Source organism: Streptomyces sp. NPDC001851 (assembly GCF_040297165.1).
In the GTDB taxonomy this organism is placed as follows: domain Bacteria; phylum Actinomycetota; class Actinomycetes; order Streptomycetales; family Streptomycetaceae; genus Streptomyces.
This window is the reverse complement of the sequence record NZ_JBEOYR010000007.1, coordinates 170,185-226,431: the sequence shown is the minus strand read 5'-3', so window position 1 is coordinate 226,431 and position 56,247 is coordinate 170,185. Positions and strand designations below refer to the sequence as shown.

The 56,247-nt window shown below is 71.5% G+C and carries 55 protein-coding genes (2 of these 55 cut by a window edge); 9 read left to right on the top strand and 46 right to left on the bottom strand.

Annotated elements, in window-relative coordinates; genetic code table 11:
- The 7 genes from pheT to infC all read right to left on the bottom strand — a co-directional run.
- Positions 1-602, bottom strand: the 5' end (the start) of a protein-coding gene (pheT, locus tag ABT171_RS12640) for a phenylalanine--tRNA ligase subunit beta (RefSeq protein ID WP_351242744.1). Its footprint begins 1,921 nt before the window's first position; the window shows 602 of its 2,523 coding nt (coding positions 1-602); it begins with the start codon at positions 600-602; the stop codon falls past the left edge of the window.
- A complete protein-coding gene (pheS, locus tag ABT171_RS12635) occupies positions 602-1,723 on the bottom strand; it encodes a phenylalanine--tRNA ligase subunit alpha (protein WP_351242742.1) in 1,122 nt (373 codons plus the stop codon). The genes pheT and pheS overlap by 1 nt, the downstream gene beginning before the upstream one ends.
- Before the next feature lie 148 nt (positions 1,724-1,871).
- Positions 1,872-3,005, bottom strand: a complete 1,134-nt coding sequence (locus ABT171_RS12630) for a sensor histidine kinase (protein WP_351242740.1) — start codon at positions 3,003-3,005, stop codon at positions 1,872-1,874.
- A gap of 106 nt (positions 3,006-3,111) precedes the next feature.
- Positions 3,112-3,975 carry a TrmH family RNA methyltransferase gene (locus ABT171_RS12625; protein WP_351242738.1) on the bottom strand — a complete coding sequence of 288 codons (864 nt, stop codon included), beginning with the start codon at positions 3,973-3,975 and terminating at the stop codon, positions 3,112-3,114.
- A gap of 202 nt (positions 3,976-4,177) precedes the next feature.
- Positions 4,178-4,561, bottom strand: a complete 384-nt coding sequence (gene rplT / locus ABT171_RS12620) for a 50S ribosomal protein L20 (protein WP_016642495.1) — start codon at positions 4,559-4,561, stop codon at positions 4,178-4,180.
- 95 nt (positions 4,562-4,656) lie between these two features.
- Positions 4,657-4,851 (bottom strand): 50S ribosomal protein L35, encoded by a 195-nt coding sequence (gene rpmI, locus ABT171_RS12615; protein ID WP_004933563.1) that lies wholly within the window; start codon positions 4,849-4,851, stop codon positions 4,657-4,659.
- A 111-nt stretch (positions 4,852-4,962) separates the two neighbouring features.
- A complete protein-coding gene (gene infC / locus ABT171_RS12610; RefSeq protein ID WP_030654735.1) occupies positions 4,963-5,625 on the bottom strand; it encodes a translation initiation factor IF-3 in 663 nt (220 codons plus the stop codon).
- Between the two features lie 355 nt (positions 5,626-5,980).
- Between infC and ABT171_RS12605 the strand changes: the two genes are divergently transcribed.
- A complete protein-coding gene (locus ABT171_RS12605) occupies positions 5,981-6,337 on the top strand; it encodes a DUF1844 domain-containing protein (protein WP_351242735.1) in 357 nt (118 codons plus the stop codon).
- Between the two features lies 1 nt (position 6,338).
- Here ABT171_RS12605 and ABT171_RS12600 read toward each other — a convergent pair whose 3' ends face one another.
- The 3 genes from ABT171_RS12600 to ABT171_RS12590 all read right to left on the bottom strand — a co-directional run bounded on the left by ABT171_RS12600 (position 6,339) and on the right by ABT171_RS12590 (position 9,368).
- Positions 6,339-7,070: an SseB family protein gene (locus ABT171_RS12600; protein ID WP_351242952.1), complete on the bottom strand. Its 732-nt coding sequence runs from the start codon at positions 7,068-7,070 to the stop codon at positions 6,339-6,341.
- 190 nt (positions 7,071-7,260) lie between these two features.
- Positions 7,261-8,448 (bottom strand): type VII secretion-associated serine protease mycosin, encoded by a 1,188-nt coding sequence (gene mycP, locus ABT171_RS12595; protein ID WP_351242733.1) that lies wholly within the window; start codon positions 8,446-8,448, stop codon positions 7,261-7,263.
- On the bottom strand, positions 8,445-9,368 hold the full coding sequence (locus ABT171_RS12590) for a hypothetical protein (protein WP_351242731.1): 924 nt from the start codon (positions 9,366-9,368) through the stop codon (positions 8,445-8,447). Before ABT171_RS12590 ends, mycP begins: the two co-directional genes overlap by 4 nt.
- Positions 9,369-10,924: 1,556 nt before the next feature.
- On the opposite strand from ABT171_RS12590, the gene ABT171_RS12585 reads away from it, so the two are divergent.
- Complete coding sequence (locus ABT171_RS12585) at positions 10,925-12,127, top strand: amino acid deaminase/aldolase (protein ID WP_351242729.1); 1,203 nt, start codon at positions 10,925-10,927, stop codon at positions 12,125-12,127.
- Positions 12,128-12,133: 6 nt separating this feature from the next.
- Here ABT171_RS12585 and ABT171_RS12580 read toward each other — a convergent pair whose 3' ends face one another.
- Genes ABT171_RS12580 through ABT171_RS12570 form a run of 3 tightly spaced genes read right to left on the bottom strand, consistent with a single transcriptional unit; the run spans position 12,134 to position 15,683 of the window.
- Positions 12,134-12,916 (bottom strand): 3-oxoacyl-ACP reductase, encoded by a 783-nt coding sequence (locus tag ABT171_RS12580; protein ID WP_351242727.1) that lies wholly within the window; start codon positions 12,914-12,916, stop codon positions 12,134-12,136.
- Positions 12,913-14,301 carry an aldehyde dehydrogenase family protein gene (locus ABT171_RS12575; RefSeq protein WP_351242725.1) on the bottom strand — a complete coding sequence of 463 codons (1,389 nt, stop codon included), beginning with the start codon at positions 14,299-14,301 and terminating at the stop codon, positions 12,913-12,915. The genes ABT171_RS12580 and ABT171_RS12575 overlap by 4 nt, the downstream gene beginning before the upstream one ends.
- A 23-nt stretch (positions 14,302-14,324) precedes the next feature.
- Positions 14,325-15,683 (bottom strand): glutamine synthetase family protein, encoded by a 1,359-nt coding sequence (locus tag ABT171_RS12570; protein WP_351242723.1) that lies wholly within the window; start codon positions 15,681-15,683, stop codon positions 14,325-14,327.
- Between the two features lie 95 nt (positions 15,684-15,778).
- Between ABT171_RS12570 and ABT171_RS12565 the strand changes: the two genes are divergently transcribed.
- Both ABT171_RS12565 and ABT171_RS12560 read left to right on the top strand, forming a co-directional pair.
- Complete coding sequence (locus tag ABT171_RS12565) at positions 15,779-16,516, top strand: FadR/GntR family transcriptional regulator (protein ID WP_351242721.1); 738 nt, start codon at positions 15,779-15,781, stop codon at positions 16,514-16,516.
- 52 nt (positions 16,517-16,568) lie between these two features.
- Positions 16,569-17,255: a gamma-glutamyl-gamma-aminobutyrate hydrolase family protein gene (locus tag ABT171_RS12560; RefSeq protein WP_351242719.1), complete on the top strand. Its 687-nt coding sequence runs from the start codon at positions 16,569-16,571 to the stop codon at positions 17,253-17,255.
- Between the two features lie 224 nt (positions 17,256-17,479).
- Here ABT171_RS12560 and ABT171_RS12555 read toward each other — a convergent pair whose 3' ends face one another.
- Positions 17,480-18,433: a phosphotransferase gene (locus tag ABT171_RS12555; RefSeq protein ID WP_351242717.1), complete on the bottom strand. Its 954-nt coding sequence runs from the start codon at positions 18,431-18,433 to the stop codon at positions 17,480-17,482.
- Positions 18,434-18,601: 168 nt separating this feature from the next.
- A complete protein-coding gene (locus ABT171_RS12550; RefSeq protein ID WP_351242715.1) occupies positions 18,602-19,519 on the bottom strand; it encodes a LysR family transcriptional regulator in 918 nt (305 codons plus the stop codon).
- Between the two features lie 70 nt (positions 19,520-19,589).
- Between ABT171_RS12550 and ABT171_RS12545 the strand changes: the two genes are divergently transcribed.
- Complete coding sequence (locus tag ABT171_RS12545) at positions 19,590-20,756, top strand: TDT family transporter (RefSeq protein ID WP_351242713.1); 1,167 nt, start codon at positions 19,590-19,592, stop codon at positions 20,754-20,756.
- Here the strand turns inward: ABT171_RS12545 and ABT171_RS12540 are convergent.
- The 4 genes from ABT171_RS12540 to ABT171_RS12525 form a co-directional block, all read right to left on the bottom strand.
- Complete coding sequence (locus tag ABT171_RS12540) at positions 20,668-21,390, bottom strand: helical backbone metal receptor (protein WP_351242711.1); 723 nt, start codon at positions 21,388-21,390, stop codon at positions 20,668-20,670. The two genes, ABT171_RS12545 and ABT171_RS12540, sit on opposite strands and share 89 nt — an antisense overlap.
- Positions 21,391-21,574: 184 nt before the next feature.
- Entirely contained in the window at positions 21,575-22,144 is a 570-nt protein-coding gene (locus tag ABT171_RS12535; protein WP_351242709.1) for a helix-turn-helix domain-containing protein, read from the bottom strand.
- Between the two features lie 384 nt (positions 22,145-22,528).
- Positions 22,529-24,343 (bottom strand): ABC transporter permease/substrate binding protein, encoded by a 1,815-nt coding sequence (locus ABT171_RS12530; protein ID WP_351242707.1) that lies wholly within the window; start codon positions 24,341-24,343, stop codon positions 22,529-22,531.
- Entirely contained in the window at positions 24,336-25,412 is a 1,077-nt protein-coding gene (locus ABT171_RS12525) for a quaternary amine ABC transporter ATP-binding protein (protein WP_351242705.1), read from the bottom strand. Before ABT171_RS12525 ends, ABT171_RS12530 begins: the two co-directional genes overlap by 8 nt.
- 169 nt (positions 25,413-25,581) lie before the next feature.
- Here ABT171_RS12525 and ABT171_RS12520 point away from each other — a divergent pair, with 169 nt between their 5' ends.
- Both ABT171_RS12520 and ABT171_RS12515 read left to right on the top strand, forming a co-directional pair.
- Entirely contained in the window at positions 25,582-26,487 is a 906-nt protein-coding gene (locus ABT171_RS12520; RefSeq protein ID WP_351242950.1) for a 5'-3' exonuclease, read from the top strand.
- Between the two features lie 112 nt (positions 26,488-26,599).
- A complete protein-coding gene (locus ABT171_RS12515; protein ID WP_351242703.1) occupies positions 26,600-27,445 on the top strand; it encodes a siderophore-interacting protein in 846 nt (281 codons plus the stop codon).
- Positions 27,446-27,452: 7 nt separating this feature from the next.
- Here the strand turns inward: ABT171_RS12515 and ABT171_RS12510 are convergent, their stop codons facing one another.
- From ABT171_RS12510 to ABT171_RS12490, 5 genes are all read right to left on the bottom strand, one after another.
- Entirely contained in the window at positions 27,453-28,391 is a 939-nt protein-coding gene (locus tag ABT171_RS12510) for a 5'-nucleotidase (RefSeq protein WP_351242701.1), read from the bottom strand.
- A gap of 11 nt (positions 28,392-28,402) precedes the next feature.
- Positions 28,403-29,179, bottom strand: coding sequence for an ABC transporter permease (locus ABT171_RS12505; RefSeq protein ID WP_351242699.1), 777 nt, complete (start codon positions 29,177-29,179; stop codon positions 28,403-28,405).
- On the bottom strand, positions 29,176-30,183 hold the full coding sequence (locus ABT171_RS12500) for an ATP-binding cassette domain-containing protein (protein WP_351242697.1): 1,008 nt from the start codon (positions 30,181-30,183) through the stop codon (positions 29,176-29,178). Before ABT171_RS12500 ends, ABT171_RS12505 begins: the two co-directional genes overlap by 4 nt.
- A 199-nt stretch (positions 30,184-30,382) precedes the next feature.
- Positions 30,383-31,012, bottom strand: coding sequence for a PadR family transcriptional regulator (locus tag ABT171_RS12495; protein WP_351242695.1), 630 nt, complete (start codon positions 31,010-31,012; stop codon positions 30,383-30,385).
- A gap of 126 nt (positions 31,013-31,138) precedes the next feature.
- Positions 31,139-31,720 (bottom strand): GNAT family N-acetyltransferase, encoded by a 582-nt coding sequence (locus ABT171_RS12490; RefSeq protein ID WP_351242693.1) that lies wholly within the window; start codon positions 31,718-31,720, stop codon positions 31,139-31,141.
- A gap of 59 nt (positions 31,721-31,779) precedes the next feature.
- Between ABT171_RS12490 and ABT171_RS12485 the strand changes: the two genes are divergently transcribed.
- On the top strand, positions 31,780-32,724 hold the full coding sequence (locus ABT171_RS12485) for an RluA family pseudouridine synthase (RefSeq protein WP_351242691.1): 945 nt from the start codon (positions 31,780-31,782) through the stop codon (positions 32,722-32,724).
- A gap of 11 nt (positions 32,725-32,735) precedes the next feature.
- Here the strand turns inward: ABT171_RS12485 and ABT171_RS12480 are convergent, their stop codons facing one another.
- The 16 genes from ABT171_RS12480 to ABT171_RS12405 form a co-directional block, all read right to left on the bottom strand.
- The gene (locus tag ABT171_RS12480) at positions 32,736-34,199 is read right to left on the bottom strand and encodes a cytochrome P450 (protein ID WP_351242689.1); all 1,464 of its coding nucleotides are present in this window, start codon (positions 34,197-34,199) and stop codon (positions 32,736-32,738) included.
- 49 nt (positions 34,200-34,248) lie between these two features.
- Positions 34,249-34,869 (bottom strand): GTP-binding protein, encoded by a 621-nt coding sequence (locus ABT171_RS12475; RefSeq protein ID WP_351242687.1) that lies wholly within the window; start codon positions 34,867-34,869, stop codon positions 34,249-34,251.
- Complete coding sequence (locus ABT171_RS12470; RefSeq protein ID WP_351242685.1) at positions 34,850-35,263, bottom strand: DUF742 domain-containing protein; 414 nt, start codon at positions 35,261-35,263, stop codon at positions 34,850-34,852. Before ABT171_RS12470 ends, ABT171_RS12475 begins: the two co-directional genes overlap by 20 nt.
- Positions 35,260-35,664: a roadblock/LC7 domain-containing protein gene (locus ABT171_RS12465; RefSeq protein ID WP_351242683.1), complete on the bottom strand. Its 405-nt coding sequence runs from the start codon at positions 35,662-35,664 to the stop codon at positions 35,260-35,262. Before ABT171_RS12465 ends, ABT171_RS12470 begins: the two co-directional genes overlap by 4 nt.
- Positions 35,661-37,331 carry a sensor histidine kinase gene (locus ABT171_RS12460; protein ID WP_351242681.1) on the bottom strand — a complete coding sequence of 557 codons (1,671 nt, stop codon included), beginning with the start codon at positions 37,329-37,331 and terminating at the stop codon, positions 35,661-35,663. The genes ABT171_RS12465 and ABT171_RS12460 overlap by 4 nt, the downstream gene beginning before the upstream one ends.
- Positions 37,332-37,674: 343 nt before the next feature.
- Entirely contained in the window at positions 37,675-40,527 is a 2,853-nt protein-coding gene (locus ABT171_RS12455) for a DEAD/DEAH box helicase (protein ID WP_351242679.1), read from the bottom strand.
- A 99-nt stretch (positions 40,528-40,626) separates the two neighbouring features.
- Positions 40,627-41,568, bottom strand: a complete 942-nt coding sequence (gene tatC / locus ABT171_RS12450; protein ID WP_351242677.1) for a twin-arginine translocase subunit TatC — start codon at positions 41,566-41,568, stop codon at positions 40,627-40,629.
- 48 nt (positions 41,569-41,616) lie between these two features.
- Positions 41,617-41,904, bottom strand: coding sequence for a Sec-independent protein translocase subunit TatA (gene tatA / locus ABT171_RS12445; RefSeq protein ID WP_351242675.1), 288 nt, complete (start codon positions 41,902-41,904; stop codon positions 41,617-41,619).
- Between the two features lie 235 nt (positions 41,905-42,139).
- Entirely contained in the window at positions 42,140-42,334 is a 195-nt protein-coding gene (locus tag ABT171_RS12440; RefSeq protein ID WP_351242673.1) for a hypothetical protein, read from the bottom strand.
- A gap of 10 nt (positions 42,335-42,344) precedes the next feature.
- A complete protein-coding gene (locus tag ABT171_RS12435) occupies positions 42,345-42,605 on the bottom strand; it encodes a hypothetical protein (protein WP_351242948.1) in 261 nt (86 codons plus the stop codon).
- Between the two features lie 210 nt (positions 42,606-42,815).
- Entirely contained in the window at positions 42,816-43,808 is a 993-nt protein-coding gene (locus ABT171_RS12430; RefSeq protein WP_351242671.1) for a helix-turn-helix transcriptional regulator, read from the bottom strand.
- A gap of 14 nt (positions 43,809-43,822) precedes the next feature.
- Positions 43,823-44,776, bottom strand: coding sequence for a helix-turn-helix transcriptional regulator (locus tag ABT171_RS12425; protein WP_351242669.1), 954 nt, complete (start codon positions 44,774-44,776; stop codon positions 43,823-43,825).
- 168 nt (positions 44,777-44,944) lie between these two features.
- Positions 44,945-45,316: an FKBP-type peptidyl-prolyl cis-trans isomerase gene (locus tag ABT171_RS12420; protein WP_351242667.1), complete on the bottom strand. Its 372-nt coding sequence runs from the start codon at positions 45,314-45,316 to the stop codon at positions 44,945-44,947.
- Between the two features lie 85 nt (positions 45,317-45,401).
- Positions 45,402-46,400, bottom strand: a complete 999-nt coding sequence (locus ABT171_RS12415; RefSeq protein ID WP_351242665.1) for an FKBP-type peptidyl-prolyl cis-trans isomerase — start codon at positions 46,398-46,400, stop codon at positions 45,402-45,404.
- Positions 46,401-46,542: 142 nt separating this feature from the next.
- Positions 46,543-47,904 (bottom strand): Pup--protein ligase, encoded by a 1,362-nt coding sequence (pafA, locus tag ABT171_RS12410; protein ID WP_351242663.1) that lies wholly within the window; start codon positions 47,902-47,904, stop codon positions 46,543-46,545.
- A 9-nt stretch (positions 47,905-47,913) separates the two neighbouring features.
- Complete coding sequence (locus tag ABT171_RS12405; protein ID WP_351242661.1) at positions 47,914-49,173, bottom strand: MFS transporter; 1,260 nt, start codon at positions 49,171-49,173, stop codon at positions 47,914-47,916.
- Positions 49,174-49,294: 121 nt separating this feature from the next.
- Here ABT171_RS12405 and ABT171_RS12400 point away from each other — a divergent pair, with 121 nt between their 5' ends.
- Positions 49,295-50,311: a LacI family DNA-binding transcriptional regulator gene (locus ABT171_RS12400; protein WP_351242659.1), complete on the top strand. Its 1,017-nt coding sequence runs from the start codon at positions 49,295-49,297 to the stop codon at positions 50,309-50,311.
- Between the two features lie 69 nt (positions 50,312-50,380).
- Here ABT171_RS12400 and prcA read toward each other — a convergent pair whose 3' ends face one another.
- The 6 genes from prcA to arc all read right to left on the bottom strand — a co-directional run.
- A complete protein-coding gene (prcA, locus tag ABT171_RS12395) occupies positions 50,381-51,133 on the bottom strand; it encodes a proteasome subunit alpha (RefSeq protein ID WP_351242657.1) in 753 nt (250 codons plus the stop codon).
- Between the two features lie 63 nt (positions 51,134-51,196).
- Positions 51,197-52,042, bottom strand: coding sequence for a proteasome subunit beta (gene prcB, locus ABT171_RS12390; RefSeq protein ID WP_351242655.1), 846 nt, complete (start codon positions 52,040-52,042; stop codon positions 51,197-51,199).
- The gene (locus ABT171_RS12385) at positions 51,994-52,599 is read right to left on the bottom strand and encodes an endonuclease VII domain-containing protein (protein WP_351242653.1); all 606 of its coding nucleotides are present in this window, start codon (positions 52,597-52,599) and stop codon (positions 51,994-51,996) included. Before ABT171_RS12385 ends, prcB begins: the two co-directional genes overlap by 49 nt.
- 49 nt (positions 52,600-52,648) lie before the next feature.
- On the bottom strand, positions 52,649-52,867 hold the full coding sequence (locus ABT171_RS12380; protein ID WP_020939002.1) for a ubiquitin-like protein Pup: 219 nt from the start codon (positions 52,865-52,867) through the stop codon (positions 52,649-52,651).
- Between the two features lie 174 nt (positions 52,868-53,041).
- A complete protein-coding gene (gene dop / locus ABT171_RS12375; RefSeq protein WP_351242651.1) occupies positions 53,042-54,553 on the bottom strand; it encodes a depupylase/deamidase Dop in 1,512 nt (503 codons plus the stop codon).
- A 232-nt stretch (positions 54,554-54,785) separates the two neighbouring features.
- Positions 54,786-56,247, bottom strand: partial view of a proteasome ATPase gene (gene arc, locus ABT171_RS12370; protein WP_351242649.1) — the 3' portion only. It continues 305 nt past the right edge of the window; the window shows 1,462 of its 1,767 coding nt (coding positions 306-1,767); its start codon lies beyond the right edge, outside the window; its stop codon occupies positions 54,786-54,788.

Below are 56,247 nucleotides of genomic sequence, written 5' to 3'. Positions count from 1 at the left end.
AGGGCCGGGTCGCGCAGCGGCAGGCCGTAGGCGATGGCGGTCTCGCGGGCGACGCCGCGGATGGACAGGCAGTCGCCGCGGTTGGCGGTGACGGCGATGTCCAGGACCTCGTCGACCAGCTCCAGCAGCTCGATGGCGTCCTTGCCGACCTCGGTCTCCGGCGGCAGCACGATGATGCCGTGGGTGCCGTCGTCGCCCATGCCCAGCTCGTCGGTCGAGCAGATCATGCCGTGGGACGTCTTGCCGTAGGTCTTGCGGGCGGCGATGGAGAAGCCGCCGGGCAGGGTGGCGCCGGGGAGGACGACCACGACCTTGTCGCCGACCGCGAAGTTGCGGGCGCCGCAGACGATCTCCTGGGGCTCACCGGTGCCGTTGGCCTGGCCGACGTCGACGGTGCAGAAGCGGATCGGCTTCTTGAAGCCCTCCAGCTCCTCGATGGTCAGCACCTGGCCGACGACCAGCGGGCCCTTGAGGTCGGCGCCGAGCTGTTCGACGGTCTCGACTTCCAGACCGGCCGAGACCAGCTTCTCCTGGACGTCGCGGCCGGTTTCCGTCGCCGGCAGGTCGACGTACTCCCGCAGCCAAGAAAGCGGGACCCGCATCAGATCTCCATCCCGAACGGCCGGGTGAACCGGACGTCACCCTCAACCATGTCTCGCATGTCCTCGACGTTGTGGCGGAACATCAGCATCCGCTCGATGCCGAACCCGAAGGCGAAGCCGCTGTACTTCTCCGGGTCGACGCCGCAGGCGGTGAGCACCCGCGGGTTGACCATGCCGCAGCCGCCGAGCTCGATCCAGCCCTCGCTGGAGCAGGTGCGGCAGGGCCGGTCGGGGTTGCCGACGGACTCGCCCTTGCAGACGTAGCAGAGCATGTCCATCTCGGCGCTCGGCTCGGTGAACGGGAAGAAGTTCGGCCGCAGCCGGGTCTTCATGCCCTCGCCGAACAGGGACTGGACCATGTGGTCCAGGGTGCCCTTGAGGTCGGCCATGGCCAGGCCCTCGTCCACGGCGAGCAGCTCGACCTGGTGGAAGACGGGCGTGTGCGTGGCGTCCAGCTCGTCCGTGCGGTACACGCGGCCGGGACAGATCACGTAGACCGGCGGCTCGCGGTCGAGCAGGGAGCGGATCTGCACCGGGGAGGTGTGGGTGCGCAGCACGACACCGGACTCGGCGCCGCCGTCGGGGCCCTGCACGAAGAAGGTGTCGGCCTCGCCGCGGGCCGGGTGGTCCGGGCCGATGTTGAGGGCGTCGAAGTTGAACCACTCCGCCTCGACCTGCGGGCCCTCGGCGACCTCGTAGCCCATGGCCACGAAGATGTCCTCGATGCGGTCCGAGAGCGTGGTCAGCGGGTGGCGGGCGCCGGCCGGGACGCGGTCGTACGGCAGCGTGACGTCGACGTCCTCCTCCACCAGCACGCGGGCGTCCCGCTCGGCCTCCAGCTCGGCCTGGCGGGCGGCGAGGGCCTTGTTCACGCCGCCGCGGGCCATGCCGACGCGCTTGCCGGCCTCGGCCTTGGCGTGCGGGGGCAGGGCGCCGATCTCGCGGTTGGCCAGGGCCAGCGGGGAGGTGGGGCCGGTGTGGGCGACCTTGGCCTCGTGGAGCGCGTCGAGGGAGTCCGCGGCGGCGAAGGCGGCGAGCGCCTCGTCCCGCATGCGCTCGATCTCTTCAGGTTTCAACGCCTCGACCTCTACAGGGTCGTACGACTTATTCGGTGCCGACATCTCTTCCCGTGCTTCCGATTGGCTGGCGGATGGTCCCCGTCACCGGCTCATGGACAGTGCGTCATGGTATTCGGGACACAAAGGTGCCAAAGGCCGAGTCTAACGGGGTGGAGGCAGACGAATGCGCCCGCGGGGCACTCAGGCGTTCTCAGGCGAGGTACGCCGGTGCGCTCACGGGCAGCGTAAATCGGAACTCGGCGCCGCCACGGGGGGCGCGGCCGACCGTGATCGTGCCGCCGTGGGCCTCGACGATGCCCTTGACGATGTACAGCCCGAGGCCCGTGCCGCCGCGTTTGCTGCCCCGCCAGAAGCGGGTGAAGACGCGGTTCATGGACTCCTCCGGGATGCCGGGACCCTCGTCGCTCACCGTGACCGATGTGCCGGTTTCCTCGCCCTCGCGCGGGGATGCGCAGGGCGTGACGTCAATGGTGACGGTTCCCTCGCCGTGCCGCACGGCATTTTCGATGAGGTTGCTGAGCACCTGGTCGATCTTGTCGGGGTCGGCCCACAGGGCGGGCAGCGGCTGTTCGATGCGCAGCAGGAAGCGGCCGGCGGGCTGGCCGGCGGCGACATAGGCCTGGATGTGCCGGGAGACGGCGGCCCCGATGTCGACGGGCTGCCGGCGCACCTCCAGGCGCCCGGAGTCGATCCGCGAGATGTCGAGCAGCTCGGCGATGAGCCGGGTGACGCGGTCGGCGTCGGCGTCGACGGTCTCCAGCATCAGCCGCTTCTGGTCGTCGGTGAAGCGTTCCCACTTGGCGAGGAGCGTGGCGGTGAAGCCCTTCACCGAGGTCAGGGGCGAGCGCAGTTCATGGGCGACCGTCGCGATCAGCTCGGCGTGGCTGCGCTCGGTGCGGCGGCGGGCCTCGGTGTCCCGCAGCGAGACGACGACCTGCCGCACGGGTCCGAGCGGTTCGGCCCGCACATACCTGGCGGAGACGAGGACCTCCCGGCCGCCGGGCAGCAGCAGATTGCGCTCCGGCTGCCGGGTCCGGATGGCGAGCCCGCCATAGGGGTCGATGAGCTGCCACCAGCGGCGGCCTTCCAGATCCTCCAGCGGCAGCGCCCTCTCCAGGGGCCGGCCGAGGGCGTCGGCGGCGCGCTGGGCGGTGATGCGGGCGGCGGCCGCGTTGAAGCAGACCACCCGGCCGTGCTCGTCGGCGACGACGAGGCCGTCGGGCAGCTGGTCGGGGTCGAGGCCCGCGGGATCGCCCTGCCGGGGCACTGCTGTACGCCGCGCGTCCCGTCCCCCCGGCGCGGAACTCGTGCCGGCCACACTCATCCCCGTAGCCCACCTCTCAGACGGCGCAGGGCCCCGCGCTGGTCACCCTACTAAACGCCCCAGCCATACAAGGGAGATGCCCAGCTCACGGCCTTGTGCAACACCCTTAGCGGTCCGTGGCGGAGCGGCACCCTCCGGAGGCGCGCTGCGCACGGGCCGACGCGTACAGACATACGGCGGCGGCGGTGGCGAGGTTCAGGCTCTCGGCCCTTCCGTGGATGGGGACGCGGACGACGGCGTCGGCGAGCGCGCGGGTCTCCTCCGGGAGTCCCCAGGCCTCGTTGCCGAACACCCAGGCGGTGGGCCCGCCCATGGTCCCCTTGTCGAGTTCGTCGTCGAGGTCGTCGGTCCCGGCGCCGTCGGCGGCCAGGATCCGTACGCCGGCGGCCTTCAGCCCGGCCACGGCCCGCTCGACCGGGACGCCCACGGCGACGGGCAGATGGAAGTGCGAGCCCACGGAGGCGCGTACGGCCTTGGGGTTGTACAGGTCGACGGAGGCATCGGTGAGGATCACGGCCTCGGCCCCGGCGGCGTCGGCGCACCGCAGCACGGTGCCGGCGTTGCCGGGGTCGCGCACATGGGCGAGGACGGCGACCAGCTTCGGCCGGGCGGCGAGGATCTCCTCGAACGGCGTGTCCAGGAACCCGCAGACCCCGACCAGGCCCTGCGGGGTGACGGTGGTCGAGATGTCGGCGATGACGTCCTCGGAGGCCAGGTGCACACGGGCGCCGGCGTCGCGGGCCGCGCCGATGATGTCGGCGTACCGCTCCGCGGCCTCGACCGTGGCGAACAGCTCGACGAGGGTGGGGGTGCCGTTCGCGTCCCGGTGCCCGGCGGCCTCCCGCACGGCCTGCGGGCCCTCCGCGAGAAACAGCCGGTCCTTGCCCCGGAAGTTCCGCTTGGCCAGCCGCCGGGCGGCGGCGACACGGGCGGACCGGGGGGAGATCAGCTCGGGGCTGACGGGGGGCATCCTCTTCTTCACCTTCAGGAGATTTCAACGTGCAGCGCTCTTTCAACCGCGTCGCCGCAGCCGGCCCAAGGGGCGCGGGGAACTGCGCGAGAAGCCCCACCGGCCCGCAGTCGAAAGACCACCTGGGGACCCCAAACAACAGGACCCGCAAGCCGTAAAAGCCTGCGGGTCCAGTGAGCGTCGGCTCAAGGCCGGCGCAGCGTCACGCGGCCTTCGGCGCGTTGACGTCCGACGGCAGCGCCTTCTGCGCGACCTCGACGAGCGCGGCGAACGCGTTCGCGTCGTTCACGGCCAGCTCGGCCAGGATCTTGCGGTCGACCTCGATGTTCGCGGCCTTCAGACCCTGGATGAAGCGGTTGTAGGTGATGCCGTTGGCGCGGGCAGCGGCGTTGATGCGCTGGATCCACAGCTGACGGAAGTCGCCCTTGCGCTTCTTGCGGTCGTTGTAGTTGTAGACCAGCGAGTGGGTGACCTGCTCCTTGGCCTTGCGGTACAGGCGCGAGCGCTGACCGCGGTAGCCGGAGGCCTGCTCGAGGATCGCCCGGCGCTTCTTGTGGGCGTTGACTGCCCGCTTGACGCGTGCCACTTGTTAACTCCTTGTAGCGGGGTCGTGGGGGTACTCACACGACCCGGAATCGATTCGGTCCCGGTCCAGACGCACGGCGCTCAGGCGCCGCCGCGTCACTTGCCGAGAAGCTTCTTGATCTTCGCGGCGTCGCCCGGGGCCATCTCGGCGTTGCCGGTGAGGCGACGCGTGACGCGGGACGACTTGTGCTCGAGCAGGTGGCGCTTGCCGGCGCGCTCGCGGAGCACCTTGCCGGAGCCGGTGACCTTGAAGCGCTTGCTGGCACCGCTGTGCGACTTGTTCTTCGGCATAGCGCCGTTCTCTCCTCGTCGGTGGCGCTCCGGTGCCCGGTCGTGAAACCGGGCACGGTGGAGCGTCGTTCTTCTGTCGGTTACATCCTCGGGGACGTGAGTCCCCCGGGATCACGCCTCGGCAGGCTCCTCGGACGGCGCCTCAGCCTCGGCAGGGTTCTGCGACTTACCGGGGTTCGCCTTCGCTTCGGCCTTGCGGGCCTCCTGCGCCTGACGGGCCTCGGCCATCGCCTCGGTCTTCTTCTTGTGCGGACCGAGGACCATGATCATGTTTCGGCCGTCCTGCTTCGGGTTCGACTCCACGAAGCCGAGGTCCTGGACGTCCTCCGCGAGGCGCTGCAGCAGTCGGTAGCCCAGCTCGGGCCGGGACTGCTCGCGACCACGGAACATGATCGTGATCTTGACCTTGTCGCCCTGCTTGAGGAACCGGACGACGTGACCCTTCTTGGTGTCATAGTCGTGCGGGTCGATCTTCGGCCGGAGCTTCATCTCCTTGATGACCGTGTGCGCCTGGTTCTTGCGCGCCTCACGGGCCTTCATGGCCGACTCGTACTTGAACTTCCCGTAGTCCATGAGCTTGCACACGGGCGGACGGGCGTTCGCCGCGACCTCGACCAGGTCCAGGTCGTACTCCTGCGCAAGCTCCAGTGCCTTCGCGAGCGGGACGATGCCCACCTGCTCACCACTGGGACCGACAAGTCGCACCTCGGGAACGCGAATCCGGTCGTTGATGCGGGGCTCGGCGCTGATGGATCCTCCTCGGTAGCACCACACGGCGGTCTGGCGGACAGCCGCGTAACGTCTTTGTTCGTAAGACCTAACCGCGCCGACGCACAAAAAATGCCCCGGACGATCACAGGCGGGGCTCCAATGACTACCGGAGCACCGCCGCGGTGACCGCGGGGCGCACTTCGGGCGACTCCATCGTCCGTACGGAACGATGGTGGCCGCCTGACCGGATGACCCGCCGTCCCGGAGGACGGTCAGGTGGGAGATCGGAGCCTCCACTTGTGGGCCGGACACTCTGCTGTTGGCAGGGTTGTCCAGCCGGTCGTTACACAAGGTTAGCAGGGCCGCCGGGGAAGGGCTAATCGGAGGCCCCGCCGAAGGACCGCCTATCGTGTGGGGCATGAGTGAGACCCCTCCTGAGAACCCCGACTTCGACGCGATGGCCCGGGACATCGCCGAGGTCCCCGCCGTCGAGGTGATCGTGACGGTCGCCGTCAACCTGATGAGCGCCGCCGCCGTGAAGCTCGGGCTGAGCGAGGAGGGCGAGAAGTACAAGGACCTGGACGAGGCCCGCAAGCTGATCACCGCACTCGCCGGGCTGCTGGACGCGAGCACGACCGAGATCAGCTCCTTCCACGCGGCCCCGCTGCGCGACGGCCTGAAGTCGCTGCAGCTGGCGTTCCGCGAGGCGTCGATCGTGCCGGACGAGCCGGGCCAGGGGCCGGGCGAGAAGTACACCGGCCCCGTCTACAGCTGACCTACTCCTTCACATACAGGGGCTCGCCCGGAGGCGTGGTCCCGGCCGGCAGCAGTGCCAGGTCGAGGCCGCGCACCAGGCGGGCCCTCAGTGTTTCGTCGGCGGCGAGGCGCTCGGCGACCGCACGGGCCGCCTCGGCGGGTGCCGCGGCCGGGTCGAGGACGAGGGCGAGGGTGCCGTCGGCCTGTCCGGGGCCGAGGTGGGCGCGCAGCACGGCGGCTTCCGCCGCGACGGCCGTACGGACGGCGTCGATCACGGCCGGGTCGGCGAGCGGGTCGGTGCTGGTACGGCCTTCGGCGAGGGCGAGCAGCGCCGGTCCGGTCAGCTCGAACGGCACCGGTCCGGCGAGGTCCAGCACGACCGTGTCGGCCTTCTCGTGGGCGGCGGCCTGCAGCGCCTGGTGCAGGGGCACGGCGACCGGGCGGGCCCCGGGGTCCCAGCGGGCGAGCGAGTCGGTGGAGGTGAACGCGGGCAGGGCGGTGCGGTGGCCGGCCTTCAGGGTGGGTACGGCCATGTCGCTGGTCTTCTCGCGGCGCAGCCCGTGCTCGTCCTCCTCGACCTCGCCGAGCACGGCGACGACGGGCACGAGCAGGCGGGCCCCCTTCAGCGCCTCAAGCACCGGCCCGAGGGCGCTGCGGTCCTCGGCCCAGGCGGCGAGCGCGGCGCTCAGCCGGGGGTCGGCGGAGCCGTCGTCGTCGGAGAAGCCGGGGTCGGGAATGTTCTTGTTCGCCACAGTCACCGACCCTATCGGCACCTCACCGGCCCGCTGCACGGGAGCCTTCACCGGGGTCCCGGCGTGAGGGCGCGGGCGCGTGCGGGCACGACGGCCGTATCGCCGGCGGCGCCCCCGGGCCCCCGGCCCGGAAGGCCGGCGCCTCCCATGGGCCTGATGCGGTCCGCGGACGTGTGGTCCCCGGGCGTCGTCAGATCGTCTGTCTGCGGCCCCGCCACAGCACCACGCCGGCCACCAGCAGGACCCCGCCGGCGCCGCCGGCCAGCGGGCCCGCCCAGTCGGAGGCCGAGGAGCCGGCCCTGGGGGTGTCCGGGCCGGCGCCGAAGTACTTCTCGCCGTACGACGCCGCGCTCAGGTTCCGCGGCTTCAGCCGTCCGGCCGCCCTCAGCGCCGCCACCGGGTCGATCATGCCGAAGCCGCGGGAGTCGTCCCGGCCGCCGACCGGCGCGTCCTGGGCGGTGTCCTCCAGGAGCGTCTTGATCTGGGCCGGGCTCAGGTCCGGGTGGGCGGCCTTGATCAGGGCCGCGGCGCCGGAGACGAAGGCGGACGCGGCCGAGGTGCCCCAGCCCTCGTAGTACTTGTGGTCGGGGTCCGCGATGACCACGTTGACGCCGGGCGCGCTGACCGCCGCGTACCAGCGGCGGGTCGAGAAGGAGGCGCGGGTGCCGAAGCGGTCGACGGCGGTCGCGGCGATGACACCGGGGTAGGCGGCGGGGTAGGAGACGTGGTCGCCCTTGTCGCCGCCGTTGCCCGCGGAGGCGACGACCACCACGCCCTTCCCCAGGGCGTACTGCACGGCCTCGTCCTCGCTCGGCTCGGGGTGCGCGGAGTCCGAGTCGTCGCCGAGGGAGAGGTTGATGACGTCGGCGCCGTGGTCGGCGGCCCAGCGGATGCCCTCGGCGAGCGCGTTGCCGCGGCTGGTACGGGCCTTCGCGCGGGCGGGGTCGCCGTCCTCCAGGATCACGCGCACGGGCAGGATCTTCGCCTCGGGGGCGACGCCCATGACACCGGCGGTGCCGCCCGGGCCGTGGCCGTGCCCGGCGATGATGCCGGCCATGGCCGTGCCGTGCCGGGCCCAGGTGCGGTCGCCCTGCCGGGCGCCGAAACCGATCATGTCCTTGGCGGGCAGGACGTTGCCGGCGAGGTCGGGGTGGTCGGCCTCGACGCCGGTGTCCAGGACGGCGACGGTGACGCCGCGGCCCTTGGTGGTGCGCCAGGCCTCGTCCAGGTTCAGGGCCGACAGGGCCCACTGCTGGGCACGGATGCCGTCGGCGTGGGCGGCGGTGGACGGCAGCAGGGCGAGCGCGGCGGCGAGCAGCAGGCTCACCGCCGCCGGGGTGCGGAGCGGGCGGCGGTGGCCGCATATCGAACGCCTCATGAGGGTGTCTCCGTCACCGTGCCGATGCTCTGGCGCAGGCGCCGCTCGATGCGGTCGGCCAGGCCCTGGGCCTCGTTGCCGAGACCGGCCTGGGCCGGTGCGGTGGTCGCACCGGCGCTGACGGCGTCGGCGGCGGGCTGCGGGGCGTCGACGCTGCGGCCGTCGGCCCAGCCGGAGACGGCGTAGGCGACGACGGGGGCGTCGGTGAGGACGGAGATGGTCCAGGAGGCGCGCTGCTTGCTGCCGAAGCCGGCCGCGGGGGTGCCCTGGGCCGGGTAGGGACGGGGCATCAGATCGGCGCGCCGGTCCAGGCGCTCGGTGCGGAAACGGTGGGCCAGCGCGGACATGGCGGCGGGGTCGGCCTTGGTGAACAGCAGGCCGACGGTGGTGACGTAGCTCTGGGTGGCGTCGGTGTAGGTGGCGCGCAGCAGCCGACGGCAGCCGACGGGGGCGAGGACCTTCTGCAGCAGCGGGTCGAAGGCGTGGGCGCAGCCGCCGTCCGGGGCCACGGCGATCCTGGTCCAGGTGCGGTCGGCGCCGCCGGGTCCGGCGCCCGTGCCCTGGACGGTGGGCGGGAAGAGCTGGTCCACGGGCACGTTGTGCCAGAGCGTCCCGGCGGTGGCGAAGTGGTCGCCGGAGGCGCTGTCGTCATCGTCGGTGAGCCAACTCCCGGTCGCGGCACCGCCGATGAGACCGAGGCCGAGCACGAGACAGGCGGCAGCGGCGACGGTGCGGGAGCCCACCCGGTGCCGGACGGGCTCGCCGAACGCCTCGGGCGCCGCGAACGACACGACGGGCCGCGCGGCCGCGGCGGCACTCCAGGCCAGCGCCGGGTCGGGCCCGGCCGGGCCCGTGGCCGACGAGGGGCGGGCGGGCGCCGCGGGGATCCACGCGTCCGTCTGCGCCCGCCCGGCGGACACGGCGGAGCCACGAGGGACGGATGCGGCGGCGGTACGGCGTTCACCGCCGCGCCCGGCGGGTACGGGCGCGCCGTCGGAGCTCCGGGGCTCCGGGGCGGCGGGCACGGACCCGGCGCGGGCGCGCCGAGGCTCCGCGGAGTCGGTGACGGGCCGGAGCCGGGCGGTGGTCTCCGAGGAGGTCTCGGCCGGCGCTCCCGGCCGCCGGGACGCCGGGCCCGGTACCTGACGCCCCGTCGGGGGCGGAGCATCGGGGAACCGTGCCGAGGCGGGCGGGGGTGGCGGACTCGCGGGCTCGGCGACGTCGGGCACCACCGGATTGCGGCCGGGCGCACCGGCACGGCCCCCGGAGACCTCACCCACCGGCCGCCCGCCACGCACGGCCCGCCCACCGGCCGACCGATCCGCACGCCCGGGGCCACCGCCGGCCGAGCGATCCCCACGGCCAAGGCCACCTTCGGCCGACCGATCCGCACGCCCAAAGCCGCCTTCGGCCGACCGATCCGCACCCCGAAAGCCACCGCCGGCCGAGCGGCCGTCGCCCGCGGTGCCTTCGGCCGACCGATCCCCCCGCCCAAAGCCACCGCCGGCCAGCCGATCCCCGCGCCCAGAGCCACCGCCCGCCGAGCGACCGTCGTGCGGGGTACCTTCGGCCGACCGATCCCCCCGCCCCAAGCCACCGCCGGCCAGCCGATCCCCACGCACAAAGCCACCGCCCGCCGAGCGACCGTCGTGCGCGGTACCGTCGGCGGAGGCCCGGTCGTCGAGGCCGCCGCCGGAGAGCGGGACGTCTCCCGTCGACCGCCCGGCGGAACCGGAACCGTGACGCGCGAACCCTGCGGACGGCGTCCGGCCGTCATGCGCGAGTTCTGCGGCGGAGGGCAGGCCGCCGCCCGGCGCCCGCCCGGCGAGCCCCGGGCCCCTGTCTGCGACGCTGCCCCGGTCGCCAGGCACGCCACCCCTCGCAGCCGCCCGGCTCCCCCGCGCGAAACCCCCGGCAGCGGGCATACCACCGGCCACCGGACCCCCGTCGGAAGCCGAGCCGTTGCCGGCGGTCGGGCGGGGGGTGCGGGGCGTGAAGACCGACGGCTCGTCGTCGGGGTCCTCGGGGAGTGCCGTGTCGGCCACGCGGGCGGAAGCGGGGTGCGGCGGCGCCGGGGCGGCGGGCGGCCGGTGCGCGGGCGGCTCGGCACTGGTGTCCGCCGGGCGGCCGGGCGGAGTCGACGGGCGCGGTGGGGCCGAGGGGCGCGGCGGGATGGGTGCGTGGCGCGCTTCCGTGCTCATGCACCCCCCGTTTCCTCGTGCTGCCCGGGCCGTCCTCACGTACGCGGGCCGCTGCGCTGCTCGGCCGTGCCCGGGCGAAGGCTCCGTCCCGGGCACGCATACCCGTACGGCCGGAGCGGCATCCCGGTTCAGCGAAGCGGCCGGGGTCGTTCCGCCGTACGTGCGCGTCACTCTACGGGTTGTCCGGGCCGGAATCAGAACGAGTCCGGGGCGCCGGGGCATCTGCCCGGAACGTCCCCCTACCCTGCGGTAATCCCGTCTGGCAGGCTTCCGTCATGACTGCGCGCGCCGCCGACCGGGCCCGTTACGACCGGGCCACCGCCCATCTCGACGCCCCTCTCGCGATCGTGGACCTGGAGGCCTTCGACGCCAACGCGGCCGATCTCGTCCGCCGGGCCGCCGGCAAGCCGGTCCGGGTCGCCAGCAAGTCCGTGCGCTGCCGGGCCCTGCTGGAGCGCGTCCTGGCCAGGGACGGCTTCCAGGGGATCATGTCGTTCACGCTGGCCGAGTCGCTGTGGCTCGCCCGCTCCGGGTTCGACGACGTCCTACTGGCCTATCCTTCGGCCGACCGGGCCGGCTTCGCGGAGCTGGCCGCCGATCCCAAGCTCGCCGGTGCGGTGACCGTGATGGTGGACGATCCGGCGCACCTCGACCTCATCGACGCCGCCCGTGACGGGGGACGCGAAGTGGTGCGCGTCTGCCTGGAGTTGGACACTTCACTGCAGCTGCTGGGCGGTCGCGTCCGGGTCGGGGCGCGGCGCTCTCCGCTGCGCTCCCCCGCCCAACTCGCCGAGCTGGCCCGGAGCGTGGCCCGGCGGCCGGGCTTCCGGCTGGTGGGGATCATGGCGTACGAGGGGCACGTCGCCGGGGTCGGGGACGCGGTGGCCGGGCGGCCGCTGCGGTCCCGGGCGATCCGGCTGATGCAGGCCGCCGCCCGCCGGGAACTGGCCGCGCGGCGGGCCGCGGTCGTCCGCGCGGTGCGGGCCGTCGTCCCCGGTCTGGAGTTCGTCAACGGCGGCGGCACGGGCAGTGTGCAGCACACCGCCGCCGAGGACGCCGTGACCGAGATAGCGGCCGGTTCGGGGCTGTACGTGCCGCGGCTCTTCGACAACTACACGTCGTTCACCGGCCGTCCGGCGGCCCTGTTCGCCCAGCCCGTCGTACGGCGGCCGGGGGTCGGGGTCGTCACCGTGCTCGGCGGCGGCTATCCGGCCTCCGGCGCCGCGGGGCCCGACCGGCTTCCGGTGCCGTACCTGCCGCAGGGGCTGGCGTACGACCCCCAGGAAGGCCCCGGCGAGGTGCAGACCCCGCTGCTCGGCTCGCCCGCCGACGACCTCCTCATCGGCGACAAGGTGTGGTTCCGGCACGCGAAGGCGGGCGAGCTGTGCGAGCGGTTCGACGCCCTCCACCTGGTCGAGGGGGACACGGTCACCGCGACCGTGCCCACCTACCGGGGCGAAGGACACACGTTCCTGTGACGCGTCCTACAGGGGCGTGACGTACGCTCCCGCGATCCCGCCGTCCACCAGGAAGTCGGTGGCGTTGACGAAGGAGGAGTCGTCGCTGGCCAGGAAGGCGACCGCGGCGGCGATCTCCTCGGCCTCGGCGAACCGCCCGACCGGGATGTGGACGAGCCGGCGGGCGGCCCGCTCGGGGTCCTTGGCGAACAGCTCCTGGAGGAGCGGGGTGTTGACCGGCCCGGGGCACAGGGCGTTGACCCGGATGCCCTCCCGGGCGAACTGCACGCCCAGCTCGCGGGACATGGCCAGCACGCCGCCCTTGGAGGCGGTGTACGAGATCTGGGAGGTCGCCGCGCCCATCCGGGCCACGAAGGACGCCGTGTTGATGATGGAGCCCTTGCCCTGGCGGCGCATGTAGGGGATGGCTGCCTTGCAGCACAGGTAGACGGAGGTGAGGTTGACCTCCTGGACCCGCTTCCAGGCCTCCAGGCCGGTCTCCAGGATGGAGTCGTCGTCGGGCGGGGAGATGCCGGCGTTGTTGAAGGCGACGTCGACGCTGCCGTAGGTGTCGTACGCCGTCCTGAACAGCGCCTCGACCTGCTCGGGGTCGGTGACGTCGACCTTCACGAAGAGTCCGCCGACCTCGTCGGCGACGGCCTTGCCGCGGACCTCGTCGACGTCCGCGCAGACGACGTGGGCGCCCTCGGAGGCGAGCCGGCGGGCGGTGGCGAGGCCGATGCCGCTGCCGGCTCCGGTCACGACGGCGGTACGGCCGACCAGGCGGCGGCAAACACTGTTCTCGGTCACTGTGCGGGGCCCTCCGTGCTGGGGGAGACGTTGCTGATGAAGACGTTCTTGGTTTCGGTGAAGGCGGTCAGGGCGTCGGGGCCCAGTTCGCGGCCGAGGCCGGACTGCTTGAAGCCGCCGAACGGGGTCCAGTAGCGGACGCTGGAGTGGGAGTTGACGGACAGGTTGCCCGCGCGGACGGCCTGGGAGAGGCGCAGGGCGCGGCCGAGGTCCCGGGTCCACAGGGAGCCGGAGAGGCCGTAGGGGGTGTCGTTGGCGAGGCGGATCGCGTCCTCCTCGTCGGTGAAGGGGAGGAGGACGGCGACGGGCCCGAAGATCTCCTCGCGGGCCGCCCGGCTGTCCGGCCGCTCCCCCGTCAGGACCGTCGGCGGGAACCAGAAGCCGGGGCCGTCGGGGGCGCTGCCGCGCAGGGCGGGGGCGTCCGCGGGGACGTACGACCGTACGCGGTCCAGCTGCTGGCCGGAGATCAGCGGGCCCATCTGGGTCTTCTCGTCGGCGGGGTCGCCCACGACGACGGAGGCGAGCGCGTCGGCGAGGAAGTCCCGGGCCTCCTCCAGCACCGTCTCCTGCACCAGGATGCGGGTGCGGGCGCAGCAGTCCTGGCCGGAGTTGTCCAGGAAGGAGAAGGGGTCGAGGGCGGTGGTGAGGTCGGCGTCGGCGAAGACGATGTTGGGGCTCTTGCCGCCGAGTTCGAGGGTGACCGGCTTGACGAGCCGCGCGCAGCGCTCCATGACCTCGCGGCCGGTGCGGGTGGAGCCGGTGAACACGATCTTGGCGACGTCCGGGTGGTCCACCAGGGCGCGTCCGGCGGTGTGGCCGTAGCCGGGCAGCACCTGGAAGACGTGCTCGGGCAGGCCTGCCTGAAGGGCGAGTTCGGCGAGGCGGAGCGCGGTGAGCGGGGTGGTCTCGGCGGGCTTGAGGACGACCGCGTTCCCGGCCGCGAGCGCCGGGAAGGAGCCCCAGGCGGCGATCGGCATCGGGAAGTTCCAGGGCGCGATCACCCCGACGACGCCGAGGGGTTCCTGGAAGGTGACGTTCCAGCCGCCGGGCACCGGGATCTGCCGGCCGAGGAGGCGTTCGGCGCCGCCGGCCGCGTACAGCAGCAGGTCCCGGGCGTTGCCGGCCTCCCAGCGGGCGTTCCCGACGGTGTGGCCGGCCTCGCGGACCTCCAGTCGCGCCAGCTCTTCGACGTGGGCGTCGACGGTGTCGGCGAAGCGGCGCAGCAGGCGGGCGCGGTCGGCGGGGGCGAGGGCGGCCCATCCGGTCTGGGCGCGCGCGGCCCGTACGACGGCGGCGGCCACATCCTCCTCGCTCGCGGCGGGGACGGTGGCGAGGACCTCTTCCGTGGCGGGGTTGAGGACGACGAGCTCGTGCGGGTCGGACACGTGATGACCTTTCACAGGCGTTGTCACAGGCGTTCGAAGGAGCGGCGCAGCTCCCAGTCGGTGACCGCGGCGTCGAAGGCGTCCAGTTCGACGCGCGCCATGTTCCGGTAGTGGGCCACGACCTCGTCGCCGAAGGCGGCCTTGGCGATCGGGCTGGTCTCCCAGAGTTCGGCGGCTTCGCGGAGGGTGGTCGGGACGTGCGCGAAGTCGGCGGTGTAGGCGTTGCCCGGGCAGGGTTCGGGGAGTTCGAGTTTCTGCTCGATGCCGTACAGGCCTGCCGCGACGAGCCCCGCGACGGCGAGGTAGGGGTTGACGTCGCCGCCGGGGAGGCGGTTCTCGAAGCGCAGGGAGCGGCCGTGGCCGACCACGCGCAGGGCGCAGGTGCGGTTGTCGTGGCCCCAGGCGACGGCGGTGGGGGCGAAGGAGCCGGGCTGGAACCGCTTGTAGGAGTTGATGTTGGGTGCGTAGAGGAGCGAGAAGTCGCGCAGGGCGGCCAGCTGTCCGGCGAGGAAGTGCCGCATGACGTCGGACATTCCGTCGCCGTCGGCCATGGCGTTGTCGCCGGCGGCGTCGGCGAGCGAGAGGTGGATGTGACAGGAGTTGCCCTCGCGCTCGTTGTACTTGGCCATGAAGGTGAGCGAGACGCCCTCCTGGGCGGCGATCTCCTTGGCGCCGGTCTTGTACAGCGCGTGCTGGTCGCAGGTGACGAGGGCCTCGTCGTAGCGGAAGGCGATCTCGTGCTGGCCGGGGTTGCACTCGCCCTTGGCGGACTCGACGGTGAGGCCGGCGCCGGCCATGTCGTTGCGCAGCCGGCGCAGCAGGGGTTCGATGCGGCCGGTGCCGAGGATCGAGTAGTCGATGTTGTACTGGTTGGCGGGGGTCAGGCCCCGGTAGCCCGCGTCCCAGGCCGCCTCGTAGCTGTCCTTGAAGACGATGAACTCCAGCTCGGTGCCGACCTGCGCGGTGTAGCCGAGTTCGGCGAGCCGCTCCAGCTGGCGGCGCAGGATCTGGCGGGGCGCGGCGACGACCGGGGAGCCGTCGTTCCAGGCGAGGTCCGCGACGAGCAGGGCGGTGCCGGGGTGCCAGGGGATGCGGCGCAGGGTGGCGAGGTCGGGGTGCATGGCGAAGTCGCCGTAGCCGCGGTCCCAGGAGGACATCGCGTAGCCGTCGACGGTGTTCATCTCGGTGTCGACGGCGAGGAGGTAGTTGCACCCCTCGGTGCCGTGTCGCAGCACTTCGTCCAGGAAGAAGCGGGCGGCGAACCGCTTGCCCTGGAGGCGCCCTTGCATATCGGGGAAGGCCAGGACGACAGTGTCGATCTCACCGCTCGCTACGAGGGCGTGCAGTTCCTCGACGCTGAGCGGGGGTGTGCGGTCTGCCACGGGAGAGCCTCCTTCGGCGCCTACGCGCTTTTTCGGCCGGGCCGGGAGCCATAAGGTATTGCTCAGAACCATTGCTTGGGAAGGGGGTACGGCGGATGTCGCAGGACATCGGTACCGACGGGCTGGACGACCGGCTCGCTCCGGTGCTTCGGCCGGTGCGGGCGGGCAACGGCTTCGAGGAGGCACTGGAGCAGATCCTCCAGGTCGTGCGGCTCGGTCTGGTGCCGGGCGGGGAACGGCTGCCGGCCGAGCGCGAGCTGGCGGAACGGCTCGGGATCAGCCGGGTGACGCTGCGCGAGGTGCTGAAGGTGCTCCAGGACCAGGGGCTGGTGGAGGCGCGGCGCGGGCGCTACGGCGGAACGTTCGTGCTGCCGCGCGCGGACGCCGGCGGCGAGGACGAGCTGCGGCGCCGGATCGCCGAGGTCGACGTCGAGGACGTGCTGCGGTTCCGGGAGGTCCTGGAGGTGGGGGCGGCCGGGCTGTGCGCGGCGCACGGACTGACCCGGGAGCAGGCGGACCGGTTGCGCGAGGCACTGGACCGCACGCACGAGGCTCCGCTGGCGGACTACCGGCGGGCGGACACCCTGCTGCACCTGACCCTTGCCGAGCTGTGCGGCTCCCCCTCCCTGACCGCGCAGTACGCGGCGGTCCGGGCCACCGTGAACGACCTGCTCGACTGCATCCCGCTGCTGGTGCGCAACCTGGAGCACTCGCAGCGCCAGCACACCGCGATCGTGGAGGCGGTGCTGGACGCGGACGCGGACGGCGCGCGCGAGATGATGCGCGAGCACTGCGCGGGCACGGCGGCACTGCTGCGGGGCTTCCTGACATGACCTCGCTCTGCAAAGGTATCCGTGGACACCTTTGGATGACTGGGAGGGCGGCGTGACCGGACGGCCGTTGATCGGTGTGAGTACGTATCTGGAGACCGGTGCCCGGTGGGGCGTGTGGGAACTGGAGGCGGCCCTGCTGCCCGCCGCCTACCCGCGGCTGGTGCAGCGGGCCGGCGGGCTGGCCGCACTGCTGCCGCCGGACGCGCCGGAGCAGGCGGCGGCGACGGTGGCCCGGCTGGACGGGCTGGTGATCGCGGGCGGCCCGGACGTGGACCCGTCCCGGTACGGCGCCGAGCGCGACCCCCGCACGGGCCCGCCCGCCCCGGCCCGCGACACCTGGGAACTCGCGCTGATCGAGGCCGCGTTGGCCGCGGGGACGCCGCTGCTGGGCATCTGCCGGGGCATGCAGCTGCTGAACGTGGCGCTCGGCGGGACGCTGGTGCAGCACCTGGAGGGGCACGCGGAGGTGGTCGGCGTGTTCGGCGGCCATCCGGTGAAGCCGGTGCCGGGCAGCCTGTACGCCGGGATCGTGCCGGAGGAGACGACCGTGCCCACCTACCACCACCAGGCCGTGGACCGGCTCGGCACGGGACTGGTGCCCTCTGCCCACGCGGCGGACGGCACGGTGGAGGCGGTCGAGCTGCCGACGCAGCGGGGGTGGGTGCTCGGCGTGCAGTGGCACCCCGAGATGGGCGAGGACCTGCGCGTGATGCGAGCGCTGATCGCTGCCGCGAGCTGAGCCGGGCCGGCAGCGGTGATGCCGGGCCTGCTCAGAGCCGCTCCCTGAACCGACACCAGCCGTGGCCTCGGGCGTGGTCCCAGCTACTCCATGAGCCAACCGGGCAGCCGCGGCCCCGGGCCTGGTCACAGCCGCTCCCGGAGCCAACGCCGGGCAGCGGTAGGCCCGGCCTGGTCACAGCCGCCCCCCGAACCGACACCGGGCAGCCGCGACCCCAGCCCTGATCACAGCCGTTTTCTCAGCCAGGCCAGGGCCGCGTCGCCCTGGGCGCGCTGGAAGGGGCGCAGGGTGGGGAGGCCCGGGGGCGGCGGATTCAGGGAGCTGCGCAGGAAGTAGCCCGTGAGGGCGGCCAGCGCGGCGGTCACGGCGTCCCGGTCGGCGTCCCGGCCCAGGGGGTGCGCGGTGAAGACCTCCTCGGGATCGGGTCCGCCCTGCGCCCGCACGGACGGCAGCAGCACGAGAAGGTCGAACCAGGGGGCGGCGCGCAGGGCGTGCGGCCAGTCCACGAGGGCGACGCCACCGTCGTCGGTGAGCAGCACGTTGTCCGCGCGCAGGTCGCCGTGGGCCAGAGTGTCCCCCGAGGCGCCGTCGGCCCAGCGGGATTCCAGTGCGGCGAGGTCGGGCAGATGAGCGGCGGTCCAGGCACCGAGCCGGTCGCGTACGCCACCGGCCTCGCCGTCCAGGAGCCTGCGCCAGCCGCTGAAGCTGTCGGCCAGGTCCTCGGCGACGGGCGGAACGTCGAGGGGGCACGGTGTGCCGGTGCGGGCGAGCCCGGTCACGGCGTCGAGCACCCGGCGCAACTCGTCCGGCCGCCACGGCACGTGCGGCTGACGCCCCGCCACCTCCTCGAAGACCAGCGCCACCCAGGTGCCGTCGTCGTACGTCCCGAGCAGCCGGGGCGCGGCTACGGCGGCCGGGAGCGCGGTGGCGGTGCGTGCCTCACGGCGGTGCAGGCGGGGGCTGTGCGGATTGGCCTCGGCGCTCACCGCCTTGACGAAACCGGTGCCGCCCGCGGCGGTGCGCACCCGTGCGGCGACGCCGGGCGAGAAGCCGCCGTTCTGCGTGACGGCGTGCACGACCGGCGCCCCGAGCACCTCGGCGACGGCGTCACGGACGACGGACGGGAGATTCTCCCAGGGGGCGCGGACGCCTGCGGCGGGCGGGGCGGTGACGGGCATGCCGGCCATCGTGCCGGGTCGGTGAGCGGCGCGGCCACCGGTTTTGCGGGGTGCGCGCCGCAGGGGTCGCGGTTCGCTCCCGGGTGCTGGTCAGGGTGGGCCGGTCGCGCCCGTGGCGAGCCGCGGTGCCGTCGGCTTCGGGGCACCGCCGCCCGGCGGCAGCACCCGTCAGCCCCGTGTCAGCGACAGCAACTCCCGGGCCGGCCCCGTCGGCCGGTGCCCCGTCGGCCAGACCGCTCGCAGTTCTCGGCGCAGGGAGACGCCTTCCACCGGGATGCCGACCAGGCGCCGCATCGACAGCTCCTCCCCCACCGCCAGCTCGCTGAGGACCGAGGGGCCCGCGCCGCTGACGGCCGAGGCCTTGACCGCCGTGGTGGAGGACAGCTCGATCAGGGGGCGGGCGAGGCCGCCGAGCGCCGCGTCCAGGACCTGGCGGGTGCCGGAGCCGCGCTCGCGGAGGATCAGCGGGGTCGCCGCCAGTTCGTCCGCCGTCAGGGGACGCCTGCGGCGGGCCCAGGCGTGGCCGGGCGCGGTGACGACGATCAGGCGGTCGTGGGCGATGACCGTGGAGTCCAGGCCCGTCGGTACCGTCAGCCCCTCCACGAAGCCGAGGTCCGCCTCACCGGACAGCAGCAGTTCCGCGACCTTCGCCGAGTTGCCGGCGAGGAGGGACACCGCCGTGTCGGGCCGCTGGGCGTGCAGCGCGAGCAGCCAGCCGGGCAGCAGGTACTCGGCGATGGTCATGCTCGCCGCGACCCTGAGGCGTGAGTCCCGCCGGTCGCGCAGCGCCCGCGCACCCGCGTCGAAGGCCGCCGCCGCCTCCACGACCCGACGGGCCCAGTCCGTCACCAGCGCGCCGGCGTCCGTGAGCCGGGAGCCGCGCGGCGAGCGGTCGACCAGGGCCACGCCCAGCTGCCGTTCCATGGAGCGGATCCGGCTGCTGGCGGCGGGCTGGGTGATGCCGACCTCACGCGCCGCCGCCCCGAGGCTGCCCAGCCGCGCCACCGCCAGCAGCAACTCCAGTGCGGCCAGGTCCGGCACCCGGTGGGCCAGTGATTCCGTGCGCTCCCGCTGCCCCTCGCTCATAAGACCAGCTTATGCCCCCATAGGCGAGTACCTCCTGGTCGGCAGCGGACAGCGGCGTGATCGTGGACGTGTGGTCACCGTAGCCGAGCCCCAGTCCGTCCCCTCCGTCCACCGCGCACCCCGGGTCCGCCATCTCGGCCCCAACTGGTACGCCCCCGTCATGGGCACCGCCGTCCTCGGCTCGGCCGGCGTCGCGCTGCCGGTGCGCGGGCCGGGGTGGCGCGATCTCTTCGAGGGGGCCTGGGCACTGTCCCTGATCATGCTCGTGGCCCTGCTGACGGCCCGGACCCTGCACTGGGCCCACCACCGGGACCAGGCCCGCACCCATCTCCTCGACCCGGCCGTGGCGCCCTTCTACGGCTGCCTGTCGATGGCGCTGCTGTCGGTCGGCGGCGGCGCCCTGACGGCCGGGCGGGACCTGCTCGGCACCGGCACGGCCGTCGCCCTGGACACCGCCCTGTTCACCGCCGGTACGGCGGTCGGGCTCGCGGCCGCCGTGACCGTGCCGTACCTGATGGCCGTACGGCATCGCGTACAGCCCGCGCAGGCCACCCCGGTGTGGCTGTTGCCGCTGGTCGCGCCCATGGTCTCGGCCGCCCTCGGCCCGCTGCTGGTGCCCCGTCTGCCGCCGGGCCCGCCCCGCGAGACCCTGCTGCTGGCCTGCTTCGCGCTGTTCGGGCTGAGCCTGTGCGCGACGCTGCTGATGCTGCCGCTGGTCTTCGCCCGGCTGGTCACCGCCGGCCCGCTGCCGCTCGCGCTCACCCCGACCCTGTTCCTGGTCCTGGGTCCGCTCGGGCAGTCCACCACCGCGGTCGGCCGGATCGCGGACGCGGCTCCCGGGGTCGTACCGGCCCCGTACGACCGTGGCCTCGGTGTCCTCGCCGTGCTGTACGGGGTGCCGGTCATGGGGTTCGCGCTGCTGTGGCTGGCGCTGGCGACCGCGCACGTGGTGCGGGCCCGCCGGCGGGGCATGGGCTTCGCGATGACCTGGTGGGCGTTCACCTTCCCGGTGGGCACATGTGTCACCGGCGCCCTGGTCCTCGCCCGGCGCACCGGTCTCGCGGTCTACGACGGGCTGGCCGTCGGGCTGTACGCCGTCCTCGCGGTCGCCTGGTCGGCGGCCGCCACCGGCACCGTACGCGGCCTGCTCAGCGGTGAGCTGCTCGCAGCGCCTCGGCCAGCACCCGCGGCGCCTCGGCCAGGGACGGCCCGTACCAGGTCAGGTGCCGCCCGCTGACCAGGGCGCAGGGCAGTCCGGGAAAGGCCTCCGGGCCGTCGTCGGCGGTGAAGCGGTAGGGCTCGTCGGGCAGGACCACCAGGTCCGGGGCCGCCGCGCGCAACTCCTCCAGCGGCACGCGGGGGTAGCGCTCGGGATGGCCGGCGTGGAGATGGCCGACGCCGAGCCGGGCCAGGACGTCACCCGCGAAGGTGTCCCGGCCCAGCACCATCCAGGGCCGGCGCCAGATCGGTACGACGGCGGTGGTGGTACGGGCCCGGGCCCGCGGCGGGGAGGCCCATGCCGCCTCCGCCTCCGCCAGCCAGCGCGGGCGTCCCGGCGCACCGCAGGCGGCGAGCACCCGGGCCAGCTCGGCGAAGGCCTGCGGCACGCTCCGCACCTCGGTGACCAGCACCTCGCACCCCGCGGCGCGCAGGGCGTCCAGGTCGGGGGCGCGGTTCTCCTCCTCGTTGGCGATGACCAGGTCGGGGGCGAGGGCGAGGATGCGCTCCGTGTCCGGATTCTTGGTGCCACCGATCCGGGTGACGTCGAGGTCAGCCGGGTGGGTGCACCAGTCGGTGGCACCGACGAGGGCCTTGGGCAGCGTCGCCGCCACGGCCTCGGTGAGGGACGGGACCAGGGAGACGACGCGCACTACGCGACCCCCGCCGGGGCAGCGCGCCAAAGGGGCGCGGGGCCGTGCCTGACATGCGGCTGCCGCCGCGATGGGGGTCCCCCCGGGTTCGAGCGAAGCCGAGAACTCGGGGGAGCGACCAGCCACGACGGCGCCGCGGACGACCGAAGACCCGGCACGCCGCTCACCGCCTCCCGCCGGACACTCAGCGAGACCTGTCCTGAACGGCCTCGATGTGTTCCGCCACCGCCACCACGATCACCCGCGTATCCGGCACCGTGGCCCGCCACCGGTGCCGAACCCCACCGGTCAGGTACAGCGTGTCGCCGCGGCCGAGGCGATAGGCGCGCCCCTCGGCCTCTATCTCCACCGCACCGTCGGCGACGTACATCAGCTCGTCGTTGCGGTGCTGGAACTCGCGGCCGGCGTCGTGGTCGCCGGTGAACTCGGAGGCGTGCAGCTGATGGTGGCCGCGCACCAGGGAGCGGGTGCGGGGCGCGAAGTCGTCCGGGTCGGCGGGGTCGGCGCGGACGACGTCCACGCTGGCCGCCGGGTCGGCGGCGGCGAGGAGTTCGACGGCCGTGGTGCGCAGGGCGTCGGCCAGTTTCTCCAGCGAGGTGCGGCTGGGGCGGGCCCGGTCGTTCTCGACCTGGCTGAGGAACGGCACCGACAGCCCGGTGCGCTCGGCCACGACGGCGAGGGTCAGTTCCAGGGCCCGGCGGCGCCGCCGGACGGCCGCGCCCACCCGTACGGGCTGCTCTTTGTGGTCGCCCATCGCTCCGGCTCCCTCCCTCGCTCGTCGTGCCACTGTCCGGGTGCCCGGGTCGGGGCGGGCCCTCTCTGATGACTTCTCTGCACCCTACGCATGTTCGGCAAACCGTTTCACGCCCTGTCACATCCCCGACATGCCGGGAAGCCCTCACCCTCACGGTTCGCGCCACGGTGACGGGCCCTCGGGATCCCTGGTGGCTGAGTACCCACCGGGGGTGAATATGCCGACCAGCTGGGCCGGGCGGCCGCGCTCAGGCCAACGATCATCACGTACAGTGATTGGCCGGATTCTTGCTGTGCCCGCGGACGAGGCGAGGGACGGGCGCGCCGGACGCGTTGCGGCGTACGGCGGCGCCCGCCCCTCGGGTGGCGGTCCGGACCGGTCAGGTCACCCGGCCGCCCGACTGCGGGAGTCCTTCCTGGCGACCGGGGCCCACTTGTCGACCAGGCCGGGGTTCTCGCGGAGCCAGTCGCGGACGGCGTCCTGCTCCCGGCCCTTGCCGGCCTTCTGGATCTGCGACTCCAGGCTCGTGAGCTGCTTCTCGGTCATGGAGAAGTCCTTCAGCCAGCGGCCGACCTGGGGGTTGTCGTCGGTGAAGCCCTTGCGGGCCAGGGTGTGCACGCCGTCGCCCTTGCCCCAGGCGCCCCGGGGGTCCTTGAGCTTCTTCAGGTCGTAGTCGCTGTAGGCCCAGTGCGGGGACCAGAGGGTGACGACGACCGGCTGCTTCCTGGTGTAGGCGCGCCTCAGCTCGGAGAGCATGGCGGAGGTGGAGCCGTCGATGACGTCGTAGCTGCCCTGGAGGCCGTACGCGTTGAGGACCTTGCTCTTGAGCAGGCCCATCATGCCCGCGCTGGGCTCGATGCCGACGATCTTCCCGCCGAACTCGGAGGCGTGGTCCTTGAGGTCCGCCAGGGAGTTCACGTCCTTGACATAGGAGGGGACGGTCAGCTCCAGGGAGGTGGGGCCGTACCACTTGCCGAGGTCGTCGAGCTGCTTGCCGTACTTGCTCCAGTACTCGGCGTGGGTGGTGGGCAGCCAGGAGTCGGTCTGGAAGTCGAGCTGGCCGGTGGCGAGGCCGGTGTAGAGGGGGCCGGCGGTGTACTGGGTGGTGGTGACCTTGAAGCCGCGTTCCTCCAGGATCTCCTTCCAGAGGAAGGTGGAGGCGATGCCCTCGTCCCAGGGGATGTAGCCGATCCTGATCTCCTTGCCCTTGCCGACGTCCGGTCCGGAGGCCTCGGAGGTGCCGGCGGAGGGTCCGAAGACGCTCGTTCCGGCCGCGACGAGGGCGAGCACGACCACTCCGACGACCGCGACGGCCGGGCGCGGGCGGTACGACCACGCGCGCGTGCGGGCCTTCGCGGCGGCCCTGCGGCCGAGCGGGGAGAGCTGGGTGCCGAGCGCGCCGGTGATCCGGTCGAGGTAGATGGCGAGCACGACGATGCCGACGCCGGCCTCGAAGCCGTAGCCGATGTCGAGCTGGCCGATGGCCTCGTTGACGGCACCGCCGAGGCCGCCGGTGCCGACCATGCCGGCGATGACGACCATCGAGAGGCCCAGCATGATCACCTGGTTGACGCCGGCCATGATGGTCGGCAGGGCGAGCGGCAGCTGGACCCGCCAGAGGATGTTGCGCGGGGTGGTGCCGAACGCCTCCGCGGCCTCGACCAGTTCGGCGTCGACCTGACGGATGCCCAGCTCGGTCATGCGGACGCCGGGGGCGAGCGCGAAGATGAGGGTGGCGACGACGCCGGGGGCGGTGCCGAGGCCGAAGAAGAGCATGGCCGGGATCAGCAGGACCATCGACGGCATGGTCTGCAGCAGGTCCAGGACGGGCCGCACGGTCGCGCTGACCGTCCTGGAGCGGGCCGCCCAGATGCCCAGCGGGACGGAGATCACCAGCGCGATCACGGTGGCCACGAGGACCAGGGAGAGCGTGGACATGGCCCGGTCCCACAGGGCGAGCGAATCGACCAGCGCGAATCCGGCGAAGGCGAGGACGCCGGCGGTGAGGCCGCGCAGCCACCAGGCGAGGACGGCGAGGATGCCGGCCATCAGCAGCGGCTGGGGCGCGCCGAGCACGGCGTCGATGCCGTTGTACATGCTCTCCATGACCGCCTTGACGGCGTCGAAGAGCCAGGAGAGGTGGTCGAGCAGCCACTTGACGCCGGAGTCGACCCAGTCGCCGAGGTGGATCCTAGGCACGGCTGATCACCTTCCCGCCCGGGTTGTCACAGGGGGCCGGACCGGCCGTCTCGTCGCCGAGGAAGCCGATCAGCCGCTGTCTCGGCACGACACCGACGACCTTGTTGGCCTCGTCCACGACGGAGACCCGGTGGGACAGCCGGGCGCTGATCGCGCACAGCTGCGCGAACGGCGTCTCGCGGGTCGCGGTCTCGCAGCCGCACAGCGGGGCGTCGGCCGTGACCGAGGTGTCCATGAGGGCGCCCGCCGTCAGCACGCGGGAGCGGTCGACGTCCTGGATGAAGGAGGCGACGTAGTCGTTCGCGGGGCGCAGCAGGATGTCCTCGGCGGTGCCGGTCTGCACGATGCGGCCGTCGCGCATGACGGCGACGCGGTCGCCGAGCCGCATGGCCTCGTTGAGGTCGTGGGTGATGAAGACGATGGTCTTCTTCAGGGTCTTCTGCAGTTCCAGCAGCTGGTCCTGCATGTCGCGGCGGATCAGCGGGTCCAGGGCGCTGAAGGACTCGTCCATGAGGAGCAGGTCGGCGTCGGTGGCGAGGGCGCGGGCGAGGCCGACGCGCTGCTGCATGCCGCCGGACAGCTCGTCCGGCCAGGACTTCTCCCAGCCGGCCAGGCCGCACAGGGCGAGCGCCTCGTCGGCGCGGCGTTCGCGCTCGGCGCGGGGCACGCCCTGCACTTCCAGGCCGTAGGCGGCGTTGTCGCGGACGCTGCGGTGCGGGAACAGCGCGAAGTGCTGGAAGACCATGCTGATCTTCTTCGAGCGCAGTTCGCGCAGTTCGCGGGCGGTGAGTGCGGTCAGGTCCTGGCCGTCGAAGCGGACGCTGCCCGCGGTCGGCTCCAGCAGGCCGTTGAGCATGCGCAGCAGGGTGGACTTGCCGGAGCCCGACAGGCCCATGACGACGAAGATCTCGCCGGCCTCGACACGGAAGGAGGCGTCGATCACGGCGGCGGTGGTGCCGTCGGCGCGCAGTTCCCTCCGGTCGGCGCCCTGCCGCAGGCGCTCCACGGCGTCGTCCGGTCTTCTGCCGAACACCTTGAACAGGTGCTCGGCCTCAAGCCTCGATTGCACGCGTACCTCTCGTCTCGGCGGTCGGAACAGAGGCCGCGCCTGCCCAGGTCAAGCGGAGGCAAACACGCACGTGGCCGGAGTCACGGCGGTGCGCAGCACGCAACGTGTTCCGGCGCGCGGGGTGGCTGTCGGTGCCGTACGGCATGATGCGAGCGTGACCGGACGACTCATGCTCCTCGACACCGCTTCGCTGTACTTCCGCGCCTACTTCGGCGTCCCGGACTCCGTGAAGGCCCCGGACGGCACGCCCGTGAACGCCGTGCGCGGACTGCTCGACTTCATCGACCGGCTGGTCAGGGACCACCGGCCGGGGCACCTGGTGGCCTGCATGGACGCCGACTGGCGCCCCGGTTGGCGGGTGGACCTCATCCCGACCTACAAGGCACACCGGGTCGCCGAGGAGCACACGGGCGCGCCGGACGAGGAGGAGGTGCCGGACACCCTCTCCCCGCAGGTGCCGGTCATCGAGGAGGTGCTGGACGCACTCGGCATCGCCCGGGTCGGCGTCGCGGGGTACGAGGCGGACGACGTGATCGGCACGTTCGCGGCGCGTGCCGAGGGCCCGGTGGACATCGTCACCGGCGACCGCGACCTGTACCAGCTGGTGGACGACGCGCGCGGGATCCGGGTGCTGTACCCGCTGAAGGGCGTCGGCACGCTGCAGCTGACCGACGAGGCGGTGCTGCGCGAGAAGTATGGGGTCGACGGGCGCGGGTACGCGGATCTCGCGTTGCTGCGCGGCGACCCCAGCGACGGCCTGCCGGGCGTGGCCGGGATCGGCGAGAAGACGGCCGCCAAGCTGCTCGCCGAGTTCGGCGACCTGGCCGGGATCATGGCGGCGGTCGACGACCCGCGGGCGAAGCTCACGCCGTCGCAGCGCAAGCGGCTCACCGAGGCCCGGCCGTATGTCGCGGTCGCACCGAAGGTGGTGCGGGTGGCCGACGACGTCCCGCTGCCGGAGGTCGACACGGCCCTGCCGCACGCCCCGCGCGACCCGGCGGCGCTGGAGCAGCTCGCCAGGCGCTGGGGACTCGGCGGCTCGCTGCAGCGGCTGCTGACCACGCTCGCCGAGTGATCCGGACCGGAATGTTCCGGCAAAGGGCTCTCATCAAGCACTGAAGGAAGAGGTGTTGACTCCGGGCGGGATGCTAACTTAGGTAAACCTAACCATTCTCCAGGAGGTCGTGATGGCAGAGCGTCCGGGACGAAAGCCGCGCAAGGCCCGTATCGCCCAGGTGATCCGCACCGAGCGCCTGACCCCGCACATGCAGCGGGTGGTGCTCGGCGGCGAGGGCCTGGCCGACTTCGCGGCGGACACCTGCACCGACCACTACGTGAAGCTGCTCTTCGGCCCCGACGGCGTGACCTACCCGGAACCCTTCGACCTGGAGCGGATCCGTGCGGAGTTCCCGCGGGAGCAGTGGCCGGTGACCCGGACCTACACCGTGCGCGCCTGGGATGCCGAACACCGGGAGCTGACCCTCGACTTCGTCGTCCACGGCGACGAGGGACTGGCCGGCCCGTGGGCCACCCGGGTGCAGCCGGGCGAGACCGTGCGCTTCATGGGCCCCGGCGGCGCCTACGCCCCCGACCCGGCCGCCGACTGGCATCTGCTCGCCGGTGACGAGAGCGCACTGCCCGCGATCGCACGGTCCCTGGAGGCACTGCCCGCGGGCGCCCGCGCGCACGCCCTGGTGGAGGTGTCCGGCCCCGACGAGGAGCAGAAGATCGACTCCGAGGTGGAGGTCGTCTGGCTGCACCGCGGGGACCGGCCGGTCGGCGAGGCGCTCCTGGAGGCCGTACGCGCGCTGGAGTTCCCCGAGGGCCGGGTGCACGCGTTCGTGCACGGCGAGGCGGGCTTCGTGAAGGAGCTGCGCCGGCTGCTCCGGGTCGAGCGGGACATCCCGCGCGAGGACCTGTCGATCTCCGGCTACTGGCGCCTGGGGCACAACGAGGACGGCTGGCAGGCCTCCAAGCGGGAGTGGAACGCCCGCGTCGAGGCCGAGCAGGAGAGCGGCGCGGCGGCGGCCTGACCGTCGCTCAGGACGACACCTCGTTGATCTTGCCGAACGGGATGTGCACGCTGGGCGTGGTCCGGGACGTACTGCGCAGGTGCGTCACCTGGTCGTCGAAGAAGATGTGCGGGTCCAGGACCTTCATGACCGCGCCCTTGTCGATGCCGCCGAGGAAGAAGGCGTCGTCGACCCGCACGCCCCACTGCTTGAGGCTGTTGACCGCCCGCTCGTGGGCGGGGGCGTTGCGCGCGGTCACGATGGAGACGTGGACCCGCACCGCGTAGTCCGGGTCGCTCCCGCGCCGCTCCTCCTCCCGGCGCTGTATCCGGTTCACCCCGGCGAGGAAGTCCCGCAGCGGCCCGGGGTCGTGCGGGGTCGCCGCGTTACGCGCCTCGTGCGCGCGGAACTCCTCCAGTCCGTCGGTCTGGTACACCTGCTCGGCGGCGTCACCGGCGAGCACCCCGTCGAAGTCGAACGCGATCCGCAGCTCCCGGTCGGCGGCGTCGTCCGGGTACGCCGCTCCGAGCACGTGTCCTGCGGGCAGTCCCGCGGCGACGGCCTCCCGCACGTCGTCGCCGTTCGCCGACAGGAACAGGGACATGTTCAGCGCGGGCATGAACTTGTACGGGGACCGGCCCTGCATGAAGACGGCCCGGCTGATCGGCAGTCCGTGGGTCTGGATCGACCGCATGACCCGCAGACCGGTGTCCGGGTCGTTGCGGGAGAGGATGATGACCTCGACGAGCGGGTCTCCCGGCTCGCCGAGGTCATTGAGCGACAGCAGCCTGCGGATGAACGCGAACGCGACACCGGGCCGGAGCGTGTCGTCGACGTTCTCCTCCTGGTAGGCGCGGTAGGCCTCCTCGCCCTGCTCGCGGAAGACCGCGTCCGACTCACGAAGGTCGAACAGGGCGCTGGAGGCGACACCGACGACGAGCCGGTTCGCGAGATCGTAGGGCGGCATGCCCTACATCATCACACCGACCGCTGGTACGAGCGGAAGGTGCGGATCGACAGCCACACCGCCGCGACCGCCAGCGCGAGCAGCGCCCCGCCGCGGCCGAGGACGTCACCCCAGTCGGGATGCTCGGACATCGCCGAACGGCCCGCCACCATGGCCCAGTCGAGCGGGTTGAAGCCGGCGATGTGCCGCATCCAGCCGGGCATCCGGGCGGGCGCCATGAAGGCGCTGGACAGGAAGGTCAACGGCAGCAGCAGGAAGGTGTTGATGCCGATGATCGACTCCCGTTCGCGCACGAGCATGCCGAGCGCGTTGGACAGGGCCCCGAAGACCGTGCCGAGCAGCACGGCGGCCAGCACGAGGATCGCGACGCCGCCGACGCCGCCGGGGTAGTCCGCGCCGCCGAGCAGCCCGAGCAGCACGATGACCACCGACTGGAACGCGGTGACCAGGCCGTTGTTGACGACGTTGCCGTTCATCAGCGCGGCCCGGCTGACCGGGGTGGTCAGGAAGCGGTCGAGGGTGCCGCGCTGGATCTCCTCCAAGGTGCCCATGCCGGCCCACATGTTGGAGCTGAGGGCGCTCATCACGACCACGCCCGGCACCAGGTAGTCCAGATAGGAGGTGGTGCCGAAGCCGCCCAGCTCGACCACCTTCTTGAAGAGGTTGCCGAACAGGAACAGCCAGATCACCGGCTGGATGAGGGTGATGACCGCGTAGGCGGGCTGCCGGGCGAACACCCGCAGCTGCCGCTGTGTCATGTACCAGGTCTGGGTGAGGGCGGCGCTCATCGCGCACCTCCGGTGAGTACGGCCCCGGTCTCGGCCTCCGCCTCGGCGTACCGGCGGCCCGCGTGGCGGAGGTAGACGTCGTCCAGCGAGGGCCGGGCGACGGTGGCCGAGGTGACGGTGACCCCGGCCCGGTCCAGCGCGGCGAGCAGCGCGGGCACCGTGGCGGCTCCGTCGTCGGCGCGGACGCTGATCCGGCGCCCCTCGCACAGCGCCTCGTGCACCCCGGGCAGCGCGGTCAGGGCAGTGGTGAGCGGCGTGCGTCCGGCCTCGCCGACCGGCTCGCCCAGCTCCAGGCGGACGGCGTCGCCGCGCAGTTCGCCCTTGAGGGCGTCCGGGGTGCCCTCGACCACGATCCGGCCGCGGTCGACGATGGCGATGCGTTCGGCGAGCCGGTCGGCCTCCTCCAGGTAGTGCGTGGTGAGCAGGATCGTCAGACCCTCCTCGCCGGCCAGCCGGCCGATCTCCTCCCACATGGCGGTGCGCGCCTCCGGGTCGAGGCCGGTGGTCGGCTCGTCCAGGAAGAGCACCTCGGGCCGGTGTACCAGCCCGAGCGCCACGTCCAGGCGGCGCCGCATACCGCCCGAGTAGCCCTTGACAGGCCGGCGGGCGGCCTCGGCGAGCGTGAACCGCTCCAGCAGTTCGTCCACCCGGCGGTTCAGCGCGGTGCCGCTCAACCCGTAGAGGCGGCCCTGGAGCTGGAGGTTCTCCCGGCCCGTCGCGACCGGGTCGGCGCCGGACTGCTGCGCGACCACGCCGATCGCGCGGCGCACCCGGTCGGGGTGGCGCAGCACGTCGTGTCCGGCGACGGTGGCGGTGCCGGAGTCGGGGCGTGCCAGGGTGGTGAGGATCTTGACGGTGGTGGACTTGCCGGCGCCGTTGGGGCCGAGGAGTCCGAAGACGGTGCCGGGCGTCACGGTGATGTCCATCCCGCTGAGGGCGGTGACCTCACCGGGATAGGTCTTGACGAGACGGCGCGCCTCCACTGCGGGCGCACGGGTGTTCATGACGACTGCTCTCCTGGGTGAGCGATGACGGATCGTCCGCCGGCCCGGGCGGGCCGACGGCGGAAGATCCGCGTGAAGAGCGCCGGGCTATCCTGGGTGTGCCGCACCTCGATCGCCCGGAGCCGCCGCACGGCGGATCCGTTTCGGGGTTCGAGACCCCGGCGGGGCTGCTGCAACAGCCGTGCCGGGGTCGTTCCGTTCACAGGGGTCCGGTGAGTTCCTCCGGCAGTTCCCCGGTGTCATGGAACCGCCGCCAGAGGTCGACTCCGGGCAGCGTGCCCGTCCTGATCTCCTGGAGGAAGCCGCGGACCCATTCGGCCTGCGCCCGGAGCATGTGCAGCTGGTACTCCGTCTCCACGAGGAAGAGCCGCGGCAGCGTCTCGTAGAGCTTCTCCAGCGCGCCGCGTCCGCTGGCCAGCTGCACCTCCAGGGTGCTCAGCCGTTCCTCCAGCAGCCGCACCGCGTCCTCGGGGGGCAGGACCCCCATGACGGACAGGGCGGTCTCGAAGACCGGGTACTCCTTGACCGGGACGGCCATCAGGTCCGACAGCCACTCGGTCAGCTCCTCGCGCCCGGCGTCCGTGAGCCCGTACACCGTGCGCTCGGGGCGGTTGCCCTGCCGCTCCACGTCGGTCACCTCGACGAAACCGCGCTTTTCGAGGTTCTGCACGACCGTGTAGAGCGAACCGTAGTTGATCTTCGTGCTGGTGTCCTTGCCCTGACGGCGCAGGGTCTGGGCGATCTCGTACGGGTGCATGGGCTTCTGCCACAGGGTCGCCATCACCGCGAGCGCCAGCGGATTACCGGGCGTGCGACGCTTCACGGCCACGACGATCACCTCGTTTCCGAATATCCGCAAACGAACATATCGCGTTGCGCGCACAGGGGCAATAGTCACGATGTATCGCGTGCGGCCTGGCTCTGCAAGGACGGGCACGCGGACAGAAGGCGGGGCTCAGTCGCCGTGCACGCGTGCGTGGAGGTGCATGTCGTGCCAGCCGTCAGCGTGGAGCAGGGCGCTGCGCCTGGTGCCCTCCAGGGCGAAGCCGGTCTTCACGGCGACGCGGCAGGAGGCCTCGTTGGTGGTGGCGTGGGAGAGTTCGAGGCGGTGGAAGCCGATCTCCTCGAACGCCCAGCGGGACAGGGCGGTGGTGGCCCTGACCGCGACTCCCCGCCCGCGCGCCCGGGCCACCGTCCAGTACGCGACCTCGGCGCAGCCGTCGCCGAGCACGATCTCGCGCAGCGCGACCCGCCCCAGCAGTTCGCCGGTGTCCGCGTCCACCACGGCCCAGTGGGCCTGGCGCTCGCCCTGCCAGCAGTTCCGCCACCGGGTGATCCAGTCGGCGACCTCCTCCTCGGAGTCGGCGGCCCTGATGTGCCACTGGTGCATCAACGGGTCCTGGAACGCGGCGTACACGGCGGGCGCGTCCGCGGCGCGCCACGGTCGCAGCAGCAGACCGTCGCCGGTGGGAAGGGCGGGCTGGGACATGCGGGCGAGGGTGCCGGCCGGCACGACCGGGCTGGTGAGGTAGGGCATGACCCACATCCTGGCGGCCGGCGGACCGGCGGCGCGCGCTTTCCGTACCCTTGACCCCGATGAGACGCCGTACCCCGCCCCCGCCCGCCCCGCTCCCCCAGATCGACGGGGTCGACCCCGTGCGGGTGCGGCTGCCGCACGACGGGCCGTGGGCCACCGTGCGGGAGCATCTGGTGGCGCGGCTGACGGGGGCCGGGCCCGGGATGGTCGAGTCGATGTTCGACGCGGGGCGGGTCGTCGGCGCCGACGGGCTGGCGGTGGCGCCGGACGCGCCGTACCGGCCGGGGATGTTCGTGTGGTTCCACCGTGAGCTGCCCGCCGAGGTGCCGGTGCCGTTCCCGGTGGACGTGGTCTACCAGGACGACCACATCGTCGTCGCCGACAAGCCGCACTTCCTGGCGACGACCCCGCGCGGCACCCATGTGACCGAGACCGCCCTGGCCCGGCTGCGCCGCGAGCTGGGCATACCGACGCTGACCGCCGCGCACCGGCTGGACCGGCTGACGGCGGGGCTGGTGCTGTTCACCGTGCGCCCCGAGGAGCGCGGCGCGTACCAGACGCTGTTCCGGGACCGGCTGGTGCGCAAGGAGTACGAGGCGGTCGCCCCGTACGACCCCTCGCTGGTCCTGCCCCGGACCGTGCGCAGCCGGATCGTCAAGGAGCGCGGGGTGCAGGCGGCCCGGGAGGTCGAGGGCGAGCCGAACGCCGAGACCCATGTGGAGATCGCCGGGCACCGGGGCGGGCTCGCCCGGTACCGGCTCGTCCCGGCGACCGGGCAGACCCACCAGCTGCGGGTGCATCTGAACGCCCTCGGGGTGCCCATCCTCGCCGACCCGCTGTACCCGGAGGTGACCGCCCCCGGGCCGGCCGGCGACTTCCGGCACCCGCTGCAACTGCTCGCACGGAGGCTGGAGTTCACCGACCCGGTCACCGGGGCGGAGCACTCGTTCGTCAGCGGGCGTGTGCTCCGCGCCTGGTCGTCCGACGACGCGTGGCCTTCATAGCGAAGCGCCCGTCACTCCCCACGCCACCAGTGCAGCACCCGCCGCCACAGGCCCCGCGGCCGGGCCGCCGGTGCCGTTTCCGGTGCCGGACCGTGGGGCTCGGGCACAGCGGGGCTCGGGGCGGTGGGACGCGGCTCGATCGCCGCGGGCTTGAGCTGCTGCGGGATGGCCAGGGGCCGGGGCGGCCCGTCGACGTCCTGCTGCGGCTTGGGCTCGAAGCGCACGGGCAGGGACACCAGGTGCCGGGAGGCGATGGACGAACGCCAGCTCAACTCCTCTTCCGCGCAGTCGAGCTGGATGTCGGGCAGCCGCATCAGCAGCGCGTCGACGCCGACGTCGGCGATGGCACGGCCGATGTCCTGGCCGGGGCACTCGTGCGGGCCGCCGCCGAAGGCGAGGTGGGAGCGGTTGCCCTGCATGCTGGCGGACAGGTCCGGGCGGATACGCGGGTCGAGGTTGCCCGGCGCGGGCGCGAAGAGCAGGCCGTCGCCCTTGCGGATGCGCTGCCCGCCCAGCTCGGTGTCCTGCTTGGCGTAGTAGCCGAGGACGGTGCTGAACGGCGGCTCGTCCCACAGGGACTGCTCGATCGCCTCCGGCACGGTCATCTGCCCGCCGCTGAGCTGGGCGCGGAAGCCGGGCTCGGTGAGGACCATGCGCAGCGCGTTGGCGAGGAGGTTCGCGGTGGCCTCGTAGGCCGCGAAGAGGACGAGCCGCAGGTGTTCCCGGACCTCGTCGTCGCTGAGTCCGGCCGGGTGGGTGACGAGGTGACTGGTGAAGTCGTCGTCGGGCCGGGCGCGGCGCCGGGTGGTGAGGCGGCTGAGCGCGTCCATGACGTAGGCGTGGCTCTGGATGGCGGTCTCGGTGCCCTTCAGGGCGTCCCGAGCGGCCTGCACCATCCGGTCGTTGTACTCCTCCGGCATGCCGAGGATCTCGCACATGACGGCCATCGGCAGGTGCTCGGCGAACTGGGAGACCAGGTCGGCCCGGCCGCGTTCGCAGAAGCTGTTGACGAGGCCCTGGGTGTAACGGCCGATGTGGCGGCGCATGCTGCGGTGGTCGATGGTGGCCATGGCCGCGGTGACCGCCGCGCGCAGCCGCTGGTGCTCGTCGCCCTCGGCGTGCGAGCAGATCGGCTGCCAGGCGATGTGCGGCATGAGCGGGTGGTCGGGCTTGACCAGGCCGTCGGCCAGCGGGCTCCAGATCCGGCTGTCGCGGGTGTACAGGGAGGGGCTGCGGACCATGTGCAGGTTCTCGGCGTGTCCGAGGACCACCCACATGGGTACGTCGTCGTGGAGCAGTACGGGCGCCACGGAGCCGTGCTGCTCCCGCAGCCGCTCGTAGAGGTCGCCCAGGTCCTGCGCGCCGGGGCCGTAGAGCCGGTGCAGCCCGCCGGGGCCGAGGCCGTGCGCGGGGCAGCCCGGCGGCGGGAAGGGGGTGGGGTCGGTGTCGGTCAGGGACGTGGGTTCAGACGTCACGGTGTCGCTCCGGAGCGAAAACGGGTGTGGGGCGGTCGTCGGCTGCGGGTCAGGTGAGGGCGCCGGTCAGGGCGATCGAGTGGAGGAAGCGCATCAGGGTCATCAGGACGTCCTTGCTGGAGGCCCGGCGGCGCACGTCGCACTCGATGATCGGGATCTCCGGGGTCAGGTCGAGCGCGGTGCGCAGTTCCTCGATGGGATAACGGGGCGCGTCCGGGAAGGAGTTGATGGCGACCACGAAGGGCACACCGCGTTCCTCCAGCCGGCCCATGACGTCGAAGCTGACCTCCAGGCGCCGGGTGTCGACGAGGACGACCGCGCCGAGCGCCCCTTCGAACAGGCCGTTCCACAGGAACCAGAAGCGCTCCTGGCCGGGGGTGCCGAAGAGGTAGAGCACCAGCTTGTCGGTGATGCTGATACGGCCGAAGTCCATGGCCACGGTGGTGGCGGTCTTGGATTCGGAGCCGTAGTTGTCGTCCACGCCGATACCGGCCTGGGTCATGGTCTCCTCGGTGGTCAGCGGTCTGATGTCGCTGACGGAGCCGACCATGGTGGTCTTGCCGACACCGAAGCCGCCCACGATCACGATCTTCACCGCGGCCTGGGCCGTGTGCGGCAGATGATCCTCGGTGCGGGGGCCGGGGATGGTGTCAGAGCCTTTGAAGTCCATGCATCACCGCTTCGAGGAGTGAACGGTCGGGTACGACCTGACGGACGATCGGGGCGCGTACCTGCACCAGTTCGGCCGTGATCAGCTCGGTGATCAGGACGGTCATCGCGCTGAACGGCAGGTTCAGGTAGGCCGACAGTTCGGCCACGGACAGGGGGTTGGCGCACAGCCGCAGGACCGCGGCCTGCTCCGGTGAGCCGGCCGGCTGGGGGGTGTCGCGCGCGACGATCAAGGTCACGAGGTCGAGTTCGGCACGCGCGCCGTCCTCGGATCCGGCGACGGTGTACAGCCGTTCGGGGTTCTTGGGCTCGGCCTCGCCGTCCACCGGTTTCGGCGCGGGCGGCGGTGGGGGCGGGGGCTTCGGCGCGCGCCGCTTGCGTTGTGGAGGAGTCATACGGTCTGCCCGTTCCGCCGGGGCGGACTGGTGAGGTGGGCGCCGATCCGTACGACGAGGTCGCGCATCATGCCGCTCATCCGGCCCGGCTCGCAGGTCACGTCGGCGAGCACGGCGAGGTAGGCGTTGTCGCCGGCGTTCATGAGGTAGAAGTAGCCGCCGTCGATCTCGAAGACGACGACCTGCATGTCGCCGGCGCCGGGGAGCTCCTTGATGATGGCGCCGGCCAGGCTCTGGACGCCCGCGCAGGCGGCGGCCACCCGGTCGGCGGCGTCGGGGTCGCCGCCGTAGCGGGCGATGCGCAGTCCGTCCGCGGAGAGGACCACGATCATCTCGATGCCCGGCACGCCGTCGTTGAGCTGCTTGAGCATCCAGTCGATGTTGCCTCGCTGCTGGATCACTTGGGTTCCCCCTCGTCGTCGGCCTGGGTGGTGCCCTCGACGGGCTCGTCCGCGTAGTCGTTGAGCAGGTGCACGTACTTTTCCGGGTGCCTCGTGAAGTCGGTCAGTTCCGGCCCGGTGGCGCCCTCGGGCATGCCCTTGCGCAGGCCGTTCCAGAAGTCCTCGATGCCCTGGCCGATCGGCCGCTCCATGAGCTTCTTGCGCTCGGGGTCGATCTCGGGCTGCTTCGCCTGGGGCCCGGGCTGCGACCAGATGGTGGGCCTGCCCTCGCGCTCGGCCCGCTCGACCTCCGCCTTCTCGGCGAAGCGCTGGCTGAGCGGGGTCTTCATCCGGCTGCGGCGCTGCGGCAGTCCACCCGCCGTCCACTCCGTGACCTCGGGTACGTCGTCCTCCAAGGTGATCCCGGCGGGGATCTTGGGGCTGGTGGGACGGCGCCGCTTCGGCGGTCGCTTCGGGCCCTCGACAGCGCCCAGCGCGGGCACCGGCGCGCCGGTGGCGCCGATGCCGTGGGCGGCGCCGACTCCGGGCTCGGTGGTGGTCATGACGCGCGGCACGATGAGGATCGCGCGGACGCCGCCGTAGGCGGAGGCGCGCAGCGAGACCTCCATGTCGAAGAACTTGCACAGGCGGCCGACGACGGCGAGGCCGAGGCGGGGGTTCTCGCCGAGGTTGTGGGCGTCGTCGCCGTTCTTGGCGTCCTCGATCATCTGCTCGATGCGGGCCCGGGACTCCTCGCTGAGGCTGACGCCGGCGTCCTCGATCTCGATGGCGATGCCGGCCTGCACCTCAGCGGCGGTGACGTGCACCTTCGTCGAGGGCGGCGAGTAGCGGGTGGCGTTGTCGAGGAGCTCGGCGGCGGCGTGGATGACCGGCTCGACGGCGGTGCCCTTGATGTTGATGTTGACGATCGAGTTCAGCTCGATGCGGCGGTACTCCAGGATGCGCGACATGGCGCCGCGCAGGGTGCTGTAGAGGGAGACCGGCAGGGGCCACTGGCGGCCGGGGCGGCCACCGCCGAGTACGGCGATGGTGTCGGCGAGGCGGCCGATCAGCGAGGTGCCGTGGTCGATGCGCAGCAGGTCGTCGAAGACCTCGGGGTTGCGGCCGTGGTCCTCCTCCATCTCCCGCAGTTCGTTGGACTGCTGGTGGACGATGGCCTGGACGCGGCGGGCGATGCTCACGTAGGAGCGCTCGGTGGCGTCGCGCATGTTGATCTCGTGCTCGGCACCGCGCAGCGCGACGCGGAACATCTCGCGGTACATCTCGGGCAGGCCGCGCAGTTCGGGGTCGACGTCGTAGGCGTTGACCAGCACGTCCCGCAGCGGTTCGCCGGCGCGCAGCCGCTGCAGGCCGTACGGGATGACGTCGGTGGCGAAGCGCGCGATCAGCTGGTCGTGGGCGGCGAGCCGGTGCTCCAGATACGTGGTGTGACGGGCGTACTCGGCCTGCTGCTCGCGGAGCCTGCGGCCGCGGCGGGCGGCCTCCCCACCCGTGGCGAGGACCAGCAGCAGGGCCAGCGCCCCGAGCGCGCCGACGGCGATGCGGGCGGACGCCGGCGCCAGGGCGGCGGCGGCTCCGGTCGCGGCGGCCATCACTATGGCCGGGGGCAACAGCACGCGCGCATAGGGACGTTCGCGGCCGCCGGGAGGCTTCTGAACACTCACCATGGATGCCTTCTGAGACGAATCGGCTGGGTGTCGGGGGAGCTTTCGGGGGGAAGGTTCATGGAACTGTTGGGATCTGTCGCATGTTTGGGAACAAGCGCACGAATTGCCTCAACTCGGTGCGCCGCGGGCGAGCTTAGTCCGACCGGATCATCGCCGTGTCATATTCGGCAAGCACCTGAAATCACCCTGCCGACGGGAGTACGCTCGGCTTATTTACACGCTGTGCTATTATTCGAACGCGTTCGGTAACGGCGCTTGGGCGTGCGAAGGTGACCCACCGTAATGAGTGAAGGGGCCGCGGAAGCAGCCCCTTCACAGCACCTCGCACCCGCGAGGCGGCGGATCAGCCCACCGACGAGTAGGCGACCACACCCCGCAGCAACTGATCGACAGCCTTACGCGCGGCCTTGGCCACGGTCGAGCCCTCCGCGGAAGCGGCCGCGGAGATCTGGCCGAGGACGTCGATCACCTGCTTGCACCACCGCACGAAGTCCCCCGCCGGCATGTCCGCCTCGCGCAGCACCTCGTCGAGCCCCATGCCCGAGGCCCACATGTACGCGGCCCAGGCGAAGCCGAGGTCCGGTTCCCGCTGTCCGACGCCCTCGGTCTGGTTGATCCGGAACTCCTCCTCCAGACCGTCCAGCCGGCCCCAGATCCGCACCATCTCGCCGAGGGCGGCCTTCGCCCTGCCCGAGGGCAGCTTGGGTGCCATCGCGTCGTCGCCGACCCGGGCCTCGTACACCAACGCCGAGACGCAGGCGGCGAGTTCCGCCGGGCCGAGCCCTTCCCAGACGCCCTCGCGCAGGCACTCGCTGGCCAGCAGGTCGAGTTCGCCGTACAGCCGGGCGAGCCGCTTGCCGTGCTCGGTGACCTCGTCACCGCGCAGATAGTCCAGCTCGGTCAGCAGGGCCACGATCCGGTCGAAGGTCCGCGCGATGGTGTTCGTACGGCCCTCGATCCGGCGTTCCAGCTGCGAGGTGTCGCGCAGCAGCCGGTGGTAGCGCTCGGCCCAACGGGCGTGGTCCTCCCGGTCGTCGCAGCCATGGCAGGGATGGGCGCGGATCGCGGTCCGCAGCCGGGCGATCTCACGGTCGTCGGCGGCCTGCGAGCGCTTCTTGCGGGTCCGCTCCGGCGGGATGTGCCCGGCCTTGGTGCGCAGCGCGGAGGCCAGGTCGCGGCGGGACTGCGGCGAGCGCGGGTTGAAGGACTTCGGGATCCGCATCCGGTCCAGCGGCTCGACCGGCACCGGGAAGTCCATCGACGCCAGCCGCTTGACCTGCCGCTCGGCGGTCAGCACCAGCGGGCGCGGCCCGTCGTAGTGATCGTAGCCGCGGTGGCCGTTGGAACGGCCGGCGGGCAGACCGGGGTCCAGCACCAGGGCCAGACCGGCGTACTTGCCCGTGGGGACGTGGATGACGTCGCCCGGCTTGAGCCGCTCCAGGGCCACGGCCGCCTCGGCGCGCCGCTGGTTGGCGCCCTGCCGGGCCAGCTCGGTCTCCCGGTCCTTCAGCTCGCGGCGCAGCCGCGCGTACTCCTCGAAGTCGCCGAGGTGGCAGGTCATGGACGCCTTGTAGCCGGCCAGGCCCTCCTCGTTGCGCTGGACCTGGCGGGAGATCCCGACGACCGACTTGTCGGCCTGGAACTGTGCGAAGGAGGTCTCCAGCAGCTCGCGCGAACGGTGCCGGCCGAACTGCTCGACCAGGTTGACCGCCATGTTGTACGACGGCTTGAAGCTGGAGCGCAGCGGGTACGTACGCGTGCCCGCGAGACCGGCGAGGTGCTCGGGGCTCATGCCGCGCTGCCACAGCACGACCGCGTGCCCCTCGATGTCGATGCCCCGGCGGCCGGCGCGGCCCGTCAGCTGGGTGTACTCGCCCGGTGTGATGTCGGCGTGCTGCTCGCCGTTCCACTTGACGAGCTTCTCCAGCACCACCGAGCGGGCGGGCATGTTGATGCCGAGGGCGAGGGTCTCGGTCGCGAACACCGCCTTGACCAGGCCACGGACGAACAGCTCCTCGACGACCTCCTTGAAGGTCGGCAGCATGCCCGCGTGATGGGCGGCGATGCCCCGCTCCAGGCCCTCCAGCCATTCGTAGTAGCCGAGGACGTGCAGGTCCTCGGGCGCGATGTGGGAGGTGCGCTCCTCGACCAGGGCGCGGACCTGTTCCCGCGCCTCCTCGTCGTTGAGCCTCAGGCCCGCGTACAGGCACTGCTGGACGGCGGCCTCGCAGGCGGCGCGGCTGAAGATGAACGTGATGGCCGGGAGCAGGCCCTCGGAGTCCAGGCGCTCGATGACCTCCGGCCGGCCCGGCGTCCACACCCGCGAGCGCTGTCTGCGCTCGCGCTCCCGGTCGGCCTCGCGCATCGCCCGGCCGCGCCTGCGGTCCTGGTACGACGGTCTCGTCGCCTCCATGCGGGCCAGGCGCACCAGGTCGGGGTTGACGGCCTTCCTGTGGCCCTCGCCCTCCTCGAACAGGTCGTACATCCTCCGGCCGGCCAGCACGTGCTGGAACAGCGGCACGGGCCGGTGCTCGGCGACGATCACCTCGGTGTCACCGCGCACGGTGTCCAGCCAGTCACCGAACTCCTCGGCGTTGGAGACGGTCGCCGACAGCGACACCAGGGTCACCGACTCGGGCAGGTGGATGATCACCTCTTCCCAGACGGCGCCGCGGAAGCGGTCGGAGAGGTAGTGCACCTCGTCCATGACCACATAGCCGAGGCCCAGCAGGGTCTGGGAGCCGGCGTAGAGCATGTTCCGCAGGACCTCGGTGGTCATCACGACCACCGGGGCCTCGGAGTTCACGCTGTTGTCGCCGGTGAGCAGGCCGACCTTCTCGGTGCCGTAGCGACGGCACAGGTCGGCGTACTTCTGGTTCGACAGCGCCTTGATGGGTGTCGTGTAGAAGCACTTCTTGCCCTGTCCGAGGGCGAGGTGGACGGCGAACTCGCCCACGATCGTCTTGCCCGAGCCGGTGGGGGCGGCCACCAGTACGCCCTTGCCCGCCTCAAGTGCCTCGCAGGCCTCGATCTGGAAGGGGTCGAGGCCGAAGTCGTACATCTCGCGGAAGGACGCGAGCGCGGTGGCCTGCTCGGCTGCCCGCCTGCGGGCTGCCGCGTACCGCTCGGCCGGTGAGAGGTCCTCTGTCATCGTGCTTTCGAGCGTACCGGGCGCCACTGACAACAGGACGATCATTATCCGGAAGTGGGCTGATCGACAGGGACGGACCCGCACAGACCGATGCCCCCGCCTGCGGGGCGGGGGCATCGGGGTGCGACTCGGTGCGGCGCGGGCTCAGGTCACGTCGTCGTAGCCGTTGACCCGGTCCGTGCCGGGCAGTTCGGGAGCGGCGCTCGCGGTCACCGACTCCACCTCGCCGATCTCCTCGGGGGTGAGGTCCAGCTCGGACGCCTCGTCGTCCCCGGGGCCCCCGGCCTCGCGGCGGGCCCGGCGCCGGTCGTTGAGCAGCGCGATGGCCACGGCGATGAAGTAGAGCCCCCAGATCGGCGCCGCCAGCGCCAGCATCGTCATCGGGTCGGGGCTGGGCGTGGCCACGGCCGCGAAGACGGTGATGCCGACGACCATGCCGCGCCACCAGCCCAGCATGCGCCGCCCGGACAGAACGCCGGTGAGGTTGAGCATGACCAGCAGCAGCGGCATCTCGAAAGCGAGACCGAAGACGACGATCATGCGGGTGACCAGGTCCAGCAGGTCATCCAGCGGCAGCAGGTTCTCCGCACCGCTCGGCGTCAGGTCGATCATCACCCGCGCCGTGGTGGGCAGCACGTGGAACGCGAGGTAGCCGCCGCCGAGGAAGAGCGGGAAGCCGAAACCGACGAACGCGTAGGCGTACTTCTTCTCGTGACGGTGCAGGCCCGGCGCGACGAACGCCCACAGCTGGTAGAGCCAGACCGGCGACGCGAGCACGACACCGGCCATCAGGGCGACCTTCAGGGCCAGGGTGAACGGCGCCAGCAGACCGCTGACCGTGATGTGCGCGCAGTGGACGTTCTTGGCCTTGGCCAGCTCACCGAACGACTGGTGACAGCCGATCTCGTCGAGCACCGGCCGGGTGATGAAGTTGACGATGTCCCTGTAGAAGAACGCCGCCACGATCGTGACGACCAGGATCGCCAGGACACCCTTCGCGAGCCGGTTGCGCAGCTCACGCAAGTGATCCGCGAGCGGCATCCGCCCCTCGGGATCCCTCTCCTTCTTGCGGGCAGACTTGAGCAACCCACATCCTCATCTCGTGCAGCGGGCCGGATAGCCCCGGCCCTCGCGTCAGCGCTGGGTCGTGTCCGTCGGCTCGTTGACCGGGCGGGAGCTGGTCACGTCGCCGGGGGCGGCCTGGATCGTGCGCTGAGCAGGAGCGGGCTCCTCGGCGGACTGGGCGGTACCGGCGGCGGCCGGCTTGCCGTCGTCCTTCATCGCCTTCGCCTCGCTCTTGAGGATGCGAGCGGACTTGCCGAGCGAGCGCGCCATGTCCGGGAGCTTCTTGGAACCGAACACCAGCAGGATCACCAGAACGAGGAGCAGCAGGTGCCACGGCTCAAGCCCGTTGCGGAACATAAATCTTCACCTTCTCACCGAGGCGGGGCGGCGGGTCTTGTCCGACAGGTCGGACAAGTGTCTGACCATCGTGCTGGCAGCGATCGTAACGCCCTGGGGTGAACGGTGGACAATCCCCGTGCGTACTCCTGCTCTGCGGACCGCGCCTCGTTCTCCGGGCCGCGACCAGCAGCGTACCTGGCCGGGTGGGCGGCGTGACAGGGCGAAGTGACCCAAAGCGCATGACGTAACGCAATCACAGCGTTTCCACGGCATGGGCCGCGCTCACCGCAGCCCGCTCCAGGTCTTCCGCCGCCCTGTTGATCCGGCGCGCGGAGTCCGCGACCTGCTGACCGAGGCGCCGCGCCTCCAGGAAGACCCGGACGGCGAGCACCCCCAGCACAGCGAGACCCAGGAAACCCAGCGCTACCGCGAACATCGGCCAGAACATGACGTCGAGACTAGACGGTGGTGTGCAGCCTGAGCGTGCGGACCCCGCCGCCGGTGAGCAGCTCGACGATGCGTTCCCCCGCGGGCTTGCGGACGGCGACGCCGCACTCGGGGCAGGTAAAGGAGTAGAACGTCGTCCGGCTGGTGGCGCCGATGGCGAGGCGCAGCGCGCTCGCGGCGAGCTCGAAGCGGCCCCGGCAGTCCGGGCAGCCCGCCTTGAACACCACGGGGGCCACTCTTCTCATCCCGGCGAAGGCGGCCGCCACCGTCATCTCACCCACACCGGACACCGGAGACTCGCTCACAGGTCTCGCTCCTTCTCGTGGTCGTTCGCACCCACGCTCCGCTGGACAGGCCGCTGCGCCGCCCTTCGTCCGCGGCGCCGTCGGGGCCGGCCGCGCCCGCGTGGCGGCAGCCGCATGCCGGCACAGCCCCGCGCCCCCTCGGGGCACGGGCCACGCCGCCGCACGGCGCCCGGCGGCTCACTCCGGCTGCGCCGTGTCGTACGCCGCGAGCGCCTCCGCTGCCGCTCTCCGGGCGCTCTCGGCCAGCTCCGGCGGGGAGACGATCCGGCCGTCGCGGCCGAGCCGCAGCGCCAGCCGACGCAGCGAGGCCGGATCGGGGGTCCGCAGAGTGATACGCAGCCCGCCGTCGGGGAGCTCATCGGCGCTGTCGTGCGGGTAGTACTCGGCCACCCAGCGGCCGCCCGGGCCGACCTCGACGACCACCTCGGGGTCCTCGGCGGCCGGCTGCACCAGGGCCTCGGACAGGTCCCGCAGCTCGATCTCGGGCGGTGCGGACGGCTCGTCCAGGATGCGGATCTCCGCGACCCGGTCCAGCCGGAAGGTGCGCCGGGCCTCGGAGCGGCGGCACCAGGCCTCCACATAGGTGTGGCCGACACTGACCAGGCGGATGGGGTCGATCTCCCGCTCGGTGACCTCGTCGCGGGCCGGGGAGTAGTAGCGGATCCACAGCCGGCGGCGCTCGGAGATCGCCCGGTCGACGTCGGCGAAGACCCCGCCCTCGGACTCGAAGGTCACCGACAGCCGGGCACTCGCGCCGGCGGCCTCACCCGCGGCGGCCTCCACCTTGGCGGTGGCCCGCAGCAGGGCCTGCCGGTCGCCCTCGCGCAGACCCGGCAGGGTCGCCACCGCACGGGCGGCCACCAGCAGGGCCGTGGCCTCGTCGGCGGCGAGCCGCAGCGGCTCGGCCGCCTCCTCGCCGAGCGCGGCCGGATTGTGCCACCAGATGCGCTCGCCGTCGGTGTCGATGTCCAGCAGATCGCCGCCGCGGAAGCTGGTGCCGCACATGGGCAGCAGATCGAGATCGGCGACCAGCTCGTCCTCGGTGATACCGAAGGCGCGCGCCACGTCCGCGATCCGCGCGCCGGGACGCTCCCGGAGGTAGGTCACCAGGGAGAGCATCCGCCGGGTCTGGTCGATGGCGTTCACGGGCCTGACCAGTTTGCCTGCCACAGTCCTGCTCCCCCTCAGCCCTTCGCCACGGCACGCAGCCGGTCCACCACGTCCGCACGCAGCTCGGCCGGCTCCAGGACCACCACGTCCGGCCCGAACTCCACCAGCCAGGCGTCCAGGCCGTGCCCGTACGGAATCTCCAACTCGTCCCAGCCGTCACCGAGTTCCCGCACCCCGGTGGCCTTCGCCCGAAGGGGGTAACCGGCGCCGGAACGCAGCCGGATCAGGGCCGTACGGTCGGCGATCTCGCCCGCCCAGCCGGCCACGGTCTCCCGGACGGTGACGACATCGGGCACGGGAGCGGTGAAGCCCGTACCGCGCGAGCGGACCTTGCCGGTGATCCGCGAGAGCCGGAAGACGCGCTCGGCACCCCGGTCCCGGTCGAAACCGGCCAGATACCAGTGCCCGCGCCAGCACTCCAGCGCCCACGGCTCCACATGCCGGGGCTCGGGGCGGGCGGCGGAGGCCTTGCGGTAGTCGAAGAGGACCGGGCGGCGGTCCCGGCAGGCCAGCATCAGCGGCTCGAAGGCGGCCTCGTGCACCGGGATACGGGGCTCCAGCGCGCCGTGCGCCTCGTACGGGTCGACGCCCTCGGGCAGGCCCGCGGCGCGCAGCTTCTGCAGGGCACCGCTGGCGGCGCCGGCGAGGCGGGCCTGCTGCCACACCTTCGCGGCCAGCCCGAGCGCCGCGGCCTCCTCGGCGTCCAGGGTGATAGGCGGCAGGCGGTTGCTGTCCCGGCGGGCGAGATAGCCGACCTCGCCGTCCAGGTTCTCCACCGTCTCGATGACCAGGCCCAGCTCGCGCAGGTCGTCCTTGTCCCGCTCGAACATCCGGTTGAAGGAGTCGTCGGATCCTGCTTCGAGGTAGGCCTCGATCGACTCGCGCAGCTCGCGCTTGCTGAGCGGCCGACGGGTGCCGAGCAGACACAGCGCGAGGTTCATCAGCCGCTCGGCCTTGGCAATGGCCATCGACGCCTTTCGCCTTTCCTATGGTGCTTCCGAGCGATGACCGTACCGCTCCGCCGTGCGGTGGCAAAGCCGAGGGCCCATGCCCGAGCAGGCATGGGCCCCAGGTGATCGGATCCGATCGCACCCGGCCGGTCGGCCGGGAGCGGACGGGCGTGGATCAGACCGGCATCAGACGCCGAGCAGGTCCACCACGAAGATCAGGGTCTCGCCCGGCTTGATCGCAGGGGTCGGGCTCTGGTTGCCGTAGGCGAGGTGGGCGGGGATCGTCAGCTGGCGGCGGCCGCCGACCTTCATGCCCTGGACGCCCTGGTCCCAGCCCGCGATGACACGGCCGGCACCCAGCGGGAAGCGGAAGGGGGTACCCCGGTTCCAGCTGGCGTCGAACTCCTCGCCCGTGCTGAAGGCGACACCCACATAGTGCACGGTGACGGTCTGACCCGCCTGCGCCACCGCCCCGTCACCCTCCCAGATGTCCTTGATCTCCAGGTCGGCCGGGGGCTCGCCGCCCGGGAAGTCGATCTCGGGCTTCTCGATGCTCACGTCAAAAGCTCCTGCTTGTGTACGACACGAAACACGGACAGTCTTTCATCTCCGCACCACCCGCCGCCCGCCACGGACACCCCGGCTACAGCGCCGCGAGGATGTCCACCGTGAACACCAGCGTCGCGCCCTTCTTGACGACACCACCGCTCGGCGGGGTGTTGCCGTAACCCAGCTCCGGCGGCACCACGACCAGCACCCGGCTGCCCACCTTCTTGCCGGTCAGCCCCTGCGCCAGGCCCTTGACCGCCTGCTGCAACTGCTCCAGCGAGAACTGGGCGAGCCGGCCCGAGCCGTATGTCTGCTGGAAGGTTTTGCCACTGTCCCAGACCAGCCCCTGGAACTGGCACAGCACCGCCTGGTTCGCCTTCAGCTCGGGACCGTCGCCCTCCAGGACATACGTCGAGACCAGCTTCTTCGGCGGGGCCGTCTTCGGAACGGTCACCTTGGGCACCTTGCCGTCCGTGTTGGTGGCCACCTTGGGCAGCGCGGCATCCGTCTGCGCGACCGGCTTGCCTTTGACCGAGCTCTTCGAGTTGAAGGAATCGATCAGATCGATGACGAACACCAGCGTGTCCGTCCCCTTGATGCCCGCCCGCGGGTCACCCGACTTGCCGTATCCCCAGGTGGGCGGCACCGCGATCTGGACCCGGCTGCCGACCTTCTTGCCCGCCAGGGCATACCGCCAGCCGTCGATGACCTCGCCCTGGACCAGCTGCAGCAGCAGCGGCCGCTTCTTGTCGTAGGAGTTGTCGAAGACCCTGCCCGTGTCCCAGATCTGCCCCAGGTAGTCCGCGCGGACGAAGTCGAACTCCGCGATCGTCTGGCCGCTGCCCGCGATCACCGTCTTCACCGCCAGGTTCTTCGACGGCTCACCCGGCCCCTTGGCCACGGTCGGCTTCTCCCCGAACTTCGTGCCCGCCGTGATCGCCGGCAGCGGCCCCTCCACGATCTTCGGCGGTGGCGGCGCGGACGCTGACGGCGAGGCACTCGCCTTGCTCGATTCGGACTTTCCGTCACCGCAACCGGCAACAGTGACCAGTCCTGCGGGAACGGCAGCGAGGAGGAGGGAGCGTCGGCGCACGGAAGAGCCTCGTAATCGGTCGGTCCTGTGATGGCGTGCGCGCAACTCTACGGCGAGAGAAGGGCGCCGTACGGGAAACGTACGGCGCCCGTGTGGCGTTCCGGCACGGCACACCCGAAACGCTCGGCTCACCCGCTTTCCGCTACATTCCGGCGATCAGCTTCTCCACCCGGTCGTCCACCGAACGGAACGGGTCCTTGCACAACACGGTGCGCTGCGCCTGGTCGTTGAGCTTGAGATGCACCCAGTCGACCGTGAAGTCCCTGCGCTGTTCCTGCGCCCGCCGGATGAAGTCACCGCGCAACCGCGCACGAGTGGTCTGCGGCGGAACCGACTTGCCCTCGAAGATCTTCAAGTCGTTGCAGACCCGGGCCGCCTGACCCTTCTTCTCCAGCAGGTAGTACAGGCCACGACGACGGTGGATGTCGTGGTAGGCGAGGTCTATCTGGGCGACCCGCGGATGCGACATCGTCATGTTGTGCTTCGCCCGGTACCGCTCGATGAGCTTGTACTTCATCACCCAGTCGATCTCGGTGGCGATCCGGTCGAGTTCCTCGCTCTCGATCGCGTCCAGCGTACGGCCCCACAGCTCCAGCACCTGCGCGACCGTCCCCGTGCGGATACTGCGGCGGTCGCAGAAGTCCACGGCCTTGTCGAAGTACTCCCGCTGCACCTCCAGCGCCGACGCCTCCCGGCCACTGGCCAGACGCACCTTGCGGCGGCCGGTGATGTCATGGCTGACCTCGCGGATCGCCCGGATCGGGTTCTCCAGGGTCAGATCACGCATCACGGTGCCCGCCTCGATCATGCGCAGCACCAGGTCCGTGGCACCGACCTTCAGCAGCATCGTCGTCTCGGACATGTTCGAGTCACCGACGATGACATGCAGCCGGCGGTACCGCTCGGCGTCCGCGTGCGGCTCGTCACGCGTGTTGATGATGGGCCTCGAACGGGTCGTCGCCGAGGACACACCCTCCCAGATGTGCTCCGCGCGCTGGCTGACGCAGTACACCGCACCGCGCGGCGTCTGCAGCACCTTCCCCGCCCCGCACAGCAGCTGCCGTGTCACCAGGAACGGAATGAGGATGTCCGCGAGTCGCGAGAACTCCCCGTGCCGCGCCACCAGATAGTTCTCGTGACAGCCGTAGGAGTTGCCCGCCGAGTCCGTGTTGTTCTTGAACAGGTAGACGTCGCCCGCGATTCCCTCCTCGTGCAGGCGTCGTTCCGCGTCCACCAGGAGTCCTTCGAGAATGCGCTCGCCGGCCTTGTCGTGGGTGACCAGTTCGATCACGTTGTCACATTCGGGTGTCGCGTATTCCGGATGTGAGCCCACGTCGAGATACAGCCGGGCACCGTTTCGCAGAAAGACATTGCTGCTGCGGCCCCATGACACGACACGGCGGAAGAGGTACCGCGCCACCTCGTCAGGAGACAGGCGCCGCTGTCCCCTGAACGTGCACGTGACGCCGTACTCGTTCTCCAGCCCGAAAATGCGGCGGTCCATGACTGAACATTACGCCCGATCCCCTGAGCTGAAACGGGGTTCGACAGCACGATTTGGATCAGTTTCCGATGAAGACGCAACAACCCCGCCCCGCGCGGGAGCTGCGAGGACCCGCCCCGTACCGAGCAACACCAGCAACGACACCGCCCCCGCCGCACCCGGAACCGCGAAACCCCACACCGTGCCACCGGCCTGGACCACCGGCCCCGCCACCCCCGTCCCCACCGAGGCACCCACCGTGAACGTCGTCACAAGCCAGGAGAAAGCCTCGGTGACCGTCCCCCTCGGCGCATGCCGGTCCACGATGATGAACGCACACGCGATACACGGCGCCAGGAACACCCCCGACACCACCGTCAGCAGCACCATCGCCACCGCACCCGGCGTCACCGTCAACGGCAGATAACACACCGCCAGAAGCGCCACGAGCACCCGCAGTCGCCGCTCGGGCACCCCGGCCCACTGACGCGCCCCGTACACGGTCCCACCGACCAGCGCCCCCAGACCGAGCCCCGCCATCATCCAGCCGTACACCGCGTCACCGCCATGACCGTCCGCGTACGACACCGACGCCACCGTGATCGAACCCAGCGCCATACCGACGAACAGGAACGCACCGAGCAGCGCCAGCAGCCCCGGCGAGCGCAGCGCGCCCAGCCAGTGCGCCTCACGCGGAGCCGACCGCCACGCACGCGAAGGCGGCGACACCACCACCGACAGCGCCCCCAGCACCCCCAGAAGACTCAGCACCAGCAGAGCGGCACGCTCATCCCACAGCGACACGCACAGCGTCACCAGCAGCGGCCCGACGGTGAACATGACCTCCTGCGCGATCGCGTCCATGGCGTACGCCGTGTGCACCTGCTCCTCGCCACGCAGCACCGAGGGCCACAAGGCCCGCAGTCCCCCTTCCAGCGGCGGGGTGAACAGACCGGCCGCCGCCACCGCCGCATACGCGAGCGGCAGCGGATCCGTACCGCAGAACGCGAAGAGCGTCATCGACAGCGCCGCCAGCACAGCCGCCGGCAACTGGACCCGCGGCTGGCCGTACAGATCGACCAGCCGCCCCAGCACCGGCTGCCCCACGGCGTTCGCCACCCCGTAGACCGCCGCGAGGACGCCCGCCAGGCTGTACGTGCCGCCCTCGGCGCGCACGAACAGCACCAGCGCGATCGCCGCCGTCGCATTGGGCAACCGGCCCACCAGCGTGCCGGTGAGCAGCCGCAGGGCGTGCCTCGCCCGGAGTATCTCCAGATATCCCGTGGCCATGTGCTGCCCTCCAGCGACTCGACCGGGACGCCGCGACGCCCCTACGTTTTACGTATAACCCCTTCGTCCATACGTACCATGAGCGCTGTTCACACGTCCAGACGAAAGAGGCAGACCCACGGTGGCACGCAGCAGCACGCGCCCGACCAGCCGGGACGTCGCCCAGGCGGCCGGAGTCTCCCAAGCCGCCGTCTCCCTCGTACTCGGCGACAAATGGCGCGGCCGCGTCTCCGAAACCACCGCCGAACGCGTCCGCGAAGCCGCACGCGACCTCGGCTACCGCCCCAACCTCGCCGCCCGCAACCTCCGCCTCGGCCACACCCGCACCGTCCTGCTCGTCGTCCCCGCCCTCACCACCGAATTCTTCGCCGGCGTCTACACCGGCGCCGCACGAGTCGCCGCCGAAAACGGCTTCGGCGTCGTCCTCTACCCCTCCCCCGAAGGCATCGGCCCCGCCCGCGACCCCTTCGCCTCCTCCCAGGCCGCCCTGGACGGCGTCATCGCCTCCTCCATGGCCGCCGACGCCCTCACCGCCATCCGCGGCGACCAACTCCCCCTCGTCATGCTCGACAGCGACCCCCGAGGCAGCCTCGGCGCCGCGACGGTGAACCTGGACATCGCCGACGGCATCCGCCAGGTCGCCGAGCACCTGCTCGGCCTCGGCCACCGCCGCATCCTGCACCTCGCCGCCGACGTACCCTCCTGGACCTTCGAGGTACGCGCACGGGAACTGGCAGCCCGCATGGCGGCCCTACCGGGCACCGACGTACGCACCGCCCGGTCCCCCATCTCCATCGAAGGCGCCCTGGCCGCCACCGAGACCGCGCTCACCGCGCCCGGCCCCCGGCCCACCGCCGTCGTCTGCGACGACGACAAACTCGCCGCCGGCGCCTACAAAGCCCTCCGCCGCCTCGGCCTGCGCATCCCCGACGACATCTCCGTCACCGGCGTCGACGACCTCGGCCTCGCCACCGCCATCGACCCCGAACTCACCACGGTACGACTCGACGCCGAACTGTTCGGGGAACGCGGCATGCGCGCCCTCCTCGCCGTCCTGGAAGGCCACGAACCACAGCGCGGAGACATCCCCGTCCACCTGGTCGTCCGAGGCTCCACAGCCCCGCCAGGGGCCGCGTGAAAACCACGCGCCCCGGCCACCACAGGCGGCCGGAGCACACAGCAGCAGGCGAGCCCGCGGGCTCGCGGGTCACTCCTCCTCGGAGCCGTCCTCCTCGGCACTCTCCGCCTCGGTGGCCGCACCCTCCGCCGCCAGCAGACGAGACAGCTGACGGCCCACAATCCGCTTGAACTTCCGCTTCTGCGGACGCGTACGATCCAGCACCGCCACCTCCAGACGCTCCGCGGGAATCTCCCGCTCGCTGCCGTTGGTGTCACGGGACAGAGCCTGCACCGCCAGCTTCAGCGCCTCGGCCAGGCTCATCCCGTCACGGTGCCGCTGATCAAGGAAACTGCTGATCTGCTCGGCGTTACCGCCCACCGCGACCGAACCGTGCTCGTCCACGATCGAACCGTCATGCGGCAACCGGTAGATCTGGTCACCCTCGGGGGTCTCCCCCACCTCCGCCACGACCAGCTCCACCTCATACGGCTTCTCGGCCGCCGAAGAGAAGATCGTGCCCAGCGTCTGGGCGTAGACGTTGGCCAGACCGCGCGCCGTCACGTCGTCCCGGTCGTAGGTGTAACCACGGAGGTCGGCATAGCGCACACCGCCGATCCGCAGGTTCTCGTACTCGTTGTACTTACCGGCGGCAGCGAAACCGATCCGGTCATAGATCTCGCTGAACTTGTGCAGCGCCCGGGACGGGTTCTCACCGACGAACACGATGCCGTCGGCGTACTGCATGACCACCAGACTGCGGCCACGGGCGATGCCCTTCCGGGCGTACTCCGCCCGGTCGGCCATGGCCTGCTGAGGTGAGACATAGAACGGCGTCGACACCGGTTATCCGTCCCTTTCTGTCATGGTCACTGGATCACCTTGATAAGAAACCGGGGCCCGCACTCAGAGCAGCGCGGCCTTGGGGCCGTCGGGCTCCTCCAGGCGCCGCTGGAGCACCGCACGGGACAGCTCGGACGACTCGTCCTCGGTGAGCCGGCGGAAACCGTCCTCGGTGATCACGGTGATGATCGGGTAGATCCGGCGGGCGACATCGGGACCACCGGTCGCCGAGTCGTCGTCAGCCGCGTCGTACAGAGCCTGCACCACCAGCGTGGTCGCCTGCTCCTCGGTCAGGTCGGCACGGAACAGCTTCTTCATCGCACCACGCGCGAAGAGCGAGCCGGAACCCGTCGCCGCGAAGTTGTGCTCCTCGCTGCGCCCGCCCGTGACGTCGTAGGAGAAGATCCGCCCCTTCTCCCGGTCCAGGTCGTACCCGGCGAAGAGCGGCACGACCGCCAGGCCCTGCATGGCCATGCCCAGGTTGGACCGGATCATCGTCGACAGCCGGTTCGCCTTGCCCTCCAGCGACAGCTGGGCGCCCTCGACCTTCTCGAAGTGCTCCAGCTCCAGCTGGAAGAGCTTGACCATCTCCACGGCCAGACCGGCGGTGCCGGCGATACCCACGGCGGAGTACTCGTCCGCCGGGAACACCTTCTCGATGTCCCGCTGAGCGATCACATTGCCCATGGTGGCGCGACGGTCACCGGCGAGCACGACGCCCCCGGGGAAGGTGACGGCCACGATGGTCGTCCCGTGCGGCGCCTCGATCACCCCCTGGGTGGGCGGCAGCTGCCGGTTGCCGGGCAGCAGCTCGGGCTGGTGCTCGGAGAGGAAGTCCATGAAGGAGGAGGACCCTGGCGTCAGGAAGGCAGCTGGTAGACGCCCGGTGCTACGAGTGTTGGCTTCCACGCGTTTCCTTCCACGTATGCAGCAGCCCGCCTTATGACCTCGGGCTGATCCTTGAACTGCCCCAGTGCGGCGTTGCAGCTGAAGCACAGTACGCCACGGACCCTACCCGTCTCATGGCAGTGATCCACATGTGCGGGCGGAGCCGCAAGACATATGCAGCAGGCGCCGCCTTGGGAGGCGACCAGCGCGTCGCGTTCGGCTTTGGTGAGGCCGTACGTGCGCCCCAGATGGTCCTCTCGTCCGAGTGCAGCGCGACATGCCTTGCAGCGCGTCGACAACCCATCGGAAGCGGTCGCGTTGCGATGCCATTCGCTGTGCGGCTTCACCTGGCCACAGCTCCGACAGAGCTTGTGCCCACCCGGGACATCCACCTTCTCCCGGACCGGCTTCCCCATGGCTTCCCGGCGGCGCCGGTAGTGCGCGGCACTGTACTCGGCCACGCACTCCCGGCAGTACACCTGAAGGCCGTCACGTCGATTCCTGTCGCGCGCGAAGGCGGCAAGAGGCAGCTCCCGCCCGCATTTCCCGCATTCCTTCGCGTTCGGTTCCCCTGCCACTTAGTCCCCCAGCGACCTTCACTTCGAAGGCTCCAGGACGGATTTGCCTTTACTCGCCGCCTTTTTGCACGAACGAGCGCACGAAATCCTCGGCGTTCTCCTCGAGTACGTCATCGATTTCGTCCAGCACGGAGTCCACATCGTCCGACAGCTTCTCGTGCCGTTCCTTGAGGTCCTCCGAAGCCTGCGCGTCCTGCGCCTGCTCCTCGACCTCCTCGGTGGACCGCGTCGCCTTCTGCTGGCCGCCGCCGGTGTCCTTGGTTGCCATAACCCTCACCCCGCTCAGTTCGCCTGCCGATCGGTGATGATCAGACCCTACAAGCCGGGTCCGACATCGGCCCCGCAGTTTCCACAACGTGCGGGGGCCACCTCGATGATTCCCGGGCGGGGGGATTTCCACCCTGTTCCGCCCGGGTCGGGGCCGAGTACCCCCCTGGCCCGCTCAGCCGCCCGACAGGACCCTGACCAGGTCTTCCGCCGTGCGGCAGCGGTCCAGCAGCTCCTTGACGTGATTTCGCGTTCCGCGTAGCGGTTCCAGGGTTGGGACGCGCTGCAACGAGTCCCGGCCGGGGAGGTCGAAGATGACCGAATCCCAGCTGGCCGCGGCCACGTCGTCGGCGTACTGCTCCAGGCACCGTCCGCGGAAGTACGCACGGGTGTCCTCCGGCGGCTTCGTACGGGCCCTGTCGACCTCGGACTCGGCCAGCAGGCGCTTCATGCGTCCGCGGGCCACGAGGCGGTTGTAGAGGCCCTTCTCGGCGCGTACGTCGGCGTACTGGAGGTCGACGAGGTGGAGGCGCGCGGCGTCCCAGTCGAGGCTGTCGCGGCGGCGGTAGCCCTCCATCAGCTCGCGTTTGGCGACCCAGTCCAGCTCGCCGGCCAGGCTCATGGGGTCGTTCTCCAGCCGGGTGAGGGTGTCCTCCCAGCGGGTCAGGATGTCCTTGGTCTGTTCGTCGGCGTCGGCGCCGTAGCGCTCCTCGACGTACTTGCGGGAGAGCTCGTAGTACTCCATCTGCAGCTGGACCGCGGTCAGCGTCCTGCCGCTACGGAGCGTGATCATGCGCTTGAGCGACGGGTCGTGGGAGACCTGGTGCAGCGTGCGTACGGGCTGGTCGACGGCCAGGTCGACCGCGATGAAGCCGTCCTCGATCATGGCCAGGACCAGTGAGGTCGTGCCCAGCTTGAGGTAGGTCGAGATCTCGGAGAGGTTGGCGTCGCCGATGATCACGTGGAGGCGGCGGTATTTTTCCGCGTCGGCGTGCGGCTCGTCCCTCGTGTTGATGATCGGGCGCTTCAGTGTCGTCTCCAGGCCGACCTCGACTTCGAAGTAGTCGGCGCGCTGGCTGAGCTGGAAGCCGTGTTCGTGGCCGTCCTGGCCGATGCCGACGCGGCCGGCGCCGGCGAAGACCTGGCGGGAGACGAAGAAGGGGGTGAGGTGGCGCACGATGTCCGAGAAGGGGGTTTCCCGCTTCATCAGGTAGTTCTCGTGCGTGCCGTAGCTGGCGCCCTTGTTGTCGGTGTTGTTCTTGTAGAGGTGGATGGGCTGGGCGCCGGGGAGCTGGGCCGCCCGCTCCGCCGCTTCCGCCATGATCCGCTCGCCGGCCTTGTCCCACAGGACGGCGTCGCGCGGGTTGGTGACCTCCGGGGCGCTGTATTCCGGGTGGGCGTGGTCGACGTAGAGCCGTGCGCCGTTGGTGAGGATGACGTTGGCGAGGCCGATGTCCTCGTCGGTGAGCTGGCTTGCGTCGGCGGCCTCCCGGGCGAGGTCGAAGCCTCGCGCGTCTCGCAGCGGGTTTTCCTCCTCGAAGTCCCAGCGGGCCCGGCGGGCCCGGTGCATCGCCGCCGCGTAGGCGTTGACGATCTGGGATGAGGTGAGCATGGCATTGGCGTTGGGGTGGCCGGGGACGGAGATCCCGTACTCCGTCTCGATGCCCATTACTCGCCGTACGGTCATGCGGCCCTCCTTGCCCGGCGGCACCCTCGGTCGTGGGCGCCGCTCACGTACCGCTGGCGCTCCGGTGCGTGTGCGGTGCCCGTCCCCGCACTGCGCGACTCGGCGGTAGGAACGAGCCTAGAACGCCTTTGCGCTGGTGGGGAGATCATTTGCGTCATTGCCTGCTCCGGTCGTGGCCAGAAAAACAGTCGGCTGCGGGTACCCGGTGAGGGCACCCGCAGCCGCCCTGCCGTTACAGGTACTGACCGGTGTTCGCCACCGTGTCGATGGAGCGTCCGGTGTCCGCGCCCTGCTTTCCGGTGATGAGGGTGCGGATGTAGACGATCCGCTCGCCCTTCTTTCCGGAGATGCGGGCCCAGTCGTCGGGGTTGGTGGTGTTGGGCAGGTCTTCGTTCTCCTTGAACTCGTCCACGCAGGCCTGGAGGAGGTGGGAGACGCGGAGGCCCTTCTGGTTCTTTTCGAGGAAGTCCTTGATCGCCATCTTCTTGGCGCGTCCGACGATGTTCTCGATCATGGCGCCGGAGTTGAAGTCCTTGAAGTAGAGGACTTCCTTGTCGCCGTTGGCGTAGGTGACTTCCAGGAAGCGGTTCTCCTCGGATTCGGCGTACATCTGCTCGACCGCCGTCTGGATCATGCTCTGGACGGTGGTGGCCTTGTCCCCGCCGTGTTCACCGAGGTCGTCGGCGTGCAGCGGGAGGCGTTCGGTGAGGTATTTGCCGAAGATGTCCTTGGCGGCTTCGGCGTCGGGGCGCTCGATCTTGATTTTCACGTCGAGGCGGCCGGGGCGCAGGATGGCGGGGTCGATCATGTCCTCGCGGTTGGAGGCGCCGATGACGACCACGTTCTGCAGGCCTTCCACACCGTCGATCTCGGCGAGCAGCTGGGGGACGATGGTGTTCTCCACGTCGGAGCTGACGCCGGAGCCGCGGGTGCGGAAGAGGGATTCCATCTCGTCGAAGAAGACGATGACGGGGGTGCCCTCGCTGGCCTTTTCGCGGGCTCGCTGGAAGACGAGGCGGATTTGCCGTTCGGTCTCGCCGACGTACTTGTTGAGGAGCTCGGGGCCCTTGATGTTGAGGAAGAAGCTCTTGCCGGCGGCCTGGCCGGTGACCTCGGCGACCTTTTTGGCCAGCGAGTTCGCGACGGCCTTGGCGATGAGTGTCTTTCCGCAGCCGGGGGGGCCGTAGAGCAGGACGCCCTTGGGCGGGCGGAGCTCGTGCTCCTTGAAGAGGTCGGGGTAGAGGTAGGGCAGCTCGACGGCGTCCCGGATGGCTTCGATCTGGTTGCCGAGGCCGCCGATCTGTTCGTAGCCGATGTCGGGGACTTCTTCGAGGACGAGTTCTTCGACCTCGCTCTTGGGGACGACCTCGTAGACGTAGCCGGAGCGGGGTTCGAGCAGGAGGGCGTCGCCGGCGCGGATGGTGACGTCCAGCAGCGGCTCGGCGAGCCGTACCACCCGTTCCTCGTCGGTGTGGCCCAGTACGAGGGCGCGTTCGCCGTCCTCAAGGATTTCCTTGAGGGTGACGATGTCGCCGACGCGCTCGAACTCCATGGCTTCGACCACGTTGAGCGCTTCGTTGAGCATGACTTCCTGGCCGCGCCTGAGGTCGTCGAGGTCGACGCTGGGGCTGACGTTCACGCGGAGCTTTCGGCCTCCGGTGAAGATGTCCGCGGTGCCGTCCTCGTTGGCCTGC

What these genes read in the sequence shown, in the direction of transcription:
- ABT171_RS12490 (WP_351242693.1), bottom strand. Translation starts at nt 31,720, where the DNA reads ATGCCCTACCTCACCAGCCCGGTCGTGCCGGCCGGCACCCTCGCCCGC.
- ABT171_RS12405 (WP_351242661.1), bottom strand. Translation starts at nt 49,173, where the DNA reads ATGGCCACGGGATATCTGGAGATACTCCGGGCGAGGCACGCCCTGCGG.
- ABT171_RS12475 (WP_351242687.1), bottom strand. Translation starts at nt 34,869, where the DNA reads ATGGACTTCAAAGGCTCTGACACCATCCCCGGCCCCCGCACCGAGGAT.
- ABT171_RS12510 (WP_351242701.1), bottom strand. Translation starts at nt 28,391, where the DNA reads ATGCCGCCCTACGATCTCGCGAACCGGCTCGTCGTCGGTGTCGCCTCC.
- ABT171_RS12440 (WP_351242673.1), bottom strand. Translation starts at nt 42,334, where the DNA reads ATGTTCTGGCCGATGTTCGCGGTAGCGCTGGGTTTCCTGGGTCTCGCT.
- pafA (WP_351242663.1), bottom strand. Translation starts at nt 47,904, where the DNA reads ATGGACCGCCGCATTTTCGGGCTGGAGAACGAGTACGGCGTCACGTGC.
- ABT171_RS12585 (WP_351242729.1), top strand. Translation starts at nt 10,925, where the DNA reads ATGACTGCGCGCGCCGCCGACCGGGCCCGTTACGACCGGGCCACCGCC.
- rpmI (WP_004933563.1), bottom strand. Translation starts at nt 4,851, where the DNA reads ATGCCGAAGAACAAGTCGCACAGCGGTGCCAGCAAGCGCTTCAAGGTC.
- ABT171_RS12460 (WP_351242681.1), bottom strand. Translation starts at nt 37,331, where the DNA reads ATGGTGAGTGTTCAGAAGCCTCCCGGCGGCCGCGAACGTCCCTATGCG.
- ABT171_RS12625 (WP_351242738.1), bottom strand. Translation starts at nt 3,975, where the DNA reads ATGCCCCCCGTCAGCCCCGAGCTGATCTCCCCCCGGTCCGCCCGTGTC.
- ABT171_RS12470 (WP_351242685.1), bottom strand. Translation starts at nt 35,263, where the DNA reads ATGACTCCTCCACAACGCAAGCGGCGCGCGCCGAAGCCCCCGCCCCCA.
- tatA (WP_351242675.1), bottom strand. Translation starts at nt 41,904, where the DNA reads ATGTTCCGCAACGGGCTTGAGCCGTGGCACCTGCTGCTCCTCGTTCTG.
- ABT171_RS12485 (WP_351242691.1), top strand. Translation starts at nt 31,780, where the DNA reads ATGAGACGCCGTACCCCGCCCCCGCCCGCCCCGCTCCCCCAGATCGAC.
- ABT171_RS12455 (WP_351242679.1), bottom strand. Translation starts at nt 40,527, where the DNA reads ATGATCGTCCTGTTGTCAGTGGCGCCCGGTACGCTCGAAAGCACGATG.
- ABT171_RS12425 (WP_351242669.1), bottom strand. Translation starts at nt 44,776, where the DNA reads ATGGCCATTGCCAAGGCCGAGCGGCTGATGAACCTCGCGCTGTGTCTG.
- ABT171_RS12550 (WP_351242715.1), bottom strand. Translation starts at nt 19,519, where the DNA reads ATGAGCGAGGGGCAGCGGGAGCGCACGGAATCACTGGCCCACCGGGTG.
- ABT171_RS12555 (WP_351242717.1), bottom strand. Translation starts at nt 18,433, where the DNA reads ATGCCCGTCACCGCCCCGCCCGCCGCAGGCGTCCGCGCCCCCTGGGAG.
- pheS (WP_351242742.1), bottom strand. Translation starts at nt 1,723, where the DNA reads ATGTCGGCACCGAATAAGTCGTACGACCCTGTAGAGGTCGAGGCGTTG.
- ABT171_RS12380 (WP_020939002.1), bottom strand. Translation starts at nt 52,867, where the DNA reads ATGGCAACCAAGGACACCGGCGGCGGCCAGCAGAAGGCGACGCGGTCC.
- ABT171_RS12565 (WP_351242721.1), top strand. Translation starts at nt 15,779, where the DNA reads ATGTCGCAGGACATCGGTACCGACGGGCTGGACGACCGGCTCGCTCCG.
- ABT171_RS12630 (WP_351242740.1), bottom strand. Translation starts at nt 3,005, where the DNA reads ATGAGTGTGGCCGGCACGAGTTCCGCGCCGGGGGGACGGGACGCGCGG.
- ABT171_RS12435 (WP_351242948.1), bottom strand. Translation starts at nt 42,605, where the DNA reads ATGACGGTGGCGGCCGCCTTCGCCGGGATGAGAAGAGTGGCCCCCGTG.
- ABT171_RS12605 (WP_351242735.1), top strand. Translation starts at nt 5,981, where the DNA reads ATGAGTGAGACCCCTCCTGAGAACCCCGACTTCGACGCGATGGCCCGG.
- ABT171_RS12500 (WP_351242697.1), bottom strand. Translation starts at nt 30,183, where the DNA reads ATGAACACCCGTGCGCCCGCAGTGGAGGCGCGCCGTCTCGTCAAGACC.
- ABT171_RS12505 (WP_351242699.1), bottom strand. Translation starts at nt 29,179, where the DNA reads ATGAGCGCCGCCCTCACCCAGACCTGGTACATGACACAGCGGCAGCTG.
- ABT171_RS12535 (WP_351242709.1), bottom strand. Translation starts at nt 22,144, where the DNA reads ATGGGCGACCACAAAGAGCAGCCCGTACGGGTGGGCGCGGCCGTCCGG.
- ABT171_RS12515 (WP_351242703.1), top strand. Translation starts at nt 26,600, where the DNA reads ATGGCAGAGCGTCCGGGACGAAAGCCGCGCAAGGCCCGTATCGCCCAG.
- mycP (WP_351242733.1), bottom strand. Translation starts at nt 8,448, where the DNA reads ATGAGGCGTTCGATATGCGGCCACCGCCGCCCGCTCCGCACCCCGGCG.
- dop (WP_351242651.1), bottom strand. Translation starts at nt 54,553, where the DNA reads ATGACCGTACGGCGAGTAATGGGCATCGAGACGGAGTACGGGATCTCC.
- ABT171_RS12520 (WP_351242950.1), top strand. Translation starts at nt 25,582, where the DNA reads ATGCTCCTCGACACCGCTTCGCTGTACTTCCGCGCCTACTTCGGCGTC.